The 57,671-nt window shown below is 70.7% G+C and carries 53 protein-coding genes (2 of these 53 running past the window's edge); 46 read left to right on the top strand and 7 right to left on the bottom strand.

All coding sequences use genetic code 11. The annotated features are described in order from the left end of the window. Positions 1-136: the 5' end (the start) of a hypothetical protein gene (locus ATL41_RS01850; RefSeq protein ID WP_098456947.1), read on the bottom strand. It extends 542 nt beyond the left edge of the window; 136 of the gene's 678 nt are visible here — the first part of the coding sequence; its start codon is at positions 134-136; its stop codon lies beyond the left edge, outside the window. Between the two features lie 29 nt (positions 137-165). Here ATL41_RS01850 and pdxT point away from each other — a divergent pair, with 29 nt between their 5' ends. From pdxT to ATL41_RS01800, 10 genes are all read left to right on the top strand, one after another. Next, positions 166-804: a pyridoxal 5'-phosphate synthase glutaminase subunit PdxT gene (pdxT, locus tag ATL41_RS01845; RefSeq protein WP_098456946.1), complete on the top strand. Its 639-nt coding sequence runs from the start codon at positions 166-168 to the stop codon at positions 802-804. A gap of 3 nt (positions 805-807) precedes the next feature. Then, a complete protein-coding gene (locus ATL41_RS01840; RefSeq protein WP_098456945.1) occupies positions 808-1,563 on the top strand; it encodes a YebC/PmpR family DNA-binding transcriptional regulator in 756 nt (251 codons plus the stop codon). Positions 1,564-1,637: 74 nt separating this feature from the next. After that, positions 1,638-2,207: a crossover junction endodeoxyribonuclease RuvC gene (gene ruvC, locus ATL41_RS01835; protein WP_098456944.1), complete on the top strand. Its 570-nt coding sequence runs from the start codon at positions 1,638-1,640 to the stop codon at positions 2,205-2,207. Between the two features lie 84 nt (positions 2,208-2,291). After that, a complete protein-coding gene (gene ruvA / locus ATL41_RS01830) occupies positions 2,292-2,933 on the top strand; it encodes a Holliday junction branch migration protein RuvA (RefSeq protein ID WP_098456943.1) in 642 nt (213 codons plus the stop codon). Positions 2,934-2,991: 58 nt separating this feature from the next. Then, positions 2,992-3,999 (top strand): Holliday junction branch migration DNA helicase RuvB, encoded by a 1,008-nt coding sequence (ruvB, locus tag ATL41_RS01825; RefSeq protein ID WP_245854855.1) that lies wholly within the window; start codon positions 2,992-2,994, stop codon positions 3,997-3,999. Positions 4,000-4,110: 111 nt separating this feature from the next. Then, positions 4,111-4,494 carry a preprotein translocase subunit YajC gene (gene yajC / locus ATL41_RS01820; protein WP_098456942.1) on the top strand — a complete coding sequence of 128 codons (384 nt, stop codon included), beginning with the start codon at positions 4,111-4,113 and terminating at the stop codon, positions 4,492-4,494. A gap of 110 nt (positions 4,495-4,604) precedes the next feature. Further along, positions 4,605-6,566, top strand: a complete 1,962-nt coding sequence (gene secD / locus ATL41_RS01815) for a protein translocase subunit SecD (RefSeq protein WP_245854558.1) — start codon at positions 4,605-4,607, stop codon at positions 6,564-6,566. Next, positions 6,566-7,657, top strand: a complete 1,092-nt coding sequence (secF, locus tag ATL41_RS01810) for a protein translocase subunit SecF (protein ID WP_098456940.1) — start codon at positions 6,566-6,568, stop codon at positions 7,655-7,657. The genes secD and secF overlap by 1 nt, the downstream gene beginning before the upstream one ends. Then, positions 7,654-8,199 carry an adenine phosphoribosyltransferase gene (locus tag ATL41_RS01805; protein ID WP_245854555.1) on the top strand — a complete coding sequence of 182 codons (546 nt, stop codon included), beginning with the start codon at positions 7,654-7,656 and terminating at the stop codon, positions 8,197-8,199. The genes secF and ATL41_RS01805 overlap by 4 nt, the downstream gene beginning before the upstream one ends. A 132-nt stretch (positions 8,200-8,331) precedes the next feature. Further along, positions 8,332-10,641: a RelA/SpoT family protein gene (locus ATL41_RS01800; protein ID WP_098456939.1), complete on the top strand. Its 2,310-nt coding sequence runs from the start codon at positions 8,332-8,334 to the stop codon at positions 10,639-10,641. Positions 10,642-10,645: 4 nt separating this feature from the next. Here ATL41_RS01800 and ATL41_RS01795 read toward each other — a convergent pair whose 3' ends face one another. Beyond that, a complete protein-coding gene (locus ATL41_RS01795) occupies positions 10,646-11,212 on the bottom strand; it encodes a hypothetical protein (RefSeq protein ID WP_098456938.1) in 567 nt (188 codons plus the stop codon). Between the two features lie 65 nt (positions 11,213-11,277). After that, a complete protein-coding gene (locus ATL41_RS01790) occupies positions 11,278-12,876 on the bottom strand; it encodes a DUF349 domain-containing protein (protein WP_098456937.1) in 1,599 nt (532 codons plus the stop codon). A 182-nt stretch (positions 12,877-13,058) separates the two neighbouring features. Between ATL41_RS01790 and ATL41_RS01785 the strand changes: the two genes are divergently transcribed. The 3 genes from ATL41_RS01785 to aspS all read left to right on the top strand — a co-directional run bounded on the left by ATL41_RS01785 (position 13,059) and on the right by aspS (position 17,158). Next, the gene (locus tag ATL41_RS01785) at positions 13,059-13,811 is read left to right on the top strand and encodes an MBL fold metallo-hydrolase (RefSeq protein WP_098456936.1); all 753 of its coding nucleotides are present in this window, start codon (positions 13,059-13,061) and stop codon (positions 13,809-13,811) included. A 10-nt stretch (positions 13,812-13,821) separates the two neighbouring features. Continuing rightward, the gene (hisS, locus tag ATL41_RS01780) at positions 13,822-15,225 is read left to right on the top strand and encodes a histidine--tRNA ligase (protein WP_098456935.1); all 1,404 of its coding nucleotides are present in this window, start codon (positions 13,822-13,824) and stop codon (positions 15,223-15,225) included. A gap of 154 nt (positions 15,226-15,379) precedes the next feature. After that, complete coding sequence (gene aspS / locus ATL41_RS01775) at positions 15,380-17,158, top strand: aspartate--tRNA ligase (protein ID WP_098456934.1); 1,779 nt, start codon at positions 15,380-15,382, stop codon at positions 17,156-17,158. A gap of 61 nt (positions 17,159-17,219) precedes the next feature. Here aspS and ATL41_RS01770 read toward each other — a convergent pair whose 3' ends face one another. Further along, positions 17,220-17,660 carry a hypothetical protein gene (locus ATL41_RS01770; protein ID WP_098456933.1) on the bottom strand — a complete coding sequence of 147 codons (441 nt, stop codon included), beginning with the start codon at positions 17,658-17,660 and terminating at the stop codon, positions 17,220-17,222. 12 nt (positions 17,661-17,672) lie between these two features. Further along, on the bottom strand, positions 17,673-19,907 hold the full coding sequence (locus ATL41_RS01765) for an MMPL family transporter (RefSeq protein WP_245854554.1): 2,235 nt from the start codon (positions 19,905-19,907) through the stop codon (positions 17,673-17,675). Between the two features lie 94 nt (positions 19,908-20,001). On the opposite strand from ATL41_RS01765, the gene ATL41_RS01760 reads away from it, so the two are divergent. The 21 genes from ATL41_RS01760 to aroC all read left to right on the top strand — a co-directional run bounded on the left by ATL41_RS01760 (position 20,002) and on the right by aroC (position 43,309). After that, positions 20,002-21,378 (top strand): replication-associated recombination protein A, encoded by a 1,377-nt coding sequence (locus ATL41_RS01760; protein ID WP_098456932.1) that lies wholly within the window; start codon positions 20,002-20,004, stop codon positions 21,376-21,378. Positions 21,379-21,533: 155 nt separating this feature from the next. Then, positions 21,534-22,160, top strand: a complete 627-nt coding sequence (gene rpsD, locus ATL41_RS01755; protein WP_098456931.1) for a 30S ribosomal protein S4 — start codon at positions 21,534-21,536, stop codon at positions 22,158-22,160. A 153-nt stretch (positions 22,161-22,313) separates the two neighbouring features. Then, positions 22,314-22,751 (top strand): DUF948 domain-containing protein, encoded by a 438-nt coding sequence (locus tag ATL41_RS01750; RefSeq protein ID WP_098456930.1) that lies wholly within the window; start codon positions 22,314-22,316, stop codon positions 22,749-22,751. After that, complete coding sequence (locus ATL41_RS01745; RefSeq protein WP_143556550.1) at positions 22,748-23,158, top strand: hypothetical protein; 411 nt, start codon at positions 22,748-22,750, stop codon at positions 23,156-23,158. The genes ATL41_RS01750 and ATL41_RS01745 overlap by 4 nt, the downstream gene beginning before the upstream one ends. A 69-nt stretch (positions 23,159-23,227) precedes the next feature. Beyond that, complete coding sequence (gene alaS / locus ATL41_RS01740) at positions 23,228-25,918, top strand: alanine--tRNA ligase (protein WP_098456928.1); 2,691 nt, start codon at positions 23,228-23,230, stop codon at positions 25,916-25,918. A gap of 31 nt (positions 25,919-25,949) precedes the next feature. Further along, complete coding sequence (gene ruvX / locus ATL41_RS01735) at positions 25,950-26,417, top strand: Holliday junction resolvase RuvX (RefSeq protein ID WP_098456927.1); 468 nt, start codon at positions 25,950-25,952, stop codon at positions 26,415-26,417. Between the two features lie 43 nt (positions 26,418-26,460). Next, a complete protein-coding gene (gene mltG / locus ATL41_RS01730; RefSeq protein WP_098456926.1) occupies positions 26,461-27,660 on the top strand; it encodes an endolytic transglycosylase MltG in 1,200 nt (399 codons plus the stop codon). Next, positions 27,657-28,517, top strand: coding sequence for a shikimate dehydrogenase (locus ATL41_RS01725; protein ID WP_098456925.1), 861 nt, complete (start codon positions 27,657-27,659; stop codon positions 28,515-28,517). The genes mltG and ATL41_RS01725 overlap by 4 nt, the downstream gene beginning before the upstream one ends. A 96-nt stretch (positions 28,518-28,613) precedes the next feature. Beyond that, a complete protein-coding gene (locus ATL41_RS01720; protein WP_098456924.1) occupies positions 28,614-30,290 on the top strand; it encodes a GspE/PulE family protein in 1,677 nt (558 codons plus the stop codon). Between the two features lie 102 nt (positions 30,291-30,392). Next, positions 30,393-32,117: a type IV pilus twitching motility protein PilT gene (locus tag ATL41_RS01715; RefSeq protein ID WP_245854552.1), complete on the top strand. Its 1,725-nt coding sequence runs from the start codon at positions 30,393-30,395 to the stop codon at positions 32,115-32,117. Then, positions 32,117-33,343, top strand: coding sequence for a type II secretion system F family protein (locus ATL41_RS01710; protein WP_098456923.1), 1,227 nt, complete (start codon positions 32,117-32,119; stop codon positions 33,341-33,343). Before ATL41_RS01715 ends, ATL41_RS01710 begins: the two co-directional genes overlap by 1 nt. Beyond that, a complete protein-coding gene (locus tag ATL41_RS01705) occupies positions 33,340-33,738 on the top strand; it encodes a type IV pilin protein (RefSeq protein WP_098456922.1) in 399 nt (132 codons plus the stop codon). The genes ATL41_RS01710 and ATL41_RS01705 overlap by 4 nt, the downstream gene beginning before the upstream one ends. Before the next feature lie 121 nt (positions 33,739-33,859). Then, positions 33,860-34,276, top strand: a complete 417-nt coding sequence (locus tag ATL41_RS13660) for a prepilin-type N-terminal cleavage/methylation domain-containing protein (RefSeq protein WP_098456921.1) — start codon at positions 33,860-33,862, stop codon at positions 34,274-34,276. Between the two features lie 111 nt (positions 34,277-34,387). Then, on the top strand, positions 34,388-36,256 hold the full coding sequence (locus ATL41_RS01695) for an Ig-like domain-containing protein (RefSeq protein WP_098456920.1): 1,869 nt from the start codon (positions 34,388-34,390) through the stop codon (positions 36,254-36,256). Continuing rightward, positions 36,256-36,912: a PulJ/GspJ family protein gene (locus ATL41_RS01690; protein WP_098456919.1), complete on the top strand. Its 657-nt coding sequence runs from the start codon at positions 36,256-36,258 to the stop codon at positions 36,910-36,912. Before ATL41_RS01695 ends, ATL41_RS01690 begins: the two co-directional genes overlap by 1 nt. A 2-nt stretch (positions 36,913-36,914) precedes the next feature. Further along, positions 36,915-38,441: an RICIN domain-containing protein gene (locus ATL41_RS01685; protein ID WP_098456918.1), complete on the top strand. Its 1,527-nt coding sequence runs from the start codon at positions 36,915-36,917 to the stop codon at positions 38,439-38,441. Continuing rightward, complete coding sequence (locus ATL41_RS01680; RefSeq protein ID WP_245854550.1) at positions 38,438-39,253, top strand: prepilin peptidase; 816 nt, start codon at positions 38,438-38,440, stop codon at positions 39,251-39,253. Before ATL41_RS01685 ends, ATL41_RS01680 begins: the two co-directional genes overlap by 4 nt. Before the next feature lie 162 nt (positions 39,254-39,415). Then, positions 39,416-40,468 (top strand): type IV pilus assembly protein PilM, encoded by a 1,053-nt coding sequence (gene pilM, locus ATL41_RS01675; protein ID WP_098456917.1) that lies wholly within the window; start codon positions 39,416-39,418, stop codon positions 40,466-40,468. After that, positions 40,465-41,199 carry a PilN domain-containing protein gene (locus ATL41_RS01670; protein ID WP_098456916.1) on the top strand — a complete coding sequence of 245 codons (735 nt, stop codon included), beginning with the start codon at positions 40,465-40,467 and terminating at the stop codon, positions 41,197-41,199. The genes pilM and ATL41_RS01670 overlap by 4 nt, the downstream gene beginning before the upstream one ends. Next, positions 41,199-41,969 (top strand): hypothetical protein, encoded by a 771-nt coding sequence (locus ATL41_RS01665; protein WP_098456915.1) that lies wholly within the window; start codon positions 41,199-41,201, stop codon positions 41,967-41,969. Before ATL41_RS01670 ends, ATL41_RS01665 begins: the two co-directional genes overlap by 1 nt. Before the next feature lie 122 nt (positions 41,970-42,091). Continuing rightward, the gene (gene aroC / locus ATL41_RS01660) at positions 42,092-43,309 is read left to right on the top strand and encodes a chorismate synthase (RefSeq protein WP_098456914.1); all 1,218 of its coding nucleotides are present in this window, start codon (positions 42,092-42,094) and stop codon (positions 43,307-43,309) included. A 73-nt stretch (positions 43,310-43,382) separates the two neighbouring features. On the opposite strand, the gene ATL41_RS01655 is transcribed toward aroC, so the two are convergent. Next, positions 43,383-46,901 (bottom strand): fibronectin type III domain-containing protein, encoded by a 3,519-nt coding sequence (locus ATL41_RS01655; RefSeq protein ID WP_098456913.1) that lies wholly within the window; start codon positions 46,899-46,901, stop codon positions 43,383-43,385. A 171-nt stretch (positions 46,902-47,072) separates the two neighbouring features. On the opposite strand from ATL41_RS01655, the gene ATL41_RS01650 reads away from it, so the two are divergent. The 6 genes from ATL41_RS01650 (at position 47,073) to ATL41_RS01625 (ending at position 52,219) form a co-directional block, all read left to right on the top strand. Further along, positions 47,073-47,624 carry a shikimate kinase gene (locus tag ATL41_RS01650; RefSeq protein ID WP_245854548.1) on the top strand — a complete coding sequence of 184 codons (552 nt, stop codon included), beginning with the start codon at positions 47,073-47,075 and terminating at the stop codon, positions 47,622-47,624. After that, complete coding sequence (aroB, locus tag ATL41_RS01645; RefSeq protein WP_098456911.1) at positions 47,621-48,748, top strand: 3-dehydroquinate synthase; 1,128 nt, start codon at positions 47,621-47,623, stop codon at positions 48,746-48,748. Before ATL41_RS01650 ends, aroB begins: the two co-directional genes overlap by 4 nt. 19 nt (positions 48,749-48,767) lie before the next feature. Continuing rightward, positions 48,768-49,202, top strand: coding sequence for a type II 3-dehydroquinate dehydratase (locus ATL41_RS01640; RefSeq protein WP_098456910.1), 435 nt, complete (start codon positions 48,768-48,770; stop codon positions 49,200-49,202). A 146-nt stretch (positions 49,203-49,348) separates the two neighbouring features. Further along, positions 49,349-49,912 (top strand): elongation factor P, encoded by a 564-nt coding sequence (gene efp, locus ATL41_RS01635; RefSeq protein ID WP_098456909.1) that lies wholly within the window; start codon positions 49,349-49,351, stop codon positions 49,910-49,912. Between the two features lies 1 nt (position 49,913). After that, positions 49,914-50,330, top strand: a complete 417-nt coding sequence (gene nusB, locus ATL41_RS01630) for a transcription antitermination factor NusB (protein WP_098456908.1) — start codon at positions 49,914-49,916, stop codon at positions 50,328-50,330. A 134-nt stretch (positions 50,331-50,464) separates the two neighbouring features. After that, positions 50,465-52,219 carry an AMP-binding protein gene (locus ATL41_RS01625; protein ID WP_098456907.1) on the top strand — a complete coding sequence of 585 codons (1,755 nt, stop codon included), beginning with the start codon at positions 50,465-50,467 and terminating at the stop codon, positions 52,217-52,219. Between the two features lie 33 nt (positions 52,220-52,252). On the opposite strand, the gene nrdI is transcribed toward ATL41_RS01625, so the two are convergent. Then, positions 52,253-52,669: a class Ib ribonucleoside-diphosphate reductase assembly flavoprotein NrdI gene (nrdI, locus tag ATL41_RS01620; protein WP_281253849.1), complete on the bottom strand. Its 417-nt coding sequence runs from the start codon at positions 52,667-52,669 to the stop codon at positions 52,253-52,255. 189 nt (positions 52,670-52,858) lie between these two features. Here nrdI and pyrR point away from each other — a divergent pair, with 189 nt between their 5' ends. The 6 genes in view from pyrR to carB are tightly spaced (at most 3 nt apart) and all read left to right on the top strand, a layout consistent with a single transcriptional unit that may run on beyond the window. Beyond that, entirely contained in the window at positions 52,859-53,446 is a 588-nt protein-coding gene (gene pyrR / locus ATL41_RS01615; RefSeq protein ID WP_098456906.1) for a bifunctional pyr operon transcriptional regulator/uracil phosphoribosyltransferase PyrR, read from the top strand. Further along, positions 53,443-54,432, top strand: a complete 990-nt coding sequence (locus tag ATL41_RS01610; RefSeq protein WP_098458861.1) for an aspartate carbamoyltransferase catalytic subunit — start codon at positions 53,443-53,445, stop codon at positions 54,430-54,432. The genes pyrR and ATL41_RS01610 overlap by 4 nt, the downstream gene beginning before the upstream one ends. Continuing rightward, positions 54,432-55,796: a dihydroorotase gene (locus tag ATL41_RS01605; RefSeq protein WP_098456905.1), complete on the top strand. Its 1,365-nt coding sequence runs from the start codon at positions 54,432-54,434 to the stop codon at positions 55,794-55,796. Before ATL41_RS01610 ends, ATL41_RS01605 begins: the two co-directional genes overlap by 1 nt. Beyond that, a complete protein-coding gene (locus ATL41_RS01600) occupies positions 55,793-56,341 on the top strand; it encodes a PH-like domain-containing protein (RefSeq protein ID WP_098456904.1) in 549 nt (182 codons plus the stop codon). The genes ATL41_RS01605 and ATL41_RS01600 overlap by 4 nt, the downstream gene beginning before the upstream one ends. After that, positions 56,338-57,591: a glutamine-hydrolyzing carbamoyl-phosphate synthase small subunit gene (carA, locus tag ATL41_RS01595; protein ID WP_098456903.1), complete on the top strand. Its 1,254-nt coding sequence runs from the start codon at positions 56,338-56,340 to the stop codon at positions 57,589-57,591. The genes ATL41_RS01600 and carA overlap by 4 nt, the downstream gene beginning before the upstream one ends. A 3-nt stretch (positions 57,592-57,594) precedes the next feature. Beyond that, positions 57,595-57,671 carry the start of a carbamoyl-phosphate synthase large subunit gene (carB, locus tag ATL41_RS01590; RefSeq protein ID WP_098456902.1) on the top strand. 3,268 nt of this gene lie beyond the right edge of the window, so only the first 77 of its 3,345 coding nucleotides appear in the window; the start codon lies at positions 57,595-57,597; its stop codon lies beyond the right edge, outside the window.

The raw sequence follows: 57,671 nt of genomic DNA, 5'->3' as shown, positions 1-57,671 counted from the left end.
ACGAGACGATCCCCAGCACGAGAGCGACGAGGCCGAGGACGACGAGGGCGACGCCGACGCCGACGAGGATGCGCGGCCCGCGGCGGCGCGCCGCAGGTGCGGTCCCAGGGGAGGGCGCAGGTGCTGGGGAGGTCACCCAGCGAACCTAGCAGCGCGTGCGTGGGCATGCGCAGGACCGACGTCGCAGCGCCCGTATCATCGTTCGTCGTGACGACAGTCGGCGTCCTGGCGCTCCAGGGAGATGTCCGCGAGCACCGCGACGCGCTCGAGGCGGTCGGGGTGACGACCGTCGGGGTGCGGCGCATCCGCGAGCTCGAGGCGCTCGACGGGCTCGTGATCCCCGGTGGCGAGTCGACGACGATCGACAAGCTGCTCGGCATCTTCGAGCTTCGCGAGCCGCTGCGAGCACTGCTCAGGGACGGCCTGCCCGCGTACGGCTCGTGCGCAGGGATGATCCTTCTCGCCGACCGCGTCGTCGGCGGCACCGCCGACCAGCAGACCCTCGGTGGCATCGACATGACCGTGCGGCGCAACGCGTTCGGCCGTCAGGTCGACTCCTTCGACACCGAGCTGGAGATGGCCGGTGTGGACGGTCCCGTGCCCGCCTCGTTCATCCGCGCCCCCTGGGTCGAGGAGGTCGGGCCCGGCGCGCAGGTGCTCTCCACCGTCACGGGTGGCCCGGGCGCCGGTAGGATTGTCGCGGTACGCCAGGGCGCGCTGCTCGCGACGTCTTTCCACCCGGAGATCACGGGGGACACGCGTGTCCATGAATATTTCGTCTCGATCGTTCGCAAGGAGCGCTAAGGCATGTCCGGTCACTCCAAATGGGCAACCACCAAGCACAAGAAGGCTGCCATCGACGCGAAGCGCGGCAAGCTCTTCGCGAAGCTGATCAAGAACATCGAGGTGGCCGCCCGCACGGGCGGCGGTGACATCAACGGCAACCCGACCCTCTTCGACGCCGTCCAGAAGGCGAAGAAGTCGTCCGTGCCGAACGACAACATCGAGCGCGCGGTCAAGCGTGGCTCCGGTGCTGAGGCCGGCGGCGCGGACTACCAGACGATCATGTACGAGGGCTACGCCCCCGGCGGCATCGCTGTCCTGGTCGAGTGCCTCACGGACAACCGCAACCGTGCTGCTGCCGAGGTCCGCATCGCGTTCACGCGCAACGGCGGCCAGATGGCCGACCCGGGCTCCGTCTCGTACCTGTTCAACCGCAAGGGCGTCGTCATGGTGCCCAAGGCCGGCACCGACGAGGACTCCGTCATGGAGGCCGTCCTCGAGGCTGGCGGCGAAGAGGTGAACGACTTCGGTGACTCGTTCGAGGTTCTCTGCGAGGCCACCGACCTCGTCCCGGTGCGCACCGCGCTCCAGGACGCAGGCATCGAGTACGACTCGGCCGACGTCGTGTTCTACCCGTCGATGCAGATCGAGGTGGACGCCGACCGCGCCCGCCAGGTGCTGCGCCTCATCGACGCCCTCGAGGACTCGGACGACGTCCAGAACGTCTACTCGAACTTCGACGCGTCCGACGAGGTCATGGCGGAGCTCGAGCAGGACTGACCCACGGGCTGCCGCGTCCTGCGGGGCGCGGCGGCACCGGCGCAAGCGCCGGGCAGCAGGAGAGAGGGGCGGCTGTGCGCGTCCTCGGCGTCGACCCCGGTCTGACCCGCTGCGGCATCGGTGTCGTGGACTCCCTCCCGGGGAGGCGTGCCGCTCTCGTCGCGGTCGGGGTTGTCCGGTCGGATCCTGCGACGACGGTCGACCTGCGTCTACGCGCGATCGCTGACCAGATCGACGAGTGGCTCGATGCCCACGTCCCGGACGTCCTCGCCGTCGAGCGCGTCTTCGCGCAGCACAACGTCTCGACCGTCATGGGGACTGCTCAGGCCGCAGGCCTCGCCATGGTCGCCGCTGCGCGGCGCGGCATCCCCGTCGCGATGCACACCCCGTCCGAGGTCAAGGCGGCGGTGACGGGCAGCGGCCGGGCGGACAAGGCGCAGGTGCAGCACATGGTCGCTCGGATCCTGAGCCTCGCCGAGGCGCCGCGCCCGGCCGACGCGGCAGACGCCCTCGCCCTCGCCATCTGCCACCTCTGGCGTCCCTCGGGCGCACTGCAGGGAGGCGAGACCCTCGCCCACACGCCGGCGCAACGCGCGTGGGCCGCTGCCGAGACGGCGGCGCGGCGTGGCCGCCCGGCCCGCTAGGACTTGCTAGCCTCTCTTCGTACAGGTGTTTGATCGACGGTCCCGGGACTCCGGTGCGGACCGGATCGCGGAGGGACGTTGCCCATGATCGCTTCGGTGCGTGGACCTGTGCTCGAGGTTCGCCTCGAGCACGCCGTCATCGAGGTCGGGGGAGTAGGCCTCGCCGTCCAGGTGACGCCGAGCACCGCGGGGCAGCTGCGGGTCGGCGAGGAAGCCCGTCTCGCCACGACGTTCGTCGTGCGGGAGGAGTCGATGACGCTCTACGGCTTCCTCGACACCGACGAGCGCGGCGTGTTCGAGACGATCCAGACCGTGAGCGGCATCGGCCCGCGTACCGCGCTCGCGATGCTCGCGGTGCTCTCGCCCGACGAGCTCCGCGCCGCCGTCGCGCGCGAGGACCTCAAGGCGCTCATGGCGGTGCCCGGCATCGGCCGCAAGGGTGCGCAGCGCATCGTCCTCGAGCTCGCGGACAAGCTCGGCCCGCCGCTGGGCGGCGTGCCGACGCTCCCGACCGCGCCGCCGCCCGGTGCCGCAGACCAGCGGACCCAGGTCGTCGAGGCGCTCGAGGGGCTCGGCTGGCCGGCACGCGCAGCGGAGGAGGCGGTCGAGGCCGTCGTCGCCGCGCGGGTGACAGCGCAGGGCGACGACGCAGCCGTGGTCTCTGCGGCGGACGTGAGCGACGTCCTGCGCGCCGCGCTGCGCGAGCTGGGTGGTCGACGTGCCTGAGGCCCTGCCGTGGGAGGAGGAGTACGGCGCGGCGCCCGCGACGCTCGGTGAGCGGCTCGTGAGCGGCGGGTCCGACGCCGTCGAGCGGGCTGCCGAGGCAGCGCTCCGTCCGCGCAGGCTCGACGAGTTCGTCGGCCAGCAGGTCGTGCGCAACCAGCTCTCGCTCGTCCTCGACGCCGCGCTCGCCCGCGGCACGAGCCCCGACCACGTGCTGCTCTCGGGGCCGCCCGGCCTCGGCAAGACGACGCTCGCGATGATCATCGCGGCCGAGCTTGGCACCTCGCTGCGCGTGACCTCGGGTCCCGCGATCGCCCACGCGGGTGACCTCGCCGCCGTGCTGTCCTCGCTCGAGGAGGGAGAGGTCCTCTTCATCGACGAGATCCACCGGCTCGCCCGCCCTGCCGAGGAGCTCCTGTACGTCGCGATGGAGGACTTCCGGGTCGACGTCGTGGTCGGCAAGGGCGCCGGGGCGAGCGCGATCCCGCTGAGCCTCCCGCCCTTCGTCGCGGTCGGTGCGACGACGCGCGCCGGGCTGCTGCCCGCGCCCCTGCGCGACCGCTTCGGTTTCACCGGGCACCTCGACTTCTACTCGAACGACGAGCTGGAGAAGGTCCTGCTGCGCAGCTCCGGCCTGCTGGACGTGCCGCTCACCGCCGAGGCCGCCGCCGAGATCGCCTCCCGCTCTCGTGGCACGCCGCGCATCGCGAACCGCCTGCTCCGTCGGGTCCGGGACTGGGCGCAGGTCCGCGGCGACGGTCGCCTCGACCTCGCCGCGGCTCGTGCCGCGCTCGAGGTCTACGAGGTCGACCCGGTGGGCCTCGACCGCCTCGACCGCTCCGTCCTGACGGCGCTGTGCACGCGCTTCGGCGGGGGCCCGGTCGGCCTCACGACGCTCGCCGTCGCGGTCGGTGAGGAGCCGGAGACTGTCGAGACGGTCGCCGAGCCGTTCCTCGTGCGGGAGGGATACATGGGCCGCACGCCGCGCGGCCGGGTCGCCACGCGTGCCGCGTGGGAGCATCTGGGGCTCACGCCGCCGGACGGCGCGTCGGGGACGCTCTGGAGCTGACGCACCTCGTCAGCGCGCCGGTGGAACTCTCGGTGCCGCCTGTCCGTTGGGAGAGCGGCACTCTCTCGGCCTAGACTCCCGAGGGCCCACGACGAACGGAGACCCACGACCATGGGTGACGGTAACTACTCGACGTACATCTTCCTCGGCGCGCTCATCGTGCTGATGTTCTGGATGACGTCGCGGACGAAGAAGCGCCAGCGAGCCGCTGAGGAGTTCCGCGACAACCTGGCCGTCGGTCAGGAGGTCATGACGGGTTCCGGCCTGTTCGGGACGATCGTCGCCGTCGACGGCGAGCGCGTGACCCTGCGCAGCGGCACCGGAGCCGACGCGTCGACGAGCGAGTGGCTCCGCCAGGCGGTCGCCAAGGTGGTCGAGCCCGTCCAGGAGGTGCAGGGCGAGCCTGACGCCGACGACGCGGGCGACACCGCGGCCGGTGACACGGACGGGTCCACGGACAAGGACATGCGCGGCACCGCCGCTTCTGACGAGTAGGCTGCACGACGCGCGCGCCGCGCGACGACGCTCCGGGCACGGCCGACGGCCGTCCCCGCACACGAGAAGAGACAAACCTGGTGGCGAGTAGCACGAAATCCCAGCGCCCTGTGCGGACGCTGACGACCCTGGCGGTCCTGATCATCCTCGCGATCGGCGGCCTCGCCGCCGGCGTGCGCTGGTCGGACGCGTCCTGGACCCCCAAGCTGGCACTCGACCTCGAGGGTGGCACGCAGATCATCCTCACGCCGAAGACGACCGACGGCTCGACGATCACCGACCAGGACATCTCCGAGGCGATCAACATCATCCGCCAGCGTGTCGACGCGAGCGGCGTCGCCGAGGCGGAGATCACGAGCCAGGGTGGCCAGAACATCGTCGTCGCGCTCCCCGGCACGCCCGACCAGGCCACGCTCGACCTCGTGCGCCGTTCTGCGCAGATGAACTTCCGCCCTGTCCTCGCGTACGACTCGGCCCTGTCCTCGCTCGTCGAGGACGAGCCGTCCGACGGCGCCACGGACGAGCCCACCGACGGCTCGACGGACGAGCCGACGACCGACGCCACGGACGAGCCCACCGCCGACGCGACCGAGGAGCCCGCGCAGGGCGAGGGCAGCACCGAGGGCGAGTCCCGCGTGCGCGCCGAGACGGCTACGCCGTCCGGCGACGCGACCGAGACCGAGGACGCCACCGAGACCGCCGACGCCACGTCCGAGGACGAGGAGGCTCCCGCGGCCGACCCGAGCGACCCGAGCGACCTCGCGCAGATCACCGACGCGGTCGCGAAGCAGTTCGAAGAGCTCGACTGCGTCGACCCCGCGAACCGCGCGGGCGGCAGCTCGGGCGCCGAGAACGAGGTCCTCGTCACCTGCTCGACGGACGGCCTGTTCAAGTACATCCTCGGTCCGGTCGAGATCCCCGGCCGCATGATCGACACGGCCTCCTCCGGGCTGCGCCAGCTCGCGAACGGCGCCGTCTCGAACGAGTGGGCCGTGAACATGGAGTTCACGAAGGAGGGTGCCGACCGCTTCCGTGCGACGACCGCCCGCCTCGCACAGCAGTACCAGGCGAGCCTCCTGGGCGAGGAGGTCGCCCCGAACCTCTTCGCGATGGTCCTCGACGGCCTCGTCATCTCCGCCCCGAGCGTCGAGAACGAGATCCCCGACGGCCGCGCCGAGGTGACCGGCAGCTTCACGCAGAAGTCCGCCGCAGACCTCGCCAACCAGCTCAACTTCGGTGCGCTGCCCCTCGACTTCGTGGTGCAGAGCGAGTCCGAGATCTCCGCGACGCTCGGTTCCGAGCAGCTCGAGAAGGGCCTGATCGCAGGTCTCATCGGTCTGCTGCTCGTCGTGGTCTACTCGCTCGTCCAGTACCGGACGCTGGGCCTCGTGACGGTCGCGTCGCTCATCCTCGCGACGATCCTCACGTACATCGTCATCGCGCTGCTGTCCTGGACGCAGGGGTACCGTCTCTCGCTGCCGGGTGTCACGGGACTCGTCGTGGCGATCGGTATCACCGCCGACTCGTTCATCGTGTACTTCGAGCGCATCCGAGACGAGCTCCGTGACGGGCGGGCGCTCATGGGCGCGGTCGACAAGGGCTGGTCGCGCGCGAAGCGCACGATCCTCGCGTCCGACGCCGTGAACTTCCTCGCGGCGGTCGTGCTCTACTTCCTGGCCGTCGGCGGCGTCCGCGGGTTCGCGTTCACGCTCGGCCTGACGACCGTCATCGACCTGATCGTGGTGTTCTTCTTCACGCACCCGCTCATGACGATCCTCGCCAAGACGAAGTTCTTCGCGTCCGGCCACCCGGCGTCGGGCCTCGACCCGCGCCAGCTCGGCGTGGACCGCCCGCGCTACGCAGGCCGCGGCCGCGTCACCGGCATGTCGTCCACCACCACGAGGTCGGCCGAGCCCGCCCTCGTCGGTGCTGACACGGCGGGGGATGACGGGCGCCGTCTGACCCTCGCCGAGCGCAAGGCTGCCGCCGCACGTGCGGCCGCCGACGCCGAGGCCGAGGCACCCCCCGCAACGACCGACGCCGAGGCCGGCGACGACGAGGAGACCCGCTGATGGCTACCGGATTTTCCCAGTGGGGCAACGACCTGCACACGGGCCGTCGCTCGTACGACATCGTCGGCAAGCGCCGTCGCTGGTACATCGCCTCCGGCGTGCTGATCGTGCTGAGCATCCTCGCGATGCTCGTGCGCCCCTTCAACCTCGGCATCGAGTTCAAGGGTGGTGCTGAGTTCGTCGTCGCGAACGTCGCCGAGCTCGACCAGAGCCGCGCGATCGACGTCGTCGCGGACGCTGGCATCACCGAGACGGCGCGCATCTCGACCGTCGGCACGACGTCGATGCGCGTGCAGACCGTCCCGATCGAGGACGAGGTCACCCTCGCCGCGGTCAAGGACGGTCTCGCCCAGGCGTACGAGGTCACGGCCGCGGACGTGACCGTCTCCCAGGTCGGACCGACCTGGGGTCAGGACGTCCTGCGCAAGGCGCTCCAGGGCCTCGGGGTGTTCCTCGTGCTCGTCGCGATCGTCATGACGATCTACTTCCGCAACTGGCGCATGGCCGCTGCAGCGCTCATCGCCCTCCTGCACGACCTCGTCGTCACGGTCGGCGTCTACGCCGCGATCGGCTGGGAGGTCACGCCGGCCACGATGATCGGCTTCCTGACGATCCTCGGCTACTCGATCTACGACACCGTCGTGGTCTTCGACAAGGTCCGCGAGAACACGGACGGCATCCTCGCGCAGAAGCGCGCGACCTACGCCGAGCGTGCCAACCTCGCGGTCAACCAGACGCTCGTGCGGTCGATCAACACCTCGGTCGTCGCGCTCCTGCCCGTCTCGTCGATCCTCTTCATCGGCGCGTTCGTCCTCGGTGCTGGAACGCTGCGCGACATCGCGCTCGCGCTCTTCGTCGGCATGGCGGTCGGTGCGTACTCGTCGATCTACCTCGCCACCCCGCTCGAGGTCACGCTCCGCGAGCGTGAGGACACGATCAAGACCCACACCGCGAAGGTCATCGCGGGCCGCACGGCCAAGGGCGACGAGGCGGGCGAGTCGACGCCGGCCCACGCGCACACCGGGCAGCTCGCTGCCGGGCACCACCTCGGCACCGCTGCCCAGCCGAAGAAGAAGCGCAGGCGCAAGTGACCGAGCACTTCGACCTGGCCGCGGACAGAGAGCTCGTCAGCTCCCTGATCCGGGACGTGCCCGACTTCCCGACCCCCGGCGTCGTCTTCCGCGACGTCGCCGGGGTGCTCGGCGACGGGCCAGGCTTCCGCGCCGCGATCCGGGGGCTCGCCGCGATCGCGGCGCAGGTCGGCGACTTCGACCTGGTTGCCGGGATGGAGGCGCGCGGCTTCATGTTCGGGGCGCCGCTCGCGACGCTCCTCGGGGTCGGGTTCGTGCCGGTGCGCAAGGCGGGGAAGCTGCCGCCACCCGTGCTCGGCGCCACGTACGAGCTCGAGTACGGCACGGCGACGCTCGAGGTCCGCGACGGCACGATCCCCTCCGGCGCGAAGGTGCTCGTCCTCGACGACATCCTCGCGACCGGCGGCACGGCCGCCGCTGGCGTCGACCTGCTGCGCCGCGCGGGGGCGGACGTCGTCGGTCTCGTGTTCCTCCTCGAGATCGAGGCGCTCGGTGGTCGTGGCCGCCTCGCCGGTCACGAGGTGCACGCGCTCCTGACCTGACACGCGTCCGCCGTCGGCAGGCACGTGCGCGGAGCACCGACCTGCGGACGTAGACTGGTGGACCAGCGGTGACGCGGTGCTCGACCTGACCAGGTCGGACGTACGCGGCACAGGGCGTGAGGGAGGACCACGATGAGCGAGGACACGAGGACGACGCCCTCGACCTCCGCGCCCGCGAGCGGGTCCGGTGGGTCTAGCCGTCGCCGGCTCGTGCTCTTCGGGTCGCGCCCCGGGACATCACCGGCGCTCGAGCCCGTGCTCCAGGCTGTGCGCGCGAACCACCCGCGTGCCGACCTGAGCCTCATCGAGCGCGCCTACGTCACCGCGGAGCGCGCCCACCGCGGCCAGAAGCGTCGGTCGGGCGACCCGTACATCACGCACCCCGTCGCCGTCGCGACGATCCTCGCCGAGCTCGGCATGACCGAGTCGACGATCGCTGCCGCCCTCCTCCACGACACCGTCGAGGACACCGACTACTCGCTCCAGCAGCTGACGGAGGAGTACGGCGAAGAGATCGCCATGATGGTCGACGGCGTCACGAAGCTCGACAAGGTCAAGTTCGGTGACGCGGCCCAGGCGGAGACCGTCCGCAAGATGGTCGTCGCTATGTCCCGCGACATCCGCGTCCTCGTGATCAAGCTCGCCGACCGCCTGCACAACGCACGCACGTGGCGGTTCGTGCCCGCGGCCTCGGCCGCACGCAAGGCGCGCGAGACGCTCGAGATCTACGCGCCCCTCGCCCACAGGCTCGGCATGAACACGATCAAGTGGGAGCTCGAGGACCTGTCCTTCCAGGCCCTGTACCCCAAGGTCTACGACGAGATCGTGCACCTCGTCGCGGAGCGCGCCCCGGCGCGCGAGGAGTACCTCGCGATCGTCCGTGACCAGATCATCTCGGACCTGCGCGCCGCGAAGATCAAGTGCACGGTCACGGGCCGGCCGAAGCACTACTACTCCGTGTACCAGAAGATGATCGTCCGCGGTCACGACTTCGCGGACATCTACGACCTCGTCGGCACACGCGTCCTCGTGGACTCGGTGCGTGACTGCTACGCGGCGCTCGGTGCGCTGCACGCGCGATGGAACCCGGTCCCCGGCCGGTTCAAGGACTACATCGCGATGCCGAAGTTCAACATGTACCAGTCCCTCCACACGACTGTGATCGGTCCCGGAGGCAAGCCCGTCGAGATCCAGATCCGTACCCACGAGATGCACCGTCGCGCGGAGTACGGCGTCGCGGCGCACTGGAAGTACAAGGAAGCCTCGAAGGGCAGCCCCGTCGCGGCGGGCGACAAGACCGCCAACGAGATGCAGTGGCTGCGCCAGCTCGTCGACTGGCAGCGCGAGACCGCCGACCCGTCGGAGTTCCTCGACTCGCTGCGCTTCGAGATGAGCGGCAAGGAGGTGTACGTCTTCACCCCGAAGGGTGAGGTCATCGCCCTCCCGGCCGGCTCCACGCCCGTGGACTTCGCCTACGCGGTGCACACCGAGGTCGGTCACCGCACGATGGGGGCGCGCGTCAACGGACGCCTCGTCTCGCTCGACTCCGAGCTCGAGAACGGCGACGTGGTCGACGTCCTGACCTCCAAGTCGGAGAACGCGGGACCGAGCCGCGACTGGATGGCCTTCGTCAAGAGCCCCCGCGCGCGCAACAAGATCCGTCAGTGGTTCTCGAAGGAGCGCCGCGAGGAAGCGGTCGAGCACGGCAAGGACGCGATCGCGAAGGCCATGCGCAAACAGGGCCTCCCGATCCAGCGTCTGCTCTCGCACGAAGGACTCGTCGCGCTGGCTCACGAGATGCGCTACGCGGACGTGTCCGCGCTGTACGCGGCGGTGGGAGAGGGGCAGGTCTCCGCGAACACTGTCGTGCACCGCCTCGTCCAGTCGATGGGCGGCGAGGGTGGCACGACGGAGGACCTCGCCGAGGTCGCACGTCCTGGAGCACCGTCCTCCCGTCGTCCGCGCACGGGCGACCCGGGCATCGTGGTCAAGGGCGTCGAGGACGTGTGGGTCAAGCTCGCCAAGTGCTGCACCCCGGTGCCCGGCGACGAGATCATCGGCTTCATCACGCGTGGACAGGGAGTCTCGGTGCACCGCACCGACTGCGCCAACGTGGCAGCGCTCCAGTCCCAGCCCGAGCGGTTCGTCGACGTCTCCTGGACGGCCGGGGCGAACACGCTCTTCCTCGTGCAGATCCAGGTCGAGGCGCTCGACCGGTCGCGACTGCTCTCGGACGTCACCCGCGTGCTGTCGGACAACCACGTCAACATCTTGTCGGCGACCGTGTCGACGTCGTCGGACCGTGTCGCGGTCTCACGATTCGTGTTCGAGATGGCCGAGCCGGCGCACCTCGCCACCGTCCTCAAGGCCGTGCGCAAGGTCGACGGCGTGTTCGACGTCTACCGCATCACCGGGACGAAGAACGACCCGCTGCCCGCCTGACTCGTCACCCGAGAGCGCGCACCACATCGAGGGCACGCCCGTAGGCTGCGTCGCCTGATCGTCGCCCGAGGGCGACGAGGACCTCGCGGACGCTCGTCACGCCCGCGGAGACGAGCGAGCCGACCAGGCGCGTGGCGTCGGGTCCGGGCGCGAAGAGCGCGAGATCGGCGGCCGTGCGCGCGGGCGTCGTGACGGCGATGCTCCCGAGCCGGACTGTCTCGTCCTCGCCGAGCACGGCCTGGTGGCTGGCGAGAGTGGGCCCGGGGTGCGGACGGTGGCAGCTCGGCGGGTACAGGACCGTCAGCCGCTCGGGCGGCATCCCGCCCAGGAACACCCAGCAAGCGCTCGCGCGACCGATGACGGTCCGGGGTGGGACCTCCGGCGCGAGCGCCAGCACGCGCACCCTCGGCGTGATCGGCGTGCCTCGCGGGACGGCCCTGCGGCCGTGGACGAGGAGCAGCTCACCGTCGCGCAGGAGCGTGTCGAAGGCGACGGGGCCCCCGACGTCGTCGGGCGCCACGACCGGGCTGGGAGCGACGGTGGGGGTGGTGAAGGCGATGGCGAGCGGCACCGCGCCAGGATGACGCGAGCGCCCCGGCGGAGACCACCGGGGCGCTCGATCTGTGGATGGTCGCGTCAGCCGCGCGCGTCGTTCGCCGCGCGCTCGACCTGCTCGAGCCAGGTGCGCTTCGCCGCGATCTCCTCGGTGAGCGACGTGACAGCCCGCTCGTCCCCCTTCGCCTTGGCGGCCGCAAGGCGCTCTTCTGCCTGCGCGATAGCCTGCGCGAGCTGTGCGGCAGCGCCCTCGGCCCGTGCGCGGGTCTCAGGGTTGGTGCGCTTCCACTGCTGCTCGTCGGCCTCGCGGACAGCCGTCTCGACGGCACGCATGCGTGCCTCGACGCGCTGGACGTCGGCGCGCGGCACCCGACCGGCGGCCTCCCAGCGCTCCTGGATGTCCCGCAGGGCTGCCTTCGCCTTGGCGAGGTTCGTCACGGGGACGAGCGCCTCCGCCTCGGCAAGGAGCGCCTCCTTCACCTCGAGGTTCGCCCCGTACTCGGCGTCGATCGCGGCGTTGTCAGCGTCGCGGGCCGCGAAGAAGCGGTCCTGCGCGCCGCGGAACCGGGCCCACAGGGCGTCGTCGTCCTTGCGGCTCGCACGGCCGGCAGCCTTCCAGCGGGCCATGAGGTCGCGGTACGCCGCGGCGGTCGCACCCCAGTCGGTGCTCGTCGCGAGCGCCTCGGCCTCGGCGACCAGCTGCTCCTTCGCGGCCTTCGCGGCGCTGTTGCGCTGCTCGAGCTCCGCGAAGAAGTGGCGGCGCTCACGGTCGAACGCGGTGCGCGCGTGGCTGAACCGCTTCCACAGCGCCTCCTCGGTCGGACGGTCGATGCGCGGTCCGGTGCGCTGCGCTTCCTTCCACTGGTCGAGGAGCGTGCGGAGCTTGTCGCCCGCGGGACGCCACTGGATGCGCGCGGGGTCGGTAGCGGCGATCGCCTCGGCGGCCTCGACGATCGCGGTGCGTGCCTCGACCGCGGCTGCCTTGGCGGCGGCCCGCTCGGCCTCGAGGGCCGCGCGTCGTTCGGCCGCTGCACCGCGGACGGCCTCGACGCGGGCGCGGAGCCCGTCGAGGTTGCCGACGGCCGACGGTTCGGTCATCTCCTCGTCGAGCTTCGCGAGCGTCTGGTCGATCTCCTTGACGGCGAGCTCGGCGCTGCCGAGACGCGTCTCGAAGAGCGCGACCTTGGCCTGCAGGTCGAGGAAGCGGCGGACGTAGAGGGCGAGCGCCTCGTCCTTCGTCGCACCCGGGAACTGGCCGACGAGGCGCTCACCGGCAGCCTCGCGGACGTAGACGCTGCCCTCGTCGTCGACGCGGCCGAACGCTGCGGCCTCGGCTGCGGCAGCCGCGTCAGCGGGCGCCGGGACGGGCGAGACGGCAGGGCGGGCAGCGGGTGCAGGGCGCGCCTGTGCGAGAGCGGCGGGCGACGGGACGCGCCGCGGCGTGGGGCGCGGCGTCGGGACGGCAACCGGGGCCGGGGCCGCAGGCTCGGCGGGAGCTTCGGCGGTTGCCTCGACCTCAGCAGCGGGCGCCTCGGCGGGCTCGACGGGTGCCTCGACCTCAGCAGCGGGCGCCTCGGCGGCGGGCTCAGATGCGGCCGGGGTGGGGGTGGTGACCTCGGGGGAGGTGCCGGGCGTCTCCGCGGTGTTGTCGCCGTCGACGGCGGGGGTGGACTCGGACACAGGGCATCACTCCTCGTGTGGTGACCCGCCCTCGCAGGCGGAATCAGCGACTGTCCCCGCGGACGGGGACGTGACGTGCCGGCGCGCAGTCGCGTGCTGGTCCTCCACAGTCTAGGGATGTCGTGGCCTCGCGTCGCCCTCGTTCTCGCGGACCGGCGCGCCGCGAGGCCTAGCATGACGGGATGCATGTCGAGACGATCGTCGCTCCTGTGTTCGGTACGAACAGCTATCTCGTGTCTGCGACCGGCTCGGGGCCGTGCGTGATCATCGACGCGGGGGGCGGCGTCGTGCCCGCCCTGACCGAGCACGTCAGGGTTGCCGGGCTCGCGCCCGTCGCCGTCCTCGCGACGCACGGGCACGTCGACCACACCTGGTCGGCTGCCGAGCTGTGCGAGCTCTACGACGTGCCGCTTCTCATCCACGCCGACGACGCCTACCGGCTGTCGGACCCGTTCGGCACGATCGAGGACAGCGCGTCGCACGCGGCGAGCGGTCCGCTCGCCCAGGCGCTCGCCGCAGGCGGCTGCAACCCGGTCGACTACCGCGCTCCTCAGCGTGTGCAGCCGTTCGTCGGCGCGCGCACGGACCTCGACCTCCTGGGGGTGCCTGCGCTCACGGCGTGGCACGCACCCGGGCACACGCAGGGCGCGACGGTGTTCCTCGCGCTCGACGTCCCTGCCCTTGGCTCGGCGCTCCCCGAGCGCGGCGACGCGTACGTGGACGGTGCCGACGCCACGGCCTTCACCGGCGACGTCCTGTTCGCCGGGACGATCGGCCGCACCGACCTGCCGGGCGGCGACATGTCGACGATGCGCCGCTCGCTCGCCGCGCTCCTCGACGGGCTGCCGGAGAGGGCGCTCGTCCTGCCCGGTCACGGGCCTGCGAGCAGGCTCGACGCCGAGACCGTACGCAACCCGTACCTCGCCCGCCGGTAGGATCGGGGGCATGGCACGTCCCACACCCCTGTCCGGATTCCCCGAGTGGCGCCCTGCCGGGCGCATCGTCGAGCAGCACGTGCTCGACGTCCTGCGCAGGACCTTCGAGCTCCATGGGTTCGCGGGGATCGAGACGCGGGCGGTCGAGCCCCTCGACCAGCTGCTGCGCAAGGGGGAGACCTCGAAGGAGGTCTACGTCCTGCGTCGTCTCCAGGAGGAGGCCCCTGAGGAAGGGCGCGCCGACGAGAAGCAGCTGGGGCTGCACTTCGACCTGACGGTGCCGTTCGCGCGGTACGTCCTGGAGAACGCGGGCCACCTGAGCTTCCCGTTCAAGCGCTACCAGATCCAGAAGGTGTGGCGCGGCGAGCGCCCCCAGGACGGTCGCTTCCGCGAGTTCGTCCAGGCGGACATCGACGTCGTCGGCGCGGGCACGCTCCCGTACCACTACGAGGTCGAGCTGCCGCTCGTCATGGCGGAGGCGCTCGGCGCGCTCCGCGAGATCGGCGTGCCGCCCGTGCGCATCCTGGTCAACAACCGCAAGGTCGCCGAGGGTTTCTACCGCGGTCTCGGCCTGACCGACGTCGAAGGCGTGCTCCGGTCGATCGACAAGCTCGACAAGATCGGTCCCGACGCCGTCGCAGAGCTCCTCGTCTCCGAGACCGGCGCGACCGAGCTGCAGGCACGCGCGTGCCTCGCCCTCGCCGCGATCAACGGTCCCGACGCGTCCGTCGTCGACGAGGTCCGTGCGCTCGCCGCGAGCCACGGCGTCGTCAGCGAGCTGCTCGACGAGGGCCTCGCGGAGCTCGGCGCGCTCGTGTCGGCTGCGGCCGAGCGGGCACCCGGCGTCGTCGTCGCGGACCTCAAGATCGCGCGCGGTCTCGACTACTACACCGGCTCGGTCTACGAGACCGTCCTCGTGGGTCACGAGCAGCTCGGCTCGATCTGCTCGGGCGGCCGCTACGACACGCTCGCGTCGGACGGCGCCAACACCTACCCGGGTGTCGGTCTGTCGATCGGTGTGTCGCGCCTGCTCTCGCGCCTCCTCGGTGCGGGTCTCGTCGAGTCGTCGCGCTCCGTCCCGACGGCGGTCGTCGTCGCGGTCAACCACGAGGGCGAGCGTGCTGCGTCGGACGCGATCGCGACCGCGCTGCGCGCCCGGGGGATCCCGTGCGAGGTCGCTCCCACCGCCGCGAAGTACGGCAAGCAGATCAAGTACGCGGACCGGCGCGGCGTGCCGTTCGTGTGGTTCCCCGCGACGCCCGAGCACACACGCGCCGACGGCACGGTCGTGCCGGCGCAGGGCGACCAGGTCAAGGACATCCGCTCGGGCGAGCAGGTGGACGCCGACCCGGCCGACTGGACCCCGCCCGTCGAGGACCTGTGGCCCGTCGTCCGGGCCGTCGAGCGGGCCTGACGGCCCCAGCCTGGTCCGGGCCGGACGGCCTAGACTTGTCGACGGCGCCTCCCGCGCCGTCCGCGCGCCGCCGAGCGGCGTGCACGCATGCATCGGCATGCACGGTCCGCCCCGTCTCGGCGGCCCGTCCCAACGCAGTTCGGAAGGACAACCCGTGCTCCGCACACACAACGCCGGCTCCCTGAGGGCCGAGCACTCCGGTCAGACCGTCACCCTCACGGGCTGGGTCGACCGCCGCCGTGACCACGGCGGCGTCGCCTTCATCGACCTGCGCGACGCCTCCGGCATCGCCCAGGTCGTCATCCGTGACGAGGCGGTCGCGCACCCGCTGCGGTCAGAGTTCGTCCTCCAGGTGACGGGCACGGTCTCCCTGCGCCCCGAGGGCAACGAGAACTCGAACCTCGCGACCGGTGCGATCGAGGTCCTCGCGGACGACGTCGTCGTCCTCAACGAGTCGGCACCGCTGCCTTTCCAGGTCTCGACGGCGCTCGACGGCACCGAGACGATCGGTGAGGAGGCCCGCCTCAAGCACCGCTACCTCGACCTGCGCCGCCCGGCGCCGGCGCACGCGCTGCGCCTGCGTGCCAAGGCGAACGCGGCTGCACGCCGTGTCCTCGACGCGCAGGACTTCGTCGAGATCGAGACGCCGACCCTGACGCGCTCGACCCCTGAGGGTGCGCGCGACTTCCTCGTGCCTGCGCGTCTCGCGCCCGGTTCCTGGTACGCCCTGCCGCAGTCGCCGCAGCTGTTCAAGCAGCTGCTCATGGTCGCGGGCATGGAGCGCTACTACCAGATCGCCCGCTGCTACCGCGACGAGGACTTCCGCGCGGACCGCCAGCCCGAGTTCACGCAGCTCGACGTCGAGATGAGCTTTGTCGAGCAGGACGACGTCATCGCCGTGGGCGAGCAGATCCTCGCGGAGCTGTGGAAGCTCATCGACTACGAGATCCCGTTGCCGATCCCGCGCATGACGTTCAAGGACGCCATGGAGCGCTACGGCTCGGACAAGCCCGACCTGCGCTTCGGCCTCGAGCTCGTCGACCTCACCTCGTACTTCGCCGAGACGCCGTTCCGCGTGTTCCAGGCGCCGTACGTGGGCGCCGTCGTCTTCCCGGGCGGCGCCGCGACGCCGCGTCGCGGGTTCGACGCGTGGCAGGAGTGGGCGAAGCAGCGCGGCGCCAAGGGCCTCGCGTACGTGACCTTCGCGGAGGACGGCACCCTGGGCGGCCCCGTCGCCAAGAACCTGTCCGACGCCGAGCGTGACGGCCTCGCCGCCGCGACGGGCGCGTCGGCGGGCGACGCGGTGTTCTTCGCCGCTGGCAGGGCGAGCGACGCGCGCGCCCTGCTGGGCGCCGCGCGTCTCGAGATCGGCAAGAAGGCCGGCCTGATCGACGAGTCGCAGTGGTCCTTCGTGTGGGTCGTCGACGCGCCGCTGTTCAAGCCGACCGGCGAGGACGACGACGTCGCCGTGGGTGACGGCGCCTGGACCGCTGTGCACCACGCGTTCACGTCGCCGACGCCCGAGTGGATCGACACGTTCGAGGAGAACCCGGGCGACGCCCTCGCGTACGCGTACGACATCGTGTGCAACGGCAACGAGATCGGTGGTGGCTCGATCCGTATCCACCGCCGGGACGTGCAGGAGCGCGTGTTCAAGGTCATGGGCATCGGCGAGGAGGAGGCCCGCGAGAAGTTCGGCTTCCTGCTCGACGCGTTCGCGTTCGGCGCCCCGCCGCACGGCGGCATCGCCTTCGGGTGGGACCGCATCCTCACGCTGCTCACGGGCTCGGAGTCGATCCGCGACGTCATCGCCTTCCCGAAGTCGGGCGGCGGCTACGACCCGCTGACCCAGGCGCCGGCTCCGATCACGGAGCAGCAGCGCAAGGAGGCCGGCGTGGACGCGAAGCCGAAGGCTGAGGGCGCGGCCGAGTGACCTAGGGCTGTGTGCGACGACGCCCTCCGCAGGGTTCTGCGGAGGGCGTCGTCGTCTGTCGTCACCAGCGCTGCGGTGCCTCGTAGCCGGGCCTGAGAGTCCGAGGCTGTCGTTCCACGTCGTCGATCGGCACCTCGCGGTAGGGCGCGACCGGCCGCCGGCGCGAGTGCCGGACGAGGAGCGCGACAAGGGCTGCCGCGAGCACGACCGAGACGATGAAGGCCAAGAAGGACCCGGCTGCCCACGGTCGCAGGTCTGCTTCGACGGTCGCGAGGATGTGGGCGCGCTTCTTGAGGCGCAGGGCCCACAGGGCGATCTGGGAGGCGACGAAGAGCACGACGACGAGCAGGTAGCCGCGCGAGAGGCTGCGGTGGGCAGCGAGCTCGCGCGCATATCGGGCGGCGTCGATCCTGGCGCGCTCGGCCTGTGCCCGACGTGTCTCACGGAGGGCGTGCTCGGCGTCGGTGATCGGCGGGAAGCCGTCCGGGTGCGGCTGGGACATCGTCGTCTCGGCTCAGTGGATGATGCCGAAGCGCTCGTGGACGCGTCGTAGCGCAGGCGGGCACCACCAGTTGTGCCGTCCCAGGAGCGTCATCGTCGCGGGGACGAGGAGCATGCGCACGAGCGTCGCGTCCAGGGCGACGGCGAACGCGAGAGCGAAGCCCACCTGCTTGATGATGAGCAGGTCTCCGAACACGAACCCGGCGAACACGACGACGATGATGGCGGCGGCCGAGGTGATGATGCGACCCGAGCGCTGCAGGCCCACGCGCACGGCCTCGTCGCTGTCCATGCCCGCATCGACGAGCTCCTTGATCCTGGCGATGAGGAACACCTCGTAGTCCATCGCCAGCCCGAAGGCGAACGCGATGACGATCGCGAAGACGTACGTCTCGATGCCGCCGGTGCTCGAGAACGAGAGCAGGCCTTCGAGGTGCCCGTCCTGGAACACCCACACGAGGACGCCGAGCGCGGCGGCGAGCGACAGGGCGTTGGTCAGGAGCGCCTTGAGCGGGACGATGACGGACCCGGTCATGAGGAAGAGCAGGACGAACGTCGCGAGGACGACGACAGCCCCGGCAGCCCAGGCTCGGGCGCTGAGCGTCGAGACGAAGTCGACCTGCTGGGCGGCGGGGCCTGTGACCCAGACCGTCAGGTCGGTGTCGAGGGCGCGGATCTCGCCGACCGCGGTGGTCGCCTCGCGTCCTGACGAGTCGTCACCGACGGTATCGACTGCGATGACGGAGTAGGGGCCGAGCCCGGTCGGCTCTGACGCCCTGGTGACCGAGTCGACCGCGCCGATCAGCGGCACGAGGCTGGCCGCCGCCTCGGTCGTCGCGTCGACGACGACGACGAGGTCGGTCCCGGTAGATGCGGGGTACTCCTCCTGGAGGACCGTGACGAACTCCCGCTGCGGGTTCGACGTCGGTAGGAGCTCGATGTCCGAGCTGCGCAGCTGCAGGTGCGCGAGCGGCAGGGCGAGGAGGACGAGGACGGCGAGGCTGGCGACGAGGGTCCACCAGGGTCGTCGCTGGACGCGCGCCGCGAGGCGGTAGAACGTGCCCTCGTCCGACTCGACGTCTGCCGTGCGAGCCAGGACCCGCTCCATCCCCGGGATCCGTGCCAGGGTGCCGGCGCGCTCCATCCGGCGCCCTGCGAGCACGAGCACCGCTGGGACGAGCGTCAGTGCTGTGGCGACGGCGATGAGCACGATCGCGAGCCCGGCGGCGCCGATCGCCCGGAGCACGTCGGGGCGGAAGACCATGAGGCCCGCGATCGAGACGGCGACCGTCACCGCGGAGAACGCGACCGTGCGGCCGGCGGTCGTCATGGTGCGGGCCAGGGCGACCGCGACGACGCCGTCGCCGCGGCGGCGGCGCATCGCGCCCGACTCGCCGGCCGACGTGGCGCGCGCGAGCTCTTCGCGGAAGCGGGAGACGACGAGCAGGCCGTAGTCGATCGAGAGACCGATGCTCAGGAGGCTGATCACGTTGACGACGGCGGCGTCGACGTCGAGGAGGAACGTGAGCAGGTGGAGCACACCGAGCCCCGCGCCGATCGATGCGATCGCTCCGACCATCGGCATGGCGGCCGCGAGGAAGCCGCCGAACACGAGCACCATGATGACCAGCGCGACCGGGAGCGCGACGAGCTCTCCTGTCTTCAGGTCCTCCTGGACCTGGTCGGTCACGGCGTCGAGGATCAGGCGGTTAGCCCCGACCAGTGTGCGCACGTCCGGGGCTGCGGTCGCGAGCGTCGCCTGGGCGTCGTCGAACGCTGCGGCCACGGCGTCGACCGCGATGGCCTGCTCGTCCTCGTCGAGGTCGGTCGCGAGCTCGGCGACGACGATGAACCCGTCCCCTTCAGAGCTGAGGAGGGGAGCGGCGGCAGGCGACGTCACGCCGCCCGGGAGCTGGAAAGGATCGATGACGGAAGCGACGCCGTCGATCGCGGACGCCTCGGCGACGATCGTCGCCATGATGCCCGGGAGCGCCTCAGAGGTCGGATCGACGCCGGACACGATCATCGTGATCGTCTCGCCGGCCGTTCCGTGCTCGGAGAGGATCTCGCCGCCGCGCTCGCTCTCGGAACCCGGGACCGCGGGGTTCCCGGACGTGAGCCTGTCGAACAGGGAGGACCCGCCCACGCCGGTGAGTGCGACGAGGAGCCCCAGCGTGGTGACCACCGCCCAGACGACGATGGTGCGGCGGGGGTGGCGGCTCACGCGGCGGGCAAGGGTCTCGAACACCGCCCCAATATCCCACCCGGACGTGCGTGGACGCCACGTGGACGGGCGGCGCACCGTGCCGTGGGTGTCGGCGCGGGTGCGTAGGCTCGTGGGCATGGATCTGTTCGACACGGCCGGGGCGACCGACGACGGCGTCCCGGCCGCAGGGCCCGGCGCGCCGCTCGCCGTGCGCATGCGGCCGCGCACGCTCGACGAGGTCGCGGGACAGTCGCACCTGCTCGAGCAGGGGTCGCCGCTGCGCCGCCTCGTCGCTCCCGACACGGAGTCGTCGCGTCGCGCCGGGCCGGCGTCGGTCATCCTGTGGGGTCCGCCGGGCACGGGCAAGACGACGCTCGCGTACCTGATCGCGGGCGCCTCGGGGCGCCGGTTCGTCGAGCTCTCGGCGGTCACGGCGGGAGTCAAGGACGTCCGGGCCGTCGTCGAGGACGCGCGCCGTCGCCTCGTCGCTGGTGGCGAGGAGACCGTCCTGTTCATCGACGAGGTCCACCGCTTCTCCAAGACGCAGCAGGACGCCCTGCTGCCGAGCGTCGAGAACCGTTGGGTGACGCTCGTCGCAGCGACGACCGAGAACCCGAGCTTCTCCGTGAACTCGCCGCTGCTCTCGCGCTCCCTGCTCCTGACGTTGAAGCCGCTGGCGACGCAGGACGTCGCCGCGCTCGTGGACCGGGCGGTCGCCGACGAGCGCGGCCTCGACGGCACGGTCGAGCTTGCCGACGACGCGCGCGAGCACCTGCTGCGCCTCGCCGCCGGCGACGCGCGCAAGGCGTTGACGATCCTCGAGGCGGCCGCGGGCGCGGCGCTCGACGACGCGGCGGGTGCCGTCCCTGCGACCGTCGACCTCACGACGGTCGAGCGGGCGATCGACGTCGCGGCGGTGCGGTACGACCGTGCGGGCGACCAGCACTACGACGTCGTCTCGGCGTTCATCAAGTCCGTGCGCGGGTCGGACGTCGACGCCGCGCTCCACTACCTGGCGCGGATGATCGCGGCGGGGGAGGACCCGCGCTTCATCGCCCGCCGGATCATCATCTCCGCGTCCGAGGACGTCGGCATGGCCGACCCGAGCGCCCTGCAGACGGCGGTGGCCGCCGCCCAGGCGGTGCAGATGATCGGCATGCCCGAGGGGGCGCTCGTCCTCGCCGAGGCCGTGGTGCACCTCGCGACCGCGCCGAAGTCGAACGCCGCCTACACCGCGATCGGCGCGGCGCTCGCTGACGTGCGGGCCGGCAAGGCCGGGCCGGTCCCTGCTCACCTGCGCGATGCGCACTACAAGGGTGCGGAGGGGCTCGGCCACGGCGTCGGCTACGTGTACTCGCACGACGAGCCGCACGCCGTCGCGGCGCAGCGCTACCTTCCTGACTCGCTCGAGGGGAGGCGGTACTACGAGCCCTCCGACCGCGGGTACGAGCGGCAGGTCAGCGAGCGTCTCGAGAAGGTCCGCACGATCCTCGCGCAAGATCGGGTACGATAGACAGGTTGCCCGCTGTGGCACACCTGGGACCTCGGCCCCGTTCGCTCGCACACCGCCCTCGACGGGTGGCTGCGGCGCTCCGGCTGGTCCCACGCCCGCACCTCCACGAGGAGCGGGTGTGACGTCAGAACATCGAACGACAGGATGGAAAAGCCGTGTCCTCTGTGACCCGTTCGCGCCGCCAGGTGCGTCTGAGCCGTGCCCTCGGCATCGCGCTCACCCCGAAGGCCGTCAAGCACTTCGAGAAGCGTCCCTACCCGCCCGGTGAGCACGGCCGCGCCCGTCGCCGCACCGAGTCCGACTACGCGGTCCGTCTTCGCGAGAAGCAGCGTCTGCGCGCCCAGTACGGCCTCCGCGAGAAGCAGATGGCCCGTGCGTTCGAGGAGGCTCGCAAGGACGCCGGTCTGACCGGTGAGGCCCTCGTCGAGATCCTCGAGACCCGCCTCGACGCGCTCGTGCTCCGTGCCGGCTTCGCCCGCACGATCCTCCAGGCACGCCAGGCCGTCGTGCACCGCCACATCCTCGTCGACGGCAAGATCGTCGACCGCCCCTCGTTCAAGGTGAAGCCGGGCCAGACGGTCCAGGTCAAGCCGAAGAGCCAGGCCACCACGCCGTTCCAGGTCGCCGCTGCCGGCGCCCACCGCGACGTCCTCCCGGCCGTCCCGGCCTACCTGGACGTCCAGCTCGAGAAGCTCTCGTTCACGCTCGTGCGTCGCCCGAAGCGCGCCGAGGTCCCCGTGACGTGCGAGGTCCAGCTCGTCGTCGAGCACTACTCGCGCTGATCGCTCGCTCCTGGAACGCCCTGTCCGCTGCTCGCAGCGGGCGGGGCGTTCCGCATCTCCGGAGCGTCCCGGTGCCCGGCAGTGCTGCACGCTTTCCCCGGGCCGCGCAGGTAGAGTTCTTCACGGCCACCGTCACCCACCCGAGGAGCAGAAATGATCGGAGACATCGCCGGTCTCATCGCAGCCGTGGCGTTCGTCGCGCTCGTCGGTCTGCTCGCAGTGCCGCTGCTCAAGCTCGGCCGGGTGTTCGACGAGGCGCGCGAGTCGATCAAGGAGCTCACGGACCACTCGGTGCCGATCCTGGACGAGGCCGTCGAGACGGTCTCGGGCACGAACGCCCAGCTCGCCAAGGTCGACACGATCACGACGTCGGCCGCCCAGGTCTCCGAGAACGTGTCGGCCCTCGCCGCGCTGTACTCGTCCGTGCTCGGCGGTCCGCTCATCAAGGTCGCGTCGGCTGCGTACGGCTTCCAGAAGGCCTCGAGCCGAGCATGGTCCCGCATGCGCGGCGTCGACCCCGACGACTCGCCGGCTCCCGAGCCCACCTTGCGGCCCGAGCGCGGCCGCACCGGGCGCAGGGACGCGCGATGAGGCGCCTCGTCTGGGTGGCAGTCGGCATCGGAGGCACGCTCTACGCGGTGCGCAAGGCCCAGCAGCTCCGTGAGCGCTACAGCCCGCCTGCCGTCGTCGGCCGAGCGGTCGACGACTTGGGGGAGCGCGCCAGCACGTTCGCCGAGCGGGCGCGCGCGAGCGTCGCGTCGTTCGGCGACGACCTACGCTCCGCCGCGGCGGAGCGCGAGCAGCAGCTCGGCTCGGCGCTCCTCGCGCCCGGCCAGGCCGCACCGGAGCGAGGCGCCCGGCCCTCTCGTCACGACCGGGAGCAGGCCCGCACTGCCGCCCGATGGGGTGCAGAGCCCGTCAGCGGCAGCGCTGTGCCCGGCCAGGACCCGCGGGTCGACGACGACGACGTCGACGGCGACCTGCCCTACTCCTTCTAGTCACTTCCCCCGCCTGGCGAGCGACCGTGGTCGCCGGGCCCGCACCACCACACGAATCCAGAGGACAAGATGCGTACCGCCGAGATCCGCCAGCGTTGGCTCGACTACTTCTCCGAGCGCGGCCACCACGTGGCACCGAGCACGTCGCTGATCTCGCCCGACCCCTCGCTCCTGTTCACGGTCGCGGGCATGGTCCCGTTCATCCCGTACATCATCGGAACCGAGCAGTCGCCGCACCCGCGCATCGCGAGCGTGCAGAAGTGCATCCGCACGAACGACATCGAGAACGTCGGCAAGACGACGCGTCACGGCACGTTCTTCCAGATGAACGGCAACTTCTCGTTCGGCGACTACTTCAAGGAAGGCGCGATCGACTTCGCGTGGGAGCTGCTCACCAATTCGCAGGTGGACGGCGGCTACGGCTTCGACGGCGACAAGCTCTGGGTGACCCTCTGGGACCAGGACACCGAGTCGTTCGACGTGCTCACGCGCAAGATCGGCATGGACCCGGCCCACATCGTCCGCCTGCCGCGCGAGGAGAACTTCTGGGACACGGGTCAGCCCGGCCCCGCCGGCCCGTGCGCCGAGTTCCACGTCGATCGCGGCCCCGAGTACGGCCCCGAGGCCGTCGGCGGCAACGTCGACCCGGGCGGCGACCGCTACCTCGAGGTCTGGAACCTCGTCTTCGACCAGTACCTTCGCGGCGAGGGCAAGGGCAAGGACTACCCGCTCATCCGCGAGCTCGACCAGAAGGCGATCGACACCGGTGCCGGCCTCGAGCGGCTTGCCTTCCTCATGCAGGGCAAGCAGAACATGTACGAGATCGACGAGGTCTACCCGGTCATCGCGGCGACCGAGCAGATCACCGGCAAGCGGTACGGCGCCGACACCGACGACGACGTGCGCATGCGTGTCATCGCGGACCACGTCCGCTCGTCGCTCATGCTCATCTCGGACGGCGTGCGCCCCTCGAACGAGGGCCGTGGCTACGTGCTGCGCCGCGTCGTGCGCCGCGCGGTCCGTTCGCTGCGCCTGCTCGGCGTCCAGGAGACGGCCCTGCCGGAGCTCCTCCCCGTGTCGATGGAGGCCATGAAGGCCTCCTACCCGATCCTCGAGACCGAGTTCGACCGGATCAGCCAGGTCGCGTACGGCGAGGAGGACGCGTTCCTGCGCACGCTCGCCTCGGGCACGACGATCCTCGACACGGCTGTCGCCCGCGCCAAGTCGTCGGCCGGGGGAGCGACCCCCGTCCTCGGCGGCGAGCAGGCGTTCGCGCTCCACGACACGTACGGCTTCCCGATCGACCTCACCCTCGAGATGGCGTCCGAGCAGGGCGTCCAGGTCGACGAGGCCGCGTTCCGCTCGCTCATGGCTGAGCAGAAGGCTCGCGCGCGCGCTGACGCGGTCGCGAAGAAGACCGGCCACACGGACACGGCGGCCTACGAGTCGGTGCGCACCTCGCTCGACGCGCCCGTCGAGTTCCTCGGCTACACCGACCTCACGTCCCGCTCGACGGTCGTGGGTCTCCTCGTCGACGGCGTCCCGGCGCCGACCGTCACGGCTCCGGCCGACGTCGAGGTCATCCTCGACCGCACGCCGTTCTACGCCGAGGCGGGCGGCCAGCTCGCCGACCACGGCGAGATCATGCTCGACGGCGGCGCTCGCATCGAGGTCGACGACGTCCAGGCACCCATCAAGGGCCTCAACGTCCACCGCGGTCGCCTCGTCGACGGCACCGTGACCCTCGGCGAGTCGGGCCAGGCGTCGATCGACGTCCCGCGCCGCACCGCGATCACTCGTGCCCACTCCGGGACCCACCTCATCCACAAGGCGCTCCAGGAGACGCTCGGGAAGGACGCGACGCAGGCCGGTTCCGAGAACGCTCCGAGCCGCATCCGTTTCGACTTCCGCCGGGGTCAGGCCGTGCCGGCGAGCGCGCTCGCCGAGATCGAGGAGCGCGTCAACACGCGCCTCCAGGAGAACCTCGAGGTCACCGAGCAGATCATGTCGCTCGACGAGGCCCGCGCGCTCGGCGCGATGGCCCTCTTCGGCGAGAAGTACGGCGACCGCGTGCGCGTCGTCTCGATCGGCGGCGACTGGTCGCGCGAGCTGTGCGCCGGAACGCACGTCAAGCAGTCGGGCGAGCTGGGTCTCGTGACGCTGCTCGGTGAGTCCTCGATCGGGTCCGGCGTGCGCCGCGTCGATGCTCTCGTGGGTGCTGGGGCGTACGGGTTCCAGGCCAAGGAGCGTGCGATCGTCGGCCAGATCTCCGGCATGCTCAACGCCCGTGGTGAGGAGCTGCCCGAGCGCATCTCCTCCCTCATGGCGCGCCTCAAGGAGGCCGAGAAGGAGGTCGCTGCGCTGCGCCAGAGCCAGCTCCTCGCTCGCGCCGCCGCGCTCGTCGACTCCGCGGTCGACGCGGCGGGCGTGCGGGTCGTGACGGCCGACGCCGGTGAGGTCGCGGGTGCTGACGACCTGCGCGTGCTCGCTCTCGACGTCCGCTCGCGCCTCGGTGACTCCGCCCCGGCGGCCGTGGCGGTGCTCGGCGTCGCGAACGGCCGTCCGCTCGTCGTCGTCGCGACGAACGCTGGCGCCCGCGACGCGGGCGTGCGCGCCGGTGCCCTCGTCAAGGTCGCGACCGCGGTCCTCGGCGGTGGCGGTGGCGGCAAGGACGACGTCGCGCAGGGTGGCGGCACGAAGGTCGAGGCGGGCGCCGAGGCGCTCTCCGCGATCGTCGCTGCTGTCGAGTCGCGCGGCTGAGCCGGTGAGCGGCCTCGTCCGGGGCGCCCGCATGGGCGTCGACGTCGGCTCCGTCCGGGTCGGGCTCGCCTCGAGCGACCCGGACGGGCTCATCGCCACCCCGGTCGAGACGCTCGCGCGCGCGGCCACCCCGAAGGAGCCGGGAGCAATCTCGGCAGATGTCGCGCAGATAGCGCGTGAGGTCGCCGAACGCGGTGCACAGGTGGTGTACGTTGGCTTGCCACGGCACCTCAAGGGCACCGAGGGTGCGGCCTCCGCAGCGGCGCGCGACTACGCCGCGACGCTGGCCCGTACCGTCGCACCTGTCGAGGTACGGATGGTCGACGAGCGCATGACGTCGGTCACGGCGCACCAGGCGCTGCACGCGTCCGGTCGTGCGGGCCGCAAGCACCGTGCGGTCGTGGACCAGGTGGCCGCCGTGGTCATCCTGCAGTCTGCGCTCGACGCCGAGCGAGCGTCCGGCCGGCGCGCAGGGGAGCCGGTGGAGCTCGACGGATGACACACCCGAGACGAACGACGACGAACAAGGAGGCGCACACGCTGTGAGCGACCTGTTCTCCAGCCCGGAGCAGCCGAACGTCGAGCGACGAGCGGCGGCCCCTGCTGCAGCCCCCATGACGCGTGCCCAGAGCCGGAACAACCCGGTCGCGCGGCGGCGTCGTCGTGCGCGTCGGATCCGCACCACGATCATCGTCGTCGTGACGCTCGCGCTCGTCGGCGGCGCGGGGTACTTCGTCATGAAGACGGTCCCCGGCTTCTTCGCGAAGGAGTCCGTCTCGGAGGACTACGCCGGTCCGGGGTCGGGTGAGGTCCAGGTGCAGATCGCCAAGGGTGCCTCGGGCGCCGCGATCGGAGCAGCCCTCGCGGAGGCTGGCGTGATCAAGACTCAGGCCGCGTTCACGCAGGCCATCAAGGACTACACGGCCGCGAACGGCTCCGAGCCGAACCTGCAGTACGGCACGTACAACCTCATGAAGGAGATGAGCGCCGCAGGCGCTCTCTCGGCGATGCTCGACAAGAGTAACCTCGTGCAGGACGGCGTGACCGTCCGCGAGGGCCTCACGATCGAGGCGACGATCGAGCGGCTCGCGAGCGTCACCGCGATCCCCGCCGCTGACTTCGAGAAGGCTCTCGAGGACCCCGAGGCGCTCGGCCTGCCCAAGGAGGCGGACGGCGACGTCGAGGGCTGGCTCGCACCGGCGCGCTACCCCTTCACGAACGACTCGACCGCCGAGCAGATCCTGTCGACGATGATCGCCAAGCAGGTCTCCGACCTCAACGACCTCGGCGTCAAGCTCAAGGACGCCAAGAAGGTGCTCACGAAGGCCTCGCTCGTCGAGGCCGAGGCGCCTGCCGACGGTCGCGGCAAGGTCGCGCGCGTCATCGAGAACCGCCTCGCCACCGACGAGGCGCTGCGCTTCGACTCGACGATCCACTACCTCGCGGGAGAGCGGACGTCGAACGCGACGACGACAGCGGAGCAGCGCGAGATCGACAGCCCGTACAACACGTACAAGCACACCGGGCTGCCCCCAGGCCCGATCAACAGCCCCGGACGAGCGTCCATCGAGGCCGTGCTCGACCCGCCGGAAGGCAACTGGCTGTTCTTCGTCACGGTCAACCCGACGACGGGGGAGACGTGCTTCACGGAGACGTTCGCCCAGCACCAGGAGTGCGTCGCGCAGTACCAGCAGTGGCTGCGCGACAACCCGGTGACGAAGGATCCCGAGGACGAGGAGTGAGCCGGGCAGCGGTTCTCGGCCACCCGGTCGGGCACTCGCTGTCGCCGGTGCTCCACCGGGCCGCGTACGCGGAGCTCGGCCTCGACTGGACGTACGAGGCGATCGACGTCGACGAGCACGAGCTGGCGGGCTTCGTCGCGTCGTGCGGCCCTGAGTGGGGCGGTCTGAGCCTCACGATGCCGCTCAAGCAGACGATCCTCGGGCTGCTCGACCACGTCGAACCGCTCGCCGAGGTCGTGGGAGCCGTGAACACCGTCCTGTTCCAGCCGGGAGGCTCGCGCGCGACCCTCGTCGGGGCGAACACCGACGTCTACGGGATCGTCGCCGCGCTCCAGGAGGCAGGAGTCGCCTCCGGGGACGCGCCTGCCAGGGGAGTGGTGTTCGGCGCTGGCGCCACGGCCGCCTCTGCTCTGGCTGCGCTCGGTCAGCTCGGCATCACGAGCCCCGCGGTCCACGTCCGCTCGCTCGCGCGCACGGGGACCCTCCGTCGCGCCGCGCACCGCATGGGCGTCGAACCCACGTTCCACCAGATGGACGCAGCGCTGCCCGCGATCCTCGCCGCCGACGTCGTCGTCTCGACGCTTCCCGCGCACGCCGCCGACCCGCTCGCCGAACAGCTCGTCGCTGCTGCGCCCGAGCGCCTCGGTGTGCTCCTCGACGTCGTCTACGACCCCCGTCCCTCGGCGCTCCGTGCCGCATGGGCGCCCGTCGGCGCCGTCGCCGGCGGAGAGCGCATGCTCCTGCACCAGGCCGCCGAGCAGGTGCGGCTCATGACCGGCCGGACGGCCCCGGTCGGGGCGATGTCCGCCGCTCTCGACGCTGCTCTCGAAGGACCGCGCACCGCCGACGCTGTGTGAGATTCGTGGACGTAGGTCCCAGGACTCACGTCGAGCCCCAAACACGCCGATACATCCGGGACAGGATGTGCACCAGGTCGTGAGCGAGGCAACAACATGAAGCAGCTCGGAGAGGTCCTTCTCGAGGAAGGCCTTGTCAACGAGGCGCAGCTGATGACAGCGCTCGACGAGCAGATCGTCCGAGGGTCCTCCCTCGGACGTGTGCTGGTCGAGCTGGGGATCCTCAGCGAGGACCAGCTCGTGCGCGCGCTCGCCGCGCAGGTCGGCATGGAGTTCGTCGATCTCGACGAGCACGCCGTCGACCGCCAGGCGGTGGCGCTCCTGCCGACCGCGATGTGCCGCCGGTACACGATCCTCCCGGTCGAGATCCGAGACGGCCGCATGGTTCTCGCGATGGCTGACCCGGGCAACGTCATGGCGCTCGATGACGCGCAGTCCGTCGCGCGCATGCCCGTCATCCCCGCGGTCGCGGCGCACGACAACCTCGTCCGCGGCATCGACCGCTACTGCCGCGCCGACGGTGAGATCAACGAGCTCGCCGACGCGTACGAGGAAGAGATCTCGGACGAGGTCGAGATGGACCTGTCCAACCTCGGCTCCGCGACCGAGGACGACGCACCGATCGTCAAGTACGTCAACCTCCTCGTGACCCAGGCGATCACCGACCGCGCGTCGGACATCCACATCGAGCCGACCGAGGGCGACCTGCGCGTGCGGTACCGCATCGACGGCGTCCTCCACGAGATGCAGCGCTCGCCCAAGCAGATCCAGAACGGCGTGATCTCGCGCGTCAAGATCCTCTCGGACATCGACATCGCCGAGCGGCGCAAGCCCCAGGACGGCCGCATGTCCGTCCAGCACAACGGCCGCAAGATCGACCTCCGTGTCGCGACGCTGCCCACCGTGTGGGGCGAGAAGATCGTCATGCGAATCCTCGACAACTCGACGGCGAGCCTCGACCTGCGAGACCTGTCCTTCGGCGAGGAGAACTACGAGGTCTACTCCGAGGCGTACCGCAAGCCGTACGGCATGATCCTCGTGACGGGACCGACCGGTTCGGGCAAGTCGACGACCCTGTACGCGACGCTCAACGCGGTGTCCCGCCCCGAGATCAACGTCATCACCGTCGAGGACCCGGTCGAGTACCGCCTCCCGGGCATCAACCAGGTCCAGGTCAACCCCAAGGCTGGCCTGACCTTCGCAGGCGCGCTCCGGTCGATCCTGCGTTCTGACCCCGACGTCGTGCTCCTCGGTGAGATCCGTGACCACGAGACCGCGCAGATCGCGATCGAGGCCGCGCTCACCGGTCACCTCGTCCTCTCGACGCTGCACACGAACGACGCGCCCTCGGCCGTCACGCGTCTCGTCGAGATGGGCATCGAGCCGTTCCTCGTCGGGTCGGCGCTCGACTGCGTCGTCGCGCAGCGACTCGCGCGTCGGCTCTGCGCGAAGTGCAAGGAGCCCTACGAGCCGACCGACGAGGAGCTGCTGGCCGCGAGCTTCCCGTGGGTCCCGGGCGAGCCCAAGCCGATCCTCCAGCGCGCGGTGGGCTGCTCGACGTGCTCCCGCACCGGCTACCGCGGGCGCCTCGCGCTGCACGAGGTCATGCGGGTCACCGAGGCGATCGAGCGTCACGCGGTCGCCGGGTCGTCAGCCGCCGACATCGGCCGCACCGCGGTCGAGGAGGGCATGGCCACGCTGCGCATGGACGGCTGGCGCAAGGTCATCGCCGGCGACACGACGATCGAGGAGCTCCTGCGCATCGTCGCGTGACGCAGCGTCGGCGCCCGGGACGGCCCCTCAAGGTCGGTCCGTAGCGCGCCGATAACAGGAAGTCGCACCACAGGCGTGCGGACGACGGCGAAAGGCTGAGCAGTGACCGAGGGCACCACGAACCACTACGGGATCCCGAACCCGGGCGACGACTTCCCGGCGGACTCGATCTCGTCGGTGAACGCGTTCCGGCGCGCGAGCGCCGCTCAGGGGCTACCGCCGACCGAGCTGCCCGGCTACCCGGGCGCGCAGGCCACAGGGCTCTCGCCCGCGCCCGGTTATCCGCCGGCCGCCGGTGCAGGGCTCCCGCCCGTACGCCCGAGCGAGCCCGCGCCGGGGCAGACCTTCGCGCCGCCGCCGGCCACGTACGTGCCGGGCGGCACGCAGGCGAGCTTCGGCGCACCCCAGGCCGCGCCCGTGTCACCTGTGGCTCCGCCGTCGGCCGCTGCTCCGCAGCGGGTGCCCACGTACGCCGCTCCCGCTCAGTTCTCGCCGTCGGCCGCGGCGAACGCGCCGCAGGCTCCGGTCGCTCCGCAGGCTCCGGCGGGGCCCGCCGCCGCGGCACCGCAGGCATCCGTCTCGCCGACTCGTCCGAGCGCCGAGGCCGCGACACGTCGCGCGCCGGCGGAGGCTCCCGGGACCGTCAACGCCGGACGCCTCGGCATGGTCCGAGCCCACGAGAACGACGTCCAGATCGAGGCGCTGCTGCGAGCGATGCACGGAGCGGGAGCGTCCGACCTCCACCTGACCGCGGGCGCCTACCCGATGATGCGTCGCCACGGCGCTCTCCAGCCGATGGAGGAGTTCGGCCTCCTCGACGGTGCGATGCTCCAGCGCGTGCTCTACTCCGTGCTGAACATGCGCCAGCGTGAGCGGTTCGAGGCAGAGCTCGAGCTCGACTTCTCGTACCAGGTGCCCGACCTCGCCCGGTTCCGCGTGAACTTCTACAAGCAGCGTGAGCAGATGGGTGCGGCTTTCCGAACGATCCCGTTCGAGATCAAGCCGCTCGAGGCGCTCGGGGTGCCCGCCGTCGTCGCGAACTTCGCCGGCCTCCCGCGCGGTCTGGTGCTCGTCACCGGACCGACCGGCTCGGGAAAGTCGACCACGCTCGCGTCGATCATCGACCTGGCGAACCGCACCCGGCCGGACCACATCATGACGGTCGAGGACCCGATCGAGTTCCTGCACACGCACAAGCGCGCGATCATCAACCAGCGCGAGGTCGGGGCGGACACGCAGAGCTTCGCGAACGCCCTCAAGCACGTCCTGCGTCAGGACCCCGACATCATCCTCGTCGGTGAGATGCGCGACCTCGAGACGATCTCCGTCGCGCTGACCGCCGCCGAGACCGGTCACCTGGTCTTCGCGACGCTGCACACGCAGGACGCCGCGCAGACGATCGACCGCATCATCGACGTGTTCCCGCCCGAGCAGCAGGGACAGGTGCGCACGCAGCTCGCCGGCGCACTCCAGGGCGTGGTCTCGCAGACGCTGTGCCGTCGGTCTGACGGCCCGGGCCGCGTCGTCGCGACCGAGGTCATGCTCGCGACGCCCGCGATCCGCAACCTCATCCGTGAGGGCAAGACGCACCAGATCTACTCGTCGATGCAGGCCGGCTCGCAGCAGGGCATGCACACGATGGACCAGCACCTCGCGGAGCTCACGCGCAGCGGCCGGATCTCCTACGAGACCGGTCTCGAGAAGTGCCACAACCTCGAGGACTACAACAAGCTGACCGGCCGCGCGTCCGCCTCCGGCGCTGGCGCGGGCCTCGCGAACGCCAACATGGGTGGCGCCGACTTCCAGAGCAAGAACAGGACCGTGTGATGGCCGAGGCCAAGACTTACGACTATGTGATCCGCGACCGGGCGGGCAAGCTCGTCAAGGGCCGGATCGAGGCGGGCAGCGAGAGCGCGGTCGCCGCGAAGCTCAAGTCGATGGGCGTCGCCCCTCTGTCGATCAACGAGGTCCGCAACACGGGTCTCCAGCGGGAGATCAAGATCCCCGGCTTCGGCGACGGGGTCAAGCTCAAGGACCTCGCGATCATGGCGCGCCAGCTCGCCACGATGATCAACGCGGGTCTCTCGCTGCTGCGCTCGGTGTCGATCCTCGCGGAGCAGACGGAGAACAAGAACCTCGCGCGCGTCCTCGGCGAGGTGCGCAGCGACATCGAGACCGGTGTCTCGTTCTCGGCGTCTCTCGGCAAGCACCCGCAGATCTTCCCGCCGCTCATGCTCAACATGGTGCGCGCGGGCGAGGTGGGCGGCTTCCTGGACCAGGTCCTGCTGTCGGTCGCTCAGAACTTCGAGGACGAGGTCAAGCTCCGCGGCAAGATCAAGTCGGCGATGACCTACCCGGTGGTCGTGTTCGTCATCGCGATCCTCGCGACCGCCGGCATGCTGCTGTTCATCGTGCCGATCTTCGCCGACATGTTCACGGACATGGGCGGTGACCTCCCGGTGCCGACGAAGATCCTCATGGCGATGTCGGACGGCCTCAAGGTCGGTCTGCTGCCCGGCCTCGTCGTCCTCGGCGCAGCGTCGTGGTGGTGGGGCCGGCACAAGCACGACCGCTCGGTCCGCGAGCTGCTCGACCCGTGGAAGCTCAAGGTGCCCGTCTTCGGCTCTCTCTTCCAGAAGATCGCGGTCGCGCGCTTCACCCGCAACCTCGGCGCGATGCTCCACGCCGGTGTCCCGATCCTCCAGGCGCTCGAGATCGTGGGCGACACGGCGGGCAACGTCGTGATCGAGCACGCGGTCTCCTCGATCCAGGAGTCGGTCCGCCAGGGACAGTCGCTGACGGGCCCGCTCTCGGAGCACGAGGTCTTCCCGGCCATGGTCGTGCAGATGATGGCGGTCGGTGAGGACACCGGTGCGCTCGACACGATGCTGGAGAAGATCGCCGAGTTCTACGACCAGGAGGTCGAGGCCACAACCGAGGCGCTGACGAGCCTCATCGAGCCGCTCATGATCGTCGTCCTCGGCTCGATCATCGGTGGCATGGTCATCGCGATGTACATGCCGATCTTCGGCGTGTTCGACCTGATCCAGTGAGACTGCTGCGCGGCGACGGGGGTTTCTCCCTCGTCGAGCTGCTCGTCGTCATCGCGATCATCGGGGTGCTCTCCGCGATCGGGATCGGCGTGTTCATGGGCCAGCGGGCCAGGGCGGTCGACGCGAGCGTCAAGAGCGACCTGCGGACGGTCGCGACGGTCGTCTCCGGGATGCTCGCGGACGGCGTGCCCGTCGAGGCGTCGTCGTTCGGCGCAGACGTCCGGGTCACTCCCGGCAACGGCGTCGCCGTGCACGTGGTCGGCGACAGCTTCTGCCTCGTCGGCCGGGCGGTGACGGGCACGCGGGGGACGCAGAGCTGGGTGTTGGACGGCGAGGGCCTGCGTGACCGAGCCGTCAGCTCGTGCCCGGGGTCCGCGATCGTCGAGATCACCTGACCGTTATGAATTCGTGATCTCTAGCGCTCAAGGCCCGCCCGCGTCCTACCGATAGCCGTTCTGCACATCGTTCCGACGGTGGCGCAACTCACTTTCACCTGAACACGAAAAGAGGCCGGGCATGATCGCTCGCGTGCAGAAGTCCATGCAGGAGAAGGACAAGGGTTTCACCCTCATCGAGCTCCTCGTCGTCATCATCATCATCGGTATCCTCTCGGCGATCGCGATCCCGGTCTTCCTGAACCAGCGCAAGAAGGCCATCGACGCGGGCATCAAGTCGGACATCCGCACGATCGCCAACGAGATGGAGACGTTCTACGTCGACAACCAGACGTACGTCGGCGCCGTCACGGTCAACGGTGACACCGTCACGCTCAACGGTGTGACCGGTACCGGCAACACCGTCACCCTCTCCGACGAGGACACGGTCATCACCGTCGCCCCGACCGCTGAGGACTTCGTCATCACCGGTCAGAACACCACGAAGGGCACGGGCACGACCTTCACGTACAACAGCGCGGCCGGCGGCCTGCAGTGATCCAACCCGCTGCCCAGCCTCCGCGCTGAGCAGCAACCGCACTGGGGATCAAGCCTTTCGGTTTGGTCCCCAGTGCGGCGTCTCGACCCGAACGACGACGGAGAGAAACCGATGCGGCGCAACCAGATCTCGAAGAGCGACGAGGGCTTCTCCCTCATCGAGGTGATCGTCGCGCTCTTCATCGTCGGCATGGTCGCTGCAGCAGTGCTCGTCTTCTTCATGCGCGGCTCGAGCACCGCCTCGCACCTCCAGCGCACGCAGAACTCCGCGTCCGTCGCGACGCAGGCCATGGAGAAGGTGCGGTCGGTCTACCCGCGCGCTTCCTCGCCGGGCGGCACGACACCCCTCGTGATCGGCCGCACGAAAGCAGCGGTCAACGCCGCGTTCTCGACGGTCGCCGCACTCGACCCGGACCTCGTCGCCGAGACGAACCAGCTCTGGGACCCGATCGCCACGGGTGGTGGGACGGTCACGCTCCCGATCTCGCACGAGGTCCGGGTCTCGGACATGAAGTACGACGTGACCACGCTCATCGGGAGCTGCTACCGCGCGAAGAGCGCCTCGGCGAGCGACACCACCTGCGTGCGCGTCAACCCGGGCGCCGCGTACACGCTCGTCTACCGCGCGATCGTCGCCGTGGCGTGGGACCCCGGCATGGCGAAGTGCGGTGGCGACGGTTGCTTCTACACGATGACCTCGCTCATCGACCCGACGAGCGACGCGGTCTGGAACGTCTCGACCGCGCCCGTCGCGAACGACGACTCGATCGACTCGGTTGCTGGTGGTCCCTCGCTGCCCGTCGAGATCCTCAAGAACGACGTCATCGTCTCGACGCGCTCCAACCCGACGACCATCACCTCGCCGCCCTCGAAGGGCACGGCGACCGTGATCACGTCCGGCACCAACATGGGCGCGATCACCTACACGCCGCCCGCGAACTACTCGGGCATCGTCACGTTCCGGTACAAGCTCCGCGACGCCCAGGGCCGCAACTCGAACGAGGCCACGGTGACGGTGCTCGTCTACCCGGCTGCTGTCGACGACACAGGCGCCAGGGTCGGCGCCGGATCGAGCGCGTCGATCGACGTGCTCGCGAACGACCTGGGAACGGACCTGCGCCCGGAGATCATCGAGCAGTCGCCCCGCGGCCACGCGACCGTGAACCCGGACGGCACGATCCAGTTTGCCGCCGACCCCTCCGCGCCGGTGGGCAACACGACCTTCAAGTACCGCGTCGTGACGACGGTCGAGCTCGACGACGGCACCATGGATCTGTGGAGCGACAACCCCGCACAGGTGCCGGGCCGCACGGGCACGGTGACCGTACGCATCGGCACCGCGGTCGCTGCCAACGACGCGGAGTTCATCGTCGACGGCCAGGGGTCGACGACCTCCAACGTCACGCTCGACGTCCAGAACGCCGCGGGCGGCTCCGCGAGCAACAAGGTCGTCATCCTCTCGGGCCCGACCCGTGTCGACGCGACCGGGACCGGCGCCACGACCCTCACGGGCTCGGGGACGACGACCATCCGGTTCAAGCCCGCTGGCAACACCGTCGGCGTCTACACGTTCACGTTCCAGCTCGAGACAGCCGCAGGGGACCGCTCCGAGACGCAGACGGGCACGATCCTCGTGGTGCCCGTGGCGAAGAACTACACGTACACCACCACCGTCAAGGGCGCCACGACGGCGAACGTCTCCCCGCTGACGGGCAACATCCCGAACGCGGCAAACTCCCGTGTGACCTACGCGGTCGCCTCGGCCCCGACGTGCACCCGCACCTCGGGCAGCGGCAACCCGACGGTCGGTGTCACGCTCTCGAACGCGACGAACGGCACGTTCGCCTTCCGGACGACGTCGATCCAGAGCAACTGGCGCGGCAGCTGCACGTTCACGTACACCGTCACCTACACCGGTGGGGGCCAGACGTGGACGAGCGCACCGGCTACCGTGACCCTGAACAACGTGAGGGGCAGCTGATGGACCGCCACAACGACGAGCGTGGGCTGCTGCGTGGGGACAGCGGAGTCACGCTGACCGAGCTCCTCGTGGCCCTCGGGGTGTTCACGGCCGTGATCGCCGTGTTCATGGCCGGGGTCGTCACCATGACGAAGAACACCGCCCGCGCGGTGTCGGTGAGCGACACCGGTTCGGTCGTGCGCACGGTGTTCCAGCGCATGGACAAAGAGGTTCGCTACGCCTCGTCGATCAACCGGCCAGGCAAGGGTCCCTCAGGGGCGTACTACGTCGAGTACCTCATCCAGGTCGTCGAGGGCGGCAAGCCGCAGCGCTGCATCCAGTGGCGCGTCACGGCAGACCGGAAGCTCCAGCGCCGCGAGGCAACCGGGCCCTCGGGGAGCGGGGCTACGGGCTGGTACACGTTCAGCGACGGTGTGCGCAACGACCTGAACGTGCCGGCGCAGCTGCCGTTCCGGTTCTCACCTGCGGACAACGTCTACGCCAACCAGCGGCTGAAGGTCGTCCTCGAGGTCGCGCCGAACGCTAGCCAGACGGGCTCGGGGCTCGAGACGGAGTTCGTCGCGCGCAACACGTCGAGCTCGTCGACGACGAACGCCGACCTCGACGACGATGGCCGCAGCGACATCATGACCTGCACGGGGATGGGACGAGACTGACGATGACCTGGTTCAGAACGCGCGAGCGCCGGGACGACGGCTACGCGATGCCCACCGCGATCCTGATCATCATGGTCTGCGCCGCGGTCAGCGTCCTCCTGCTCGGCGTCATCACCGCGCAGATCAAGCCCACCCTCTTCGCCGCGAAGAACAGCCGCACGATCGCCGCCGCGGAAGCAGGGGTCGACGCGAGCCTGACCGTCCTGCGCTCCGCGCGGATGATCGACCCGATCTCCGGCACCGAGCTCGGCGACCCGCGCAAGCTCCCGTGCACGCTCTCCGGGCCGGTCGACGGCAGCACCGGATACACCTACCGCGCGACGATCCAGTATTACGACGCCGACCCCTCGAACCAGACCCCCGCGTGGCGCGCGGCCAACGCCAAGACGTGCACACCCGGGAACGGGCTGGCGGCAGCCCCGATGTACGCGGTCATCTCCTCCGAGGGCCTCGGTGACGGCATTCCCGGGCTGGCGACGACGGCGGGCGATCGCACCCTGGAGACGATCTACACGTTCCAGCTCACCAACGACAACGTCGAGGGCGGAGCGATCTACTCGTTCGGGCTCGGGTTCTGCCTCGAGGCCAGCGGCACGACCTCCGGCTCGACCATCAAGTACGTCCCTGCCGAGGTGTGCCGCACGGATGACCCCCTGCGCATGTGGTCCTGGCGCGACGACTACTCGATCCACCTCTCCGTCACGGACACCCCCGGCTACGTGCCGATGTGCATCCAGGGACGCCCCGCGTCAGGGGCCGAAGACGCGAAGCTCGCACCCTGCAACGGGGACACCCGCCAGCTCTTCTCCTGGGAGGGTGGCGCCGTCTGGAAGGTGCAGAACGCGAGCAAGACGGGCAACTCCAACTTCTGCCTCGGCACCGGATCGAACTCGACCGCGCCCGCAGACGGTGTCCGCCTCCGGGTCGGCTCGTGCGGATCCAACACAGCCTGGTCGTCCTTCGACCCCGACTCTCGCGTCGGCGCCGGCGCGGCCTCGAAGGCCACCAACCAGATCGTCAACTACCTCGAGTTCGGTCGCTGCACCGACGTCACCGACGAGAACACCGGCAGCTCTTTCATGATCGTGTACCCGTGCAAGCAGGACCCCTCGGGACGCGGTCTGCTCTACTGGAACCACGAGTGGTTCTACAACGAGCCTGCCGACCTGCGCGGTTCTACAGCCGCCCAGCAGGTCCGTGTCTACTACAACAAGAACCGCACTGCGTCGAACACGTACTGCATGAAGACGCCTTCGCCGTCCGCCAACCCGGCCTACGTCACTCTCGTGCTCTGCAGCGCGGGTGGCGCCGACCTCAACTGGTCACGTACGGCAGATGCTGGCTCGTGGAAGGACAGCTGGACCTTCAAGGACCGCTACGGGCGCTGCCTCGCGCTCGGCGACAAGTACAACGCCCTGTGGTCCAAGATGACGGTCGCCGAGTGCAACGGCGAGTCCGAGCAGAAGTGGAACGCGCCCCCGCTCGAGCAGTCGGCCACGCTCAGCGACTACCGGGAGATCGACGGGTGAGCCTCGTCGCGCTCGACCTGTCCGACGGCTACGTCGCCGGGCTCGCGCTGGCCATCGCGACGCTCCTCGGGCTCGCGATCGGCTCGTTCCTCAACGTCGTCGCGTGGCGTGTGCCTCGTGACGAGTCGGTGCTGCACCCCCCGAGCGCCTGCCCGGCGTGCCACGCCCCGATCCGGCGTCGGGACAACGTCCCCGTGGTCTCGTGGCTCCTCCTGCGTGGGCGTTGCCGAGACTGCGGGGAGCCGATCTCGCGCCGCTACCCGCTCGTGGAGATCGCGACGGCCGCGGTGTTCGTGGCCGTCACGCTCCACTTCGGGATCAGCTGGGCGTTGCCCGCGTACCTCTACGTCGGCGCGATCTCGGTCGTCCTCACGCTGATCGACATCGACGTGCACCGGCTCCCCGACACGATCGTCCTGCCCTCCTACGGGGTCGTCGGCGCCCTGCTCGTGGTCGCGAGCTGGGGCGCGGGGGACTGGTCGGCGATGTGGCGGGCGCTCCTCTGCGGAGCGATCCTCTTCGTCTTCTACTTCGCCGTTCTCGTCGTGTACCCGTCCGGCATGGGTTTCGGCGACGTCAAGCTCTCGGGCGTGCTGGGGATGGCCCTCGGCTGGCTCGGGTGGGGCCCGTTCGTCGTCGGTGCCTTCGGGGCGTTCCTGCTGGGCGGAGTCTTCTCGGCCGTCCTCATCGCGACACGACGTGCCGGCCGCAAGTCGGGCATCCCTTTCGGTCCGTGGATGATCGGCGGTGCCGCGCTCGGGGTGCTCGTCGGCGCGCCGCTGTGGGACGCCTACCTCGGGCTCATGCTCTGACGACGGTCGCCGCAGCGCGCACACGGGCACAGACGTACCGGAAGCCGCTCAAGGTTCGAGCCGGCTCTGCCGATTCACCTACAGGCACCCCTCGGAGCCGGCCACGCAGGCCGGGTCCAGGCGCCTGCAACGACATCAATACCCTCGCCCTGAGGAGGACGTGTGGCTAAGAAGCGAGCGATCGGGCTCGACATCGGTACGAGCGCGGTACGCGCCGCCGAGATCGAGTTCGGGTCCGGTCGGTCCGGAGCGACCCTCGTGAAGTACGAGGAGCTGCCGCTGCCGGTCAACGTCATCCGCGACGGCGAGGTCGCCGACCAGCAGATCGTCGCCTCGGCTCTCAAAGAGCTGTGGGCGAAGGCCAAGTTCGGCTCCAAGGACGTCATCGTCGGCGTCGGCAACCAGCGCGTGGCCGTCCGCGAGCTGTCCCTGCCCTGGCTCCCGATGACCCAGCTGCGGCAGTCGTTGCCGTACCAGGTCCAGGACATGCTGCCGATGGCGACCGACGATGCGCTCCTCGACTTCTACCCGACCGACGAGATCGACGGGCAGAACGGGCGCACGCTGGACGGGCTGCTCGTCGCGGCCGCCAAGGACACGGTCGCCGCCAACCTGCTCGCCGTGGAGGCGGCCGGTCTGCGGCCCGTGATGGTCGACCTCAACGCCTTCGCCCTCCTGCGCGGCATGACCCGTGGCCGGCTCGGCTCCCAGACGGTCGCGCTCGTCGACATCGGCGCCCGCATCACCAACGTCGTCGTGGTCGAGGCGGGGGTCCCACGCTTCGTCCGCGCGCTGCCCTCGGGCGGCCAGGACGTGACCGACGCCGTCGCGCGGACGCTCGGAGCCTCGAACCAGGACGCCGAGCTGCTCAAGCGCGACATCGGCGTGGGTATCGCGGTCCCGCCGGAGTACCGTGAGACCGCGGAGTCGGTCCTGCACATCACGCACAACCTGCTCGAGTCCGTCCGCGGCTCGTTCTCCTACTTCAACTCCCAGCGCAACCGTCACATCGACGTCATCGCGCTCACCGGCGGAGGAGCCAAGCTTCCTGGTCTCGGCCAGCTGCTCGCCAGCTCCACCCGTCTCAACGTCCAGCTCGGCGACCCGCTCGAGGCGCTCGAGGTGTCGAAGGCGATCGGTGGGCGCGAACGCTTCACCGGCCGTGAGTCGACGATGGCGCTGCCGCTGGGTCTCGCGATGGGGGTGGCCGCATGAGCCTCTTCGAGAAGAGCAAGACGAGCTCTGCTCAGCCGACCAAGTCCGCCGCCAAGGTCAAGACGGGCAAGGGTGCGCTCGGCGCGCCCCTCCTGCCGCAGGTCGACCTGCTCCCCGCCGAGATCCGGGCCGGGCGCGGCTTCGCACGCGTCAAGCGCATGCTCGCGGGCGTCGTCGTCCTCGCTCTGCTGAGCGCGGGCGGCATGTACCTGTTCGTGCAGGACCAGAACACGCGCGCCGACGACCACCTCGCGAACGCGCAAGACACCGCGACGCGTCTCGCCCGCGAGAAGGCCCAGTACGGCGAGGTCACCGCTGTGCTCGCGGCCATCAACCAGACGCAGACCGCTCGCATGCTCGGCATGGCGACCGAGGTGTCGTGGAAGTCCTACCTCGACGCGATCACCGCCGTCCTGCCCGACGACGTCACGATCACCATGTTCGAGGTCACGAACGGTTCGCCGACCGCTCCGCTCGTCGCGGGTGCTGACCCGTTGTCGACGCCCGGCGTGGGCACGGTCGTGTTCGTCGCGCACTCGCCGACCCTGCCCAAGGCGTCCGACTGGCTCGACGGCCTCGAGTCGATCCCGGGCTTCTCGGACCCGACGCTGCAGGAGTCGCGTGTCGACGCGGTCGACGCTGAGCCGTACTACGAAGTCACGTCCACGATCCAGGTCGGGGCCGAGGCGCTCGCCGGACGTACGTTCGGTCTTGAGGGAGGAAGCAACTGATGGGCGCAGCCAAGCAGAGCAGCTGGATCGTCGGGACGATCCTCCTGAGCGCTGTCATCCTCCTCGGCACCTGGTTCCTCCTCGCCAAGCCTGTCTACGACACGGCACAGGAGACCGAGGCGCAGGCCGTCGAGCAGGACAACAAGAACGACACCGAGCGCAAGAAGATCGCGGTCCTGAAGAAGCAGTTCGAGGAGATCGACGTCTACCGGGCGCAGCTTGCGGAGCTGCGCGCGCAGATCCCGATGACGCTCGACCAGGCCCAGCTCCAGCGTGAGCTCTCGGACATCGCGGACGAGCACGACGTCGTCATCGCGTCGCTGAGCCTCTCGGCGTCGACCGAGGTCACGCTCGGCGGCGACTCCGGCACCACGACGACCGACCCGGGCACGGACGAGCCGGGAGCGGCCGAGGCTGCTCCGGCTCCCGCGGCGACGCCGGGCGTCGGGGTGACCGGCATGTACGCCGTCCCCGTCTCGATCGAGCTGCAGGGCGAGTACAAGGACGTCATGGCCTTCGTGGACGACCTGCAGACGACGGAGGAGCGTCTGATGCTCGTGCTCGGCCTGACGGGTAACGCGATGGAGGACACCGAGGAGAACGCGGGCCTGCCCGCTCGCAAGGCCGGGGACCTGTCGCTCGTGCTCTCGGGCCAGGTCTACGTCCTCGAGGACAAGTTCGACACGGCGCAGTACGCGCCCGCCGCCGAGGTGCCGACAGAGCTCCCGAAGCCGAAGTCCGGCGCGAACCCCTTGACGGTCGTGAAGTAGCCGCACGTGGGTCACGGAGGGCGTCGCCGCAGTCATCCTGCGGCGGCGCCCTCCGTCGTCGGAGACGGTCCGCACTGCGGTCAGGACCGCTCGCACGTCCCACCACGTGGAAGGATCGGACCATGCTTCGTTGGTTGACGTCCGGAGAGTCGCACGGCCCCGCACTGGTGGGGATGATCGAGGGTCTGCCCGCGGGTGTGGAGGTGCGGACCGCAGACATCCAGGAGGCCCTCGCACGCCGCCGCCTCGGTTACGGCCGTGGCGCTCGCATGAAGTTCGAGCAGGACGAGGTCCGTGTCCTCGCGGGCCTGCGGCACGGGCTCACGCAGGGCGGTCCGCTGGCGATCGAGATCGGCAACACCGAGTGGCCCAAGTGGGTCGACGTGATGGCTGCCGACCCTGTCGACCCCGCTGCGCTCCAGGTGGACGCGGGTACGGGGGACGCGCGGGAGATCGCGCGCAACCGTCCTCTGACCAGGCCGCGTCCCGGCCACGCAGACCTCGTCGGCATGCGCAAGTACGGTTTCGACGACGCCCGACCGGTGCTCGAGCGCGCGTCCGCGCGCGAGACCGCGGCCCGCGTCGCGCTCGGCGTGGTCGCGGCCCGCTTCCTCGAGCAGGCTGCGGGCATCACGCTCGTCTCGCACGTGACGTCGATCGGTCCGGTCGCGGTGCCCGACGGTGCCCCGGCCCCCACACCTCAGGACGTCGCGGCGCTGGACGCGGACCCCGTGCGCTGCTTCCACGCGGAGACCAGCGCGGCGATGGTCGCCGAGATCGATGCGTGCCACAAGGACGGCGACACCCTCGGTGGAGTCGTCGAGGTGCTCGGCTACGGCATCCCCTCGGGGCTGGGCACGTACGTCCACTCCGACCGGCGCCTCGACGCGCGCCTCGCCGCAGCGATCATGGGGATCCAGGCGTTCAAGGGCGTCGAGATCGGTGACGGCTTCCGCACGGCCGCACGGCGCGGGTCGCAGGCGCACGACGAGATCGTGCCGGGTGACGACGGACGCCTCGAGCGTCTGTCGAACCGGGCCGGGGGAGTCGAGGGCGGCATGTCGAACGGCGAGGTCCTGCGTGTGCGCGGTGCCATGAAGCCGATCTCGACGGTGCCCCGCGCGCTGCGGACGGTCGACGTGGCGACGGGCGAGGTGGCCAAGGCACAGCACCAGCGCTCGGACGTGTGCGCCGTCCCGCCGGCTGCGGTCGTCGCCGAGGCGATGGTCGCGCTCGTGCTGGCAGAGGCGGTCCTGGAGAAGTTCGGCGGGGACTCGGTCGCGGAGACGCGCCGCAACGTGCAGGCGTACCTGGACGCGATCCCCGAGACGTTGCGCTGAGCTGTCGGGCCTCACGGTCCACGGACGACGAAGGGGCGGGACCGCAGCGCGGTCCCGCCCCTCTCGCGTGCGCCTACTTGACGACGACGACGGCCGAGCTGCTCTTGGCCCCCGTGCCGAGCGCGTTCTTCGCGTACACGCGGAAGTAGTAGGTCTTCTTGGACTTGGCCTTCTTCCAGGTGTAGGACTTCTTGGTCGTCGACTTCAGCGTCTTCCAGCTCTTGCCGTTGGTCGAGTACTGGAGCACGTAGGACTTGACCTTGGAGCCGTTGGCCGGTGCCGCCTTCCACGTGACCTTGACGGTCTTCTTCTTGGTCGACCGCGCCTTGATCGTCGTCGGGGCGAGCGGCTTGCCCGCGGGCGTGACGACCGCCGAGGCGGAGGCGGGGCTGTTGCCGACGCGCGACGTCGCGACGATCCGCACCTCGGTCTTGCGACCGTTGGCGAGGTTCGTGACGGTCGCGGACCGGACGGTGGCCGCCACCCGCGTGGGGCGCCAGGCCGACCATGTGCCGCCCGAGTACGACCGCGTCTCGACCTGGTATCCCGTGATACCCGCGGAGCCTGCGGAGACCGGAGCGCTCCACGTGACCTTGAGCTTGCGGTCCCCGCGCGTCACCTTGCCCAGGCGCGGAGCAGACGGGGAGGTGTCAGCGGTCCGCGCTGTCGCGGAACGGCTCCACGCGCTCTGGCCCTGCGAGTTCGCCGCCGCGACCTGCACGGCGTACGTGGTTCCCGGCTTGAGCCCGGTGAGCTTCTTCGTGGTCGCGGAGCCGACGACGACGCTCGTCCAGGCGGGGTCGAGACCGTCGGCCCGCGCCACGCCGTACCGCAGGACGTAGCCCGGCGCGACGGAGCTGCCGCGGGCGACGCCCGCAAGATCGGTCCAGCTCGCGGTGACCGACGCGGGAGCGGCGGTAAGGCGGAGCCCGGACGGCGTGCCGGGCGCGGTGACGACCGTGAGGACGCCGTCGCGGGCCGTCGTGGCGAGCACGGGGCGCATGCTGGACGTGCTCAGCACGGGCGGGACCGCGCGGACGTCGAACGAGTACGACGTGCCGTAGACGAGCGGCGTGGTCGGCGTGTAGGAGAGCGACGTCGTCTCGACCGGGCGAACTCCCGCGAGGCCTCGCGTGCTGTCAGCGACCCGGACGAGGTAGCGCGACGCACCGGGTACGGCGCTCCACGAGATGGTTGCCGTGCCAGCGGCAGCACCTGTGATCGTCGGCTTGGAGACAGGCACCGTGCTCTGGGGGACCGTGAACCGTCCCGTCTCGGAGGCGAGGGAGTCGTTGTTGTAGCGGTCGCGCGCCTTGACGGACCACTCGTAGGTGGTGCCCGGTACCAGGTTGGTCGCGGTCACGGCACGTGCCTTCGACGTGAGCGTGGTTGTGCGGGACTCGGTCGTCGCGCGCAGCGTGACGACGTAGCTCTCAGCGCTCACCGCGCTCGACCAGGACAGCGTGGCACTCGTCCCGCTCGCGCTCGGAACCGCCCTGAGGTTCGTGGCACCCGTCCCGCCGACCGTGAACGGCGTGCGGGGGGAGAGCTGTGCAGCCTTGCCGACCGGGTCGAGCACGGCCCAGTCGAACTCGTACTGGCCGGTCGCGAGCGGGGTCATGCTGAAGGAGCTTGCCGTGTGCCCGGAGTACGAGGCCGCAGCGACGACCATGGGCTGGTCGACGCGCAGTTCCTTGTAGACCTGGCTCGAGCCGCGCTGGTAGATCGCGACGTAGTAGCCACGGCTCGCCCCGCCCAGAGCGTCGGCCGGGGTGGGTGTGAGCTTGAGGAGCTGCGCACCCGCCCGGTCGACGACCGTCCCCGCCGCCGGGGTGGGGGCGGTGCGCTTGAACGACGTCGTGCCGGACGTGGGCACGAGCTCCGCCCACTGGTCGGGCTTGTCGATGTCACCCGAGGCCGCGTACACGATCACCGTGTAGGCGTCCTCCGAGGACGTCGTGCGGTTGAGCTCGAAGACCCCCGTCGTGCGCACGTTCGCCGTCGTCGTGCGGACCTGGCCGATCGGGTTGGACAGGTTTGCGTCCGCGTAGAACTTCACGATGTAGCCGACGGCGCCGGGGACCGGGGTCCACTCGAGGAGCGGGCTCACCTCGGTCATGGGCGTCTGTGGCTGCGTCACGATCGCCGTCAGAGCAGACGGCGTCGTGCGGGCGGACTCGGGCACGCGGAAGTAGTGCGCCTGCGACTCGATGACCGTGGAGACCGTCTGGTTGACGGTCGAGTGGAAGGCGCCCGTGTCGGCGGCGGACATGTTGATCGCGCGCACCTTCGCGAGGTAGAGGTCGTCGCCGGGGGCGATCATGTGCGTGCGCTTCGAGTTCCAGAGGCACGGGGACGACGAGGCGAGCTTGTTCGGCTGCGCGGTCGAGGCGGTCGCGACGATCGTCGCCGAGTTCGTGGCGGTCTTGCAGGTGAGCTTCTCGAGGGTCCCGGTGACCTGCCGGGTGACCTCGACCTCGTAGTAGGTCGCGCGCGGCACGGCCTCCCACTCGAGCCGGAACCGGTCGAAGTCGAGGTCGGTGGGCCGGGTGGGGTCGGTCGAGATGTTGGTGAACTTCGGCTCCGCCGTCAGCGGGTCCGTCATGCCGTCGCCGACGACGGACGCCGCGTCCTTGCTCATGCGCTTGGAGAACTGCCGGGCGTCAGACCACACGAGCGTGCCCTGCGGGTTCTTCGCCCCGACCCGCCAGTAGTACGTCGTGCTGGGAAGGACGTGGACCGGCGTGAACACCGTGCCGGTCACCTCGACGTCGACGGTGATCGTGGACGAGGGGAAGTTCGGGTCCTGGCTGAGCTGGAAGCGGTAGGCGCTCGCGCCGTCGACCTTGGACCACCGGAACTCGGCGTCGTTGAGGAACGACTGGTCTGCCGGCGCCTCGAGGACCGGTCGGCCGCTCGCGGCGGGCCACACGACCGTGAACGCTCGTGCGGCGCTCTCCGTCCCTGCCACGTCCGAGGAGAAGGACGGCAGCGGGAAGCGGGGCGTGACCCACCACTCGTAGTCCCCGTCGACGAGGAGCGGCGGGGTGTAGGTCGTGTCGGTGACCTTGACCGTCGTCGCGGAGGACGAGCCTGCGGTCGCGTAGGTGAGCTCGTAGGACGAGGCCCCGGGGACCGCGGCCCACGTGAAGGTCACGGGAGCGGGGTAGGTCACGGTTGCTCGGTCAGCGGGAGCGGTGAGCGTCGTGGTCGGCGCCTGCGCGCGCACGAAGCTCTTCACGGTGGCGGCCGTGGGATCAGCGTTCACCCCCTGCGGCACGACGCGCCAGAACAGCTCGCGGTCGCCGTTCGTCCCCCAGAGCGGGGTCGTCGGGACCCAGCGGAGCGCCGTCGTCGTGACGGAGTCGACGACGGAGCTGCCGAACCCCTCCGTCTCGGCGATCTCGACCTTGTACGACGTGGCGCCGGCGACCGGCTTCCACTGAAGCACGATGTCGCCGGTGCGCTGCGTGGAGGTGTTCTGGGTGTCGATCGTGGCGGTCGGTGCTGCGGACGCGCTCGGCGCGCCCGCCAGCAGGCCGAGCACGAGGAACGCGGTCGTCGCCCCGGCGACGATCCGTGGTGCACGCATGGTTTCCCCTTGGTGGATGTGACGGTACGCACGTGTCGGCATGTCATCGGCGTGTTTTCCCTCATGCTTGAGCGGCACCTGCCGATAGAAGACGACCCGCGCCCCTCGTCTCTGTCGGACCAGTCCGTGGTCACGCGTCCGTCCGCGCAGGCCCGTCGCTATCCTTGGGGCGTGCCTGAAGCCTTCCGCCCTCGCGTCATCCTGTCCGGTCCACCTGGTTCGGGGAAGACCACCGTCGCCGCGGAGATCGGCGCCGCGACGGGCTGGCAGGTCCGTGACACGGACGCCGACGTCGAGACGCTCGCAGGCAAGTCCGTCACCGACATCTTCGTCGAGGACGGCGAGGACGCGTTCCGCGCCCTCGAGCGTCGCGCGGTGGCGACGGCGCTCGAGGAGCACGACGGCGTCCTCGCGCTCGGAGGTGGCGCTGTCCTCGACGAGGGCACGCAGGCGCTGCTCGCGCAGTACGTGGCCGACGGCGGCACGGTCGTCTTCCTCGACGTGTCCCTCGCGCACGCGGCGCCGCGCGTGGGCTTCAACACGGCGCGCCCGCTGCTCGCGGCCAACCCGCGTGCGCAGTGGCAGGCGCTCATGACCGCGCGTCGACCCGTGTACGAGAAGGTCGGTTCGTTGCACGTGCTCACCGACGACCTCGAGCCCGCCGCGGTCGCGGCACAGATCCTCGCCGCGCTCGACGCGGCCCAGCCTGGAGGTACCCGATGAGTGCAGCGCCCGTCCGCGTCACGGTGAAGGGCGACGCCCCGTACGACGTCGTGATCGGTCGGCACCTGCTCGGCGAGCTCCCCGACATGCTGGGCAAGTCCGTGCGCAAGGTGCTCGTTCTGCACCCGTCGGCGCTCGCGACGACGGCCGACGCCATCCGCGAGGACCTGGTCGAGCAGGGCTACGAGGCGATTCAGGCCGAGGTGCCGGACGCCGAGGAGTCGAAGACCGCGCAGGTCGCTGCGTTCTGCTGGCAGGTCCTCGGCCAGGCGGACTTCACGCGCTCGGACGCGATCGTCGCGGTCGGCGGCGGCGCGACGACGGACCTCGGCGGTTTCGTCGCCGCGACGTGGCTGCGCGGCATCCAGGTGGTCCACGTCCCGACCACGATCCTCGCGATGGTGGACGCCGCCGTCGGCGGCAAGACGGGCATCAACACGGCCGAGGGCAAGAACCTCGTGGGCGCGTTCTACCCGCCTGCTGGCGTGCTGTGCGACATCGCCGCCCTCGAGACGCTGCCGCGCTGGGACTTCGTCGCAGGGCTGGGGGAGATCGTGAAGTGCGGTCTCGTCGCGGACGCCCGCGTCCTCGAGCTGATCGAGGCGAACGCGGCAGCCCTGTCGCAGGGCGCGACGTCGGTCGACGAGGAGGTCCTCGTCGAGCTGATCCAGCGGGCTGTGCAGTGGAAGGCCGACGTCGTGGGGGAGGACCTCAAGGAGTCCGGCCTGCGCGAGATCCTCAACTACGGCCACACGTTCGGCCACGCGATCGAGCACGTCGAGCGGTACCAGTGGCGCCACGGCGCGGCCGTGTCGGTCGGCATGGTCTTCGCGGCCGAGCTCGCGCGCCTCGCCGGCAAGCTCTCGGACGAGGACGTCGCGCGGCACCGCAGCGTGCTCTCGTCGCTCGGGCTGCCGCTCACGTACCGCGGCGACCGCTGGGACGCTCTCCTCGGCGCCATGCGCCGCGACAAGAAGACGCGCGGCGACCTGCTCCGCTTCGTGGTGCTCGACTCGCTCGGCCACCCGACGCGCCTCGAGGGCCCGGACCCGACGCTGCTCGCTGCGGCGTACGCCGAGGTCAGCGAGGACGCCCCGGCGGGCGGCCGCCCGGTCTTGTTGTGACGTGCGCTAGGTTCGCCTCATGACGCGCGTGCTCCTGCTCAACGGTCCCAACCTCGGTCGTCTCGGCGTCCGCGAGCCCGAGGTGTACGGCCACCTGACGCTCGCCGACCTCGTCGAGGCGGGGGAGCGCTGGGGTGCGGAGCTCGGGCTCGACGTCGAGGTGCGGCAGACGGACGACGAGTCCGAGATGGTCGGCTGGCTGCACGAGGCAGTCGACACGCGCAGCGACGTCGTGCTCAACCCGGCGGCGTTCACGCACTACTCCTACGCGCTGCGCGACGCCGCGGCCCAGGTGACCGACGTCGGGCTGCGGCTCGTCGAGGTGCACATCTCGAACCCGTACGCACGCGAGGCGTTCCGGCACCTGAGCGTCGTCGGGCCCGTCGCGACCGGGACGATCGCCGGTTTCGGTTTCGACAGCTACCGCCTCGCCCTGCAGGCGCTGGCCGGCTGAACCGGGCCGTCCAGGCATCACCGCTATACTTGAGCGGCTGCTCGCGAAGTCTCGCGCAGCCGCTGTCCTCCGTGAGCCCCGGTGCACGCGGTCAGGACCGGCCTGCCCAGGCCCTGATCTTTGTCAACGCAACAGGAAGTTGAACCGTGGCGACCACGAACGACATCAAGAACGGCACCGTGCTCCGCATCGATGGCCAGCTGTGGACCATCATCGAGTTCCAGCACGTCAAGCCCGGCAAGGGTGGCGCCTTCGTCCGCACCAAGATGAAGAACGTCGTCTCCGGCAAGACCGTCGACAAGACGTTCAACGCGGGGATCAAGATCGAGACCGCGAACGTCGACAAGCGCGACATGCAGTACCTGTACAAGGACGGCGACGACTTCATCTTCATGGACACGTCCACGTACGACCAGATCCCGGTCTCGGCCGCGGTCGTCGGCGACGCGGTCGACTTCATGCTCGAGAACCAGAACGTCCTCGTCGCCTCGAACGACGGCACGCCGCTCTACATCGAGCTCCCCGCGTCCGTCGTCCTCGAGATCACGTACACCGAGCCGGGCCTCCAGGGCGACCGCTCGACCGGCGGCACCAAGCCGGCCACGCTCGAGACCGGCGCCGAGATCCAGGTCCCGCTGTTCCTCGAGACCGGGACGCGCGTCAAGGTCGACACCCGTGACCGTTCGTACCTGGGTCGAGTGACCGACTGACGTGGGAGCCCGCACCAAGGCGCGCAAGCGCGCGCTCGACGTCCTCTTCGAGGCGGAGCAGCGGAACCTCGACCTGCTCGACATGCTCGCCGAGCGCGTCGCGCACCCCGGTGTCGAGTCCGCCCTGCCGCAGTACTCGGTCGAGCTCGTCGAAGGGTATGACGCGCACGCGCGCCACATCGACGAGATCCTCGAGACCTACTCGAACGGCTGGACGCTCGAGCGCATGCCCTCGGTCGACCGGGCGGTCCTCCGCCTTGCTACCTGGGAGCTGCTGTTCAACGACGACGTGCCTGACGCCGTCGCGATCGACGAGGCCGTCGAGCTCGTCTCGGGCCTGTCGACCGACGAGTCGCCGTCCTTCGTGAACGGCCTGCTCGCGCGGATCCTCGAGCTCAAGCCGACCATCCTCGGCTGACACTCACACCGAGAGCCCGCACCCCTCAGGGGTGCGGGCTCTCGTGCATCACGGGCTCGCACGCTGCGACGGTCTGCGTGGGGCCTCCGTCGCCGGCCGCGTAACCTACGCTTCCGTAAGTTAGTCTTGGCGGTATGACTCGGCCTTCGGAGGAGCGTCCCTGGACGCGGTCCTACTCTCCCGGCGTCAGCGCCGACATCACCGTCGCGGACGAGCCGCTCACGGCGGCGCTCGAGCGCGGAGCTCGCAGCTGTCCCGACCGGGTCGCGCTCGACTTCATGGGCCGCCGGACGACGTACCGCGAGCTCGCCGACCACGTAGCGCACGCCGCCGGCGTCCTCACCAAGCTCGGCGTCCGGCCGGGGGACAGGGTCGCGATCGGCCTGCCGAACTGCGCCACCCACGTCGTCGTGTTCTACGCCGTGCTGCGCGTCGGCGGCGTCGTCGTCGAGTGCAACCCCACGTACACGTCCGAGGAGCTAGCGCACCAGGTCGCCGACTCCGGAGCGACCGTCGCAGTGTGCTGGGAGCCGACCGCGGCCCGCCTCGCCGAGCGGCAGAGCGAGACCGAGGTCCACACGATCGTCGGAGTCGACCTCTCGCGCGACCTGCCCGCCGGCAAGCGCTTCGCACTCAACCTCCCCGTCGCGAAGGCCCGCGCCCTGCGCGAGGCCCTGCGTGCCGACATCCCCGCGAGCGTCGTGCGGTGGGAGCGCCTCCTCAAGAAGGCGACGCGGTTGCCCGCGAGCTACCCCGCGCCCGGCTCGAGCGACCTCGCCCTCCTGCAGTACACCGGCGGAACCACCGGCACGCCCAAGGCCGCGATGCTGACGCACGCCAACCTCGTCGCCAACGCGACGCAGGGCCAGGAGTGGACCCAGATGGGCTTCGCCGACGGCGCCACGAGCGGAGTGAGCGACGACGTCGTCTACGGCGTCCTGCCGTTCTTCCACGCTTTCGGCCTCACGCTGTGCCTGTCGTTCGCGATCCGCATCGGCGCGACGCTCGTCCTCTTCCCGAAGTTCGACGTCGCTGCCGTCCTCGCGACGCAGAAGCGCATCCCCGGCACGTTCCTCCCGGCCGTCCCGCCCATGCTCGACCGTCTCGCGAAGGCCGCGGTCGAGCAGGACGTCGACCTCACGACCTTCCGCTACGCCATCTGCGGTGCCATGCCGCTGCCCGGCGAGGTGGCCACGGCGTGGGAGGGGGCCACGGGCGGGTATGCGATCGAGGGCTACGGCATGACCGAGACGTCGCCCGTCGCGCTCGGCAGCCCCTGCTCCGAGGCTCGCCAGCCCGGCACGCTCGGCCTGCCGTTCCCGTCGACCGACATCCGCATCACCGACCAGGAGGACCCGTACCGCCTGGTCGAGCCGGGGGAGCGCGGCGAGCTGCTCATCGCCGGCCCACAGGTGTTCGGCGGCTACTGGAACCGCCCCGAGGAGACCGCCGACACGCTCGTCGAGATCGACGGTCAGCAGTGGATCCGCACCGGTGACGTCGTCGTGATGCAGGAGGACGGGTTTGTCCGGCTCGTCGACCGCATCAAGGAGATGATCATCACCGGCGGTTTCAAGGTGTACCCCTCGCAGGTCGAGGACCACCTGCGGTCGATGCCCGGCATCGAGGACGTCGCGATCGTCGGCCTCCCAGGCGGCGACCTCGGCGAACGCGTCGTCGCCGCGATCGTGCTCGCGAAGGACGCCGCCGCGCACGCGCAGGTCGACCTCGAGTCCGTCCGCGCCTGGTGCGAGGCGAAGCTCGCCCGCTACGCGCTCCCGAAGCAGCTGGAGGTCGTCAAGGAGCTGCCGCGATCGCAGATCGGCAAGGTCCTGCGCCGCGTCGTCCGCGAGGACATCCTGCACCGGGGCGACCGCCAGGCGCGCTGACGCGCAGGCACGGTCCGTCCGTGCTGGACGGAATCAGGAGCGCTCTGCCTCGATCGCGGCATCCAGGTCCGCGAGGATGCGTCGCGCGTCCTCGACGTCCCACTGCGTGCCCTGCAGCTCGAACTCGAACAGCACGGGCCGCCCGGACATGCGCGCGATCTGCCGGCACGCCGCCTGGTAGTGCTCCCCGAAGTTCCGGTTGCCCGAGCCCATCACCCCGACGAGACGCCTCCGCGTCTCCGGGTTCGCGAGAAAGCGCCGCACGGGCTCCGGGATCGTGTCGTTGTCGACGTTGCCCGTCTTGTACGACGGCGTGAGCAGCACCCAGGGTCCCGACGGCACGCTCGTGCGCACCTCGCGCACCGCGAGGTCGTGGACCGGTCGTCCGAGACGCTCGGCGAACAGCCGCACCATGCCGGACGAGCTCGAGTAGTAGTACACGTCGATCACGTCTCGATCTTGCCTCGCCGTGCGCGCACGGCGAGGACCTTGGTCCCACCACGTGACGCTGCGGATCCTCTCGACGCGCGACCGTACGGTGGACACGTCCGACGCACCGCGCACCGCGCGGCGTACAGTTCGGGACTGTCAGACATTCCTTTAAGAGCCGTCCAGTGAGGCGGAGAAGGAGGTCGCCAGATGTCCTCTGGCACACCCATGCCCAGCGACGGGACGACCGTCCTCGGCGCCCCAGAGATCGCCCGCGCACTGACGCGCATCGCCCACGAGATCCTCGAACGGAACAAGGGCGGCGACGACCTCGTCCTCCTGGGGATCCCCACCCGCGGACTCCCGCTCGCCCGGCGGCTCGCGCAGCGCCTGGCCGACGTCGAGCCTGCGCTCGACGCCGACACGCTCGTCGGCGAGCTCGACATCACGATGTACCGCGACGACCTGCACCGGCACCCCACGCGCACGATCGGCACGACCACACTCCCGAGCGACGGCATCGACGACAAGATCGTCGTGCTCGTCGACGACGTCCTGTACTCGGGCCGCACGATCCGCGCGGCGCTCGACGCGATCAAGGACCTCGGACGGCCACGCGCCGTCCAGCTCGCCGCCCTCGTCGACCGCGGCCACCGCGAGCTGCCCATCCGGCCCGACTACGTCGGCAAGAACCTCCCGACGTCGACGAGCGAGCGCGTGCAGGTGCGCCTCGCCGAGATCGACGGCGACGACGCGGTGACCATCTCGCAGCCCGGCGCTCAGGAGGTGGCGTGGTGAAGCACCTCCTGTCCGCCGCCGACCTCGACCGTGCCTCTGCGGTCCACGTCCTCGACACGGCCGCCGAGATGGCCGCGACCCAGGCCCGGGAGATCAAGAAGCTCCCGACGCTGCGCGGCCGCACCGTCGTCAACCTCTTCTTCGAGGACTCGACCCGCACGCGCATCTCCTTCGAGACTGCCGCCAAGCGCCTCTCGGCCGACGTCATCAACTTCTCCGCGAAGGGCTCGAGCGTCTCCAAGGGCGAGTCCCTCAAGGACACGGCGCTCACGCTCCAGGCGATGGGCGCCGACGGCATCGTCGTGCGCCACCACTCCTCGGGCGCGCCGCACCTGCTCGCGACCGCCGGATGGGTCGACGCGAGCGTCGTCAACGCCGGCGACGGCACGCACCAGCACCCGACGCAGGCGCTGCTCGACGCGTTCACGATCCGCCGACACCTCGCCGGCCGCGGCGCGGCAGGCGCGGGCGCCTCGCTCGACGCGCGCTCCGGGGTCGGGCACGACCTGACGGGACTCCACGTCGCCGTCGTCGGCGACGTCCTGCACTCGCGCGTCGCCCGCTCGAACGTCCAGCTGCTCACGACGCTCGGGGCACGCGTCACGCTCGTCGCCCCACCGACGCTGGTCCCCGTGGGGGTCGAGGCGTGGCCGTGCGCCGTCTCGTACGACCTCGACGCCACCCTCGACGAGGCGCCCGACGCGGTGATGATGCTCCGCGTCCAGCGCGAGCGCATGAGCGCGGCCGGCGGAGGCTTCTTCCCGAGCCCGCTCGAGTACTCCCGCCTCTTCGGCCTCGACGCCCGCAGGCTCGCGGCGCTTCCCGGGCACGCGATCGTCATGCACCCCGGCCCCATGAACCGCGGCCTCGAGATCTCCGCCGAGGCGGCGGACTCGGTCCGCTCCGTCATCGTCGAGCAGGTCGCGAACGGCGTCGCGGTCCGCATGGCCGTCCTCTACCTCACGCTCGCCACGAAGGAGTCCTGATGACAGCCACCCGCACCGAGAGCTCGGTCCTCGTCGTCGGCGCCCAGGTCCTCGGCGGTGAGCCGCAGGACGTCCTCGTCCTCGACGGCACGATCACCGACGTCGCCCCCGCAGGCACCCTCACCGCGCCCGACGGCGTCCGTGTCGTCGAGGCTCACGGCCTCGTGCTCCTGCCCGGTCTCGTCGACCTGCACACGCACCTGCGCGAGCCCGGCCGCGAGGACGCCGAGACCGTCCTGACCGGCACACGCGCCGCCGCGCTCGGCGGCTTCACCGCCGTCCACGCGATGGCCAACACCACCCCCGTCGCCGACACGGCCGGCGTCGTCGAGCAGGTGTGGCGGCTCGGCCGCGACGCCGGCTGGGTCGACGTCCACCCCGTCGGCGCCGTCTCGGTCGGCCTCGCCGGCGAGCAGCTCGCCGAGCTGGGCGCGATGGCGTCCTCCGCGGCCCAGGTCCGCGTCTTCTCGGACGACGGCAAGTGCGTCCACGACCCTGTCCTCATGCGCCGCGCGCTCGAGTACGTCAAGGCGTTCGACGGCGTCGTCGCGCAGCACGCGCAGGAGCCGCGTCTCACGGAGGGCGCCCAGATGCACGAGGGCGTGGTCTCCGCGGAGATCGGCCTGCGTGGCTGGCCCGCGGTCGCCGAGGAGGCGATCATCGCTCGTGACATCCTCCTCGCCGAGCACGTCGGGTCCCGCCTGCACGTGTGCCACCTGTCCACCGCGGGCTCCGTCGAGCTCGTCCGCCGGGCCAAGGCTCGCGGCCTGCGCGTGACCGCCGAGGTCACGCCCCACCACCTGATCCTCACGGACGAGAACGCCCGCGGCTACGACCCGCTCTTCAAGGTCAACCCGCCGCTGCGGACCGAGGCCGACGTCGAGGCCGTCCGTGCCGGCCTCGAGGACGGGACGATCGACATCGTCGCGACCGACCACGCCCCGCACGCCCGCGAGGACAAGGACTGCGAGTGGGACGCCGCGGCGTTCGGCATGACGGGCCTCGAGACCGCGCTCTCGGTCGTCCAGGCCACGATGGTCGACACCGGTCGCATGACCTGGGCCGACGTCGCACGCGTCATGTCGACCAACCCGGCACGAATCGGCCGGATCGACGAGGGCGAGCTGCCGCAGGGGCGGCCCGTCGCACCGGGAGAGCCCGGCAACCTCGTCCTCCTCGACCCGAGCGCCCGCACCGTCGTCGACCCGCGCCAGCAGGGCACGACGAGCGACAACAGCCCGTTCCGCGGCACCGAGCTCCCGGGCCGCGTCGTCGCGACCTTCCTGCGCGGCCGCGCGACCGTGCTCGACGGCGCCGCCGTCGCGCCGGCCGGGTCGCCCGCCCCGCGGGAGGACGTCCGATGAACATCCCGGTCCCCGTCTCCGTGACGGTGCTCGCCCTCTTCGTCGTCCTCGTGCTGTGGGCCATGGTCCGCAGCTGGCGACGCCGCGGCGATCGCACGACCGCCGTCGTCCCCGCGCTCTTCGACGCGCCCGAGGAGCTCGGCACCGAGATCCTCGGACCCGTGGACGTGCTCTACGTCACGACGACCGTCTCACGCAGCTGGCTCGAGCGGATCGGCGCGCACGGCCTCGGCGTGCGCAGCCGCGGCACCGCGCAGGTCGGTTCCGCGGGTCTGCGCGTGCTGCGCGACGGCGCGAACGACCTCTTCGTCCCCGCCGACCGGGTGCGCGGGACCGTCCGATCCTCGGGCATGGTCGGCAAGTTCGTCGGTGACCAGTCCATCGTGGTGGTCACCTGGCAGCCCGGCGCCGACCCCGACGTCCTGGTCGACACGGGCCTCCGCCCCGTGCACGAGCAGGACCGCGACCGCCTCCAGGCTGCGATCAGCTCGCTGAGCAGCAACCCCACCGAAGACTCGACCATCGAGCCGAAGGAGCAGAAGTGACCCAGGTCCTCGACGCCGCCCCCCTCGCCGCCGACGCAGCCGTGCTCGTCCTCGAGGACGGTCGCACGTTCGTCGGCCGCGCCTACGGCGCGGTCGGTACGGCCCTCGGCGAGATCGTCTTCAACACCGGCATGACCGGCTACCAGGAGACGCTCACCGACCCCTCCTACCACCGGCAGATCGTCGTCATGACGGCGCCCCACATCGGCAACACGGGCGTCAACACCGAGGATCCCGAGTCGACCCGCATCTGGGTCGCCGGCTTCGTCGTGCGCGACGCCGCGCGTCGCTCCTCGAGCTGGCGCTCGGAGAACGACCTCGCCGAGGAGCTCGCCGAGCAGGGCATCGTCTCGATCAGCGACGTCGACACCCGCGCCCTCACGCGTCACCTGCGCGAGCGCGGTGTCATGCGCGGCGGGATCTTCTCCGGTGACGCGCTGCTCGACGGCCGCCACCCGCGCCGCGTCGAGGATCTCGTCGCCGAGGTGCAGGCCGCGCCCTCGATGAAGGGCGCCGACCTCGCGGCCGAGGTCTCGACCGACGTCGCGTACGTCGTCGAGCCGTCCGGCGAGTTCGCCGGTCGTGCGCCGCTCAAGACCGTCGTGGCACTCGACCTCGGCATCAAGTCCATGACGCCGCAGCGCCTCTCGGAGCGAGGCATCCGCGTCCACGTGCTGCCCGCGACGTCGACGATCGACGACGTGCTCGCCCTGCAGCCCGACGGCGTGTTCTTCTCCAACGGCCCGGGCGACCCGTCCGCCGCCGAGCACCCGGTCGCGCTCCTGCGCGAGGTCCTCGACCGCGGCCTGCCGTACTTCGGCATCTGCTTCGGCAACCAGCTGCTCGGCCGCGCGCTCGGCTTCGGCACGTACAAGCTCCGCTACGGCCACCGCGGCATCAACCAGCCGGTCATGGACCTGAGCACGCGCAAGGTGGAGATCACCTCGCAGAACCACGGCTTCGCCGTCGACGCTCCGCTCCACGAGGTCGCCACCGCGCCGCACGACGGCGGCCGCTACGGCCGCGTCGTCGTCTCCCACGTCGGCCTGAACGACGACGTCGTCGAGGGGCTCGAGTGCCTCGACATCCCCGCGTTCTCCGTCCAGTACCACCCCGAGGCTGCCGCGGGACCCCACGACGCCGCGTACCTCTTCGACCGCTTCCTCGACCTGATGACCTCCGGCGCCCGGAGCGCGAGCGGCCTCTCGGCCGCGACCGCCGGCAAGACCGCCGCTGACAAGGAGAACTGAGCCGTGCCTCGCAGAACCGACATCAACTCCGTCCTCGTCATCGGGTCGGGCCCCATCGTCATCGGCCAGGCGTGCGAGTT

The sequence above is a fragment of the Flavimobilis soli genome, assembly GCF_002564025.1.
GTDB lineage: Bacteria > Actinomycetota > Actinomycetes > Actinomycetales > Cellulomonadaceae > Flavimobilis > Flavimobilis soli.
This window is presented reverse-complemented; position numbering and strand designations above follow the sequence as displayed.

What these genes read in the sequence shown, in the direction of transcription:
- ATL41_RS01625 (WP_098456907.1), top strand. Translation starts at nt 50,465, where the DNA reads ATGACTCGGCCTTCGGAGGAGCGTCCCTGGACGCGGTCCTACTCTCCC.
- ATL41_RS01690 (WP_098456919.1), top strand. Translation starts at nt 36,256, where the DNA reads ATGGACCGCCACAACGACGAGCGTGGGCTGCTGCGTGGGGACAGCGGA.
- aroB (WP_098456911.1), top strand. Translation starts at nt 47,621, where the DNA reads ATGAGTGCAGCGCCCGTCCGCGTCACGGTGAAGGGCGACGCCCCGTAC.
- ATL41_RS13660 (WP_098456921.1), top strand. Translation starts at nt 33,860, where the DNA reads ATGATCGCTCGCGTGCAGAAGTCCATGCAGGAGAAGGACAAGGGTTTC.
- ATL41_RS01760 (WP_098456932.1), top strand. Translation starts at nt 20,002, where the DNA reads ATGGATCTGTTCGACACGGCCGGGGCGACCGACGACGGCGTCCCGGCC.
- ATL41_RS01720 (WP_098456924.1), top strand. Translation starts at nt 28,614, where the DNA reads ATGAAGCAGCTCGGAGAGGTCCTTCTCGAGGAAGGCCTTGTCAACGAG.
- ATL41_RS01745 (WP_143556550.1), top strand. Translation starts at nt 22,748, where the DNA reads ATGAGGCGCCTCGTCTGGGTGGCAGTCGGCATCGGAGGCACGCTCTAC.
- ATL41_RS01710 (WP_098456923.1), top strand. Translation starts at nt 32,117, where the DNA reads ATGGCCGAGGCCAAGACTTACGACTATGTGATCCGCGACCGGGCGGGC.
- ruvX (WP_098456927.1), top strand. Translation starts at nt 25,950, where the DNA reads ATGGGCGTCGACGTCGGCTCCGTCCGGGTCGGGCTCGCCTCGAGCGAC.
- ATL41_RS01840 (WP_098456945.1), top strand. Translation starts at nt 808, where the DNA reads ATGTCCGGTCACTCCAAATGGGCAACCACCAAGCACAAGAAGGCTGCC.
- ATL41_RS01685 (WP_098456918.1), top strand. Translation starts at nt 36,915, where the DNA reads ATGACCTGGTTCAGAACGCGCGAGCGCCGGGACGACGGCTACGCGATG.
- ATL41_RS01670 (WP_098456916.1), top strand. Translation starts at nt 40,465, where the DNA reads ATGAGCCTCTTCGAGAAGAGCAAGACGAGCTCTGCTCAGCCGACCAAG.
- ATL41_RS01770 (WP_098456933.1), bottom strand. Translation starts at nt 17,660, where the DNA reads ATGTCCCAGCCGCACCCGGACGGCTTCCCGCCGATCACCGACGCCGAG.
- ATL41_RS01640 (WP_098456910.1), top strand. Translation starts at nt 48,768, where the DNA reads ATGACGCGCGTGCTCCTGCTCAACGGTCCCAACCTCGGTCGTCTCGGC.
- ATL41_RS01600 (WP_098456904.1), top strand. Translation starts at nt 55,793, where the DNA reads ATGAACATCCCGGTCCCCGTCTCCGTGACGGTGCTCGCCCTCTTCGTC.
- hisS (WP_098456935.1), top strand. Translation starts at nt 13,822, where the DNA reads ATGGCACGTCCCACACCCCTGTCCGGATTCCCCGAGTGGCGCCCTGCC.
- ATL41_RS01665 (WP_098456915.1), top strand. Translation starts at nt 41,199, where the DNA reads ATGGGCGCAGCCAAGCAGAGCAGCTGGATCGTCGGGACGATCCTCCTG.
- ATL41_RS01605 (WP_098456905.1), top strand. Translation starts at nt 54,432, where the DNA reads ATGACAGCCACCCGCACCGAGAGCTCGGTCCTCGTCGTCGGCGCCCAG.
- pdxT (WP_098456946.1), top strand. Translation starts at nt 166, where the DNA reads ATGCGCAGGACCGACGTCGCAGCGCCCGTATCATCGTTCGTCGTGACG.
- alaS (WP_098456928.1), top strand. Translation starts at nt 23,228, where the DNA reads ATGCGTACCGCCGAGATCCGCCAGCGTTGGCTCGACTACTTCTCCGAG.
- ATL41_RS01800 (WP_098456939.1), top strand. Translation starts at nt 8,332, where the DNA reads ATGAGCGAGGACACGAGGACGACGCCCTCGACCTCCGCGCCCGCGAGC.
- ATL41_RS01655 (WP_098456913.1), bottom strand. Translation starts at nt 46,901, where the DNA reads ATGCGTGCACCACGGATCGTCGCCGGGGCGACGACCGCGTTCCTCGTG.
- pyrR (WP_098456906.1), top strand. Translation starts at nt 52,859, where the DNA reads ATGTCCTCTGGCACACCCATGCCCAGCGACGGGACGACCGTCCTCGGC.
- ATL41_RS01785 (WP_098456936.1), top strand. Translation starts at nt 13,059, where the DNA reads ATGCATGTCGAGACGATCGTCGCTCCTGTGTTCGGTACGAACAGCTAT.
- secF (WP_098456940.1), top strand. Translation starts at nt 6,566, where the DNA reads ATGGCTACCGGATTTTCCCAGTGGGGCAACGACCTGCACACGGGCCGT.
- yajC (WP_098456942.1), top strand. Translation starts at nt 4,111, where the DNA reads ATGGGTGACGGTAACTACTCGACGTACATCTTCCTCGGCGCGCTCATC.
- ruvA (WP_098456943.1), top strand. Translation starts at nt 2,292, where the DNA reads ATGATCGCTTCGGTGCGTGGACCTGTGCTCGAGGTTCGCCTCGAGCAC.
- ATL41_RS01695 (WP_098456920.1), top strand. Translation starts at nt 34,388, where the DNA reads ATGCGGCGCAACCAGATCTCGAAGAGCGACGAGGGCTTCTCCCTCATC.
- aroC (WP_098456914.1), top strand. Translation starts at nt 42,092, where the DNA reads ATGCTTCGTTGGTTGACGTCCGGAGAGTCGCACGGCCCCGCACTGGTG.
- ATL41_RS01750 (WP_098456930.1), top strand. Translation starts at nt 22,314, where the DNA reads ATGATCGGAGACATCGCCGGTCTCATCGCAGCCGTGGCGTTCGTCGCG.